This is a genomic window from Streptomyces nogalater (assembly GCF_039532885.1).
Lineage (GTDB): Bacteria > Actinomycetota > Actinomycetes > Streptomycetales > Streptomycetaceae > Streptomyces > Streptomyces nogalater.
Genome location: NZ_BAAASM010000036.1, coordinates 112408 through 169658, shown reverse-complemented (window position 1 = coordinate 169658; position 57251 = coordinate 112408). Strand labels below are relative to the sequence as shown.

Sequence of the window (57251 nt, the reverse complement as noted above, 5' to 3'; positions counted from 1 at the left end):
CGCCGGCCAGCCGGGCCTGCTGCCAGACCTTGGCGGCGAGGCCGAGGGCGGCGGCCTCCTCGGCGTCCAGGGTGATGGGGGGCAGGCGGTTGCTGTCGCGGCGGGCGAGATAGCCGACCTCGCCGTCCAGGTTCTCGACCGTGTCGATGACCAGGCCCAGCTCGCGCAGGTCGTCCTTGTCCCGCTCGAACATGCGGTTGAAGGAGTCGTCGGAGCCCGCTTCCAGATAGGCCTCGATGGATTCGCGCAGCTCACGCTTGCTGAGCGGCCGGCGTGCGCCGAGCAGACACAGCGCGAGGTTCATCAGCCGCTCGGCCTTGGCAATGGCCATCGACGCCCTTCGCCTTCCCTATGGTGCTTCCGACCGATGACCGTACCGCTCCGCGGGGCGTCGGCAAAAGCCGAGGGCCCATGCCCGGTCGGGCATGGGCCCCAGGTGATCACGTCCGCGGATCAGACGGCGAGGAGGTCCACCACGAAGATGAGGGTCTCACCGGGCTTGATCGCCGGGGTCGGGCTCTGGTTGCCGTAGGCGAGGTGGGCCGGGATGGTCAGCTGGCGGCGGCCGCCGACCTTCATGCCCTGCACGCCCTGGTCCCAGCCCTTGATGACCCGGCCGCCGCCGAGCGGGAAGCGGAACGGAGTACCGCGGTTCCAGCTGGCGTCGAACTCCTCGCCGGTGCTGAAGGCGACGCCCACGTAGTGGACGGTGACCGTCTGGCCCGCCTGCGCGACCGGGCCGTCACCCTCCCAGATGTCCTTGATCTCAAGGTCCTTCGGGGGCTCGCCGCCCGGGAAGTCGATCTCGGGCTTGTCGATGTTCACGTCAAAAGCTCCTGCTTGTGTACGGCACGAATCCCGGACAGTCTTTCATCCCCGGCGATCTCCCGCCCGCCGCGGGCCCCGCCCTACATCGCCGCGAGGATGTCCACCGTGAACACGAGGGTGGAGCCCTTCTTGATGGCCCCGCCGCTCGGCGGGTTGTCGCCGTAGGCCAGCTCGGGCGGAACGACGATCAGCACCCTGCTGCCCACCTTCTTGCCGGTCAGACCCTGGGCCAGGCCCTTGACCACGTCTTCCATCTGCTGCAGCGCGAACTGGCTGAGCCGGCCCGAGCCGTACGTCCGCTCGAACGCCTTGCCGCCGTCCCAGACCAGGCCCTGGAACTGGCACAGCACCGTCTGGTCGGCCTTCAGCGCGGGCCCGTCGCCCTCCAGGACGTACTGCGACACGAGCTTCTTCGGCGGGGCCGTCGTGGGCACGGTGACCTTCGGTGCCTGGCCGTCGGTGGCGGTGCCCACCTTCGGCAGGGCGGCGTCGGTCTGCGGGACCGCGGTGCCCTTGGCGGAGCTCCTGGAGTTGAAGGACTCGATCAGGTCGATGACGAAGACCAGGGTGTCGGTGCCCTTGATGCCCGCCTGCGGGTTGCCGCTCTCGCCGTAGCCCCAGGTGGGCGGGACGGCGATCTCGATGCGGCTGCCGGTCTTCCTGCCCTGGAGGGCGTACCGCCAGCCGTCGATGATGCTGCCCTTGGCGAGCTGCATGACCAGCGGGCGCTTGCGGTCGTAGGAGTTGTCGAAGATCTTGCCGGTGTCCCAGATCTGGCCGAGGTAGTCCGCCCGGATGAAGTCGTTCTCCGCGACCGTCCGCCCGCCGCCCGCGATCACCGTGCGGACAGCGAGGTTCTTCGACGGGGTGCCCGGCCCCTTGGCGACCGTCGGCTTCTCACCGAACTTCTTGCCCTCCGTGATCGCCGGCAGCGGCCCGTCCACGATCTTGGGCGGGGGCGCGGAGGACGCGGAGGCCGACGGCGAGGCGTCGGTGCTGTTGGGGTCGAAGGAGTCGTCACCGCATCCGGCGAGGGTGACCAGTCCTGCGGGTACGGCGGCGAGGAGAAGCGAGCGTCGGCGCACGGAAGAGCCTCGTAATCGGTTGGTCCTGCGGGTGGCGTGCGCGCAACTCTACGACCAGAGAAGGGCGCCGTACGCGGAACGTACGGCGCCCGTGTGGCGTTCCCGCATGTCGCGGCCGGGCGGACGGTCCGCCCCGTCGCCGCTACATACCGGCGATCAGCTTCTCCACCCGGTCGTCCACGGAACGGAACGGGTCCTTGCACAGCACGGTGCGCTGCGCCTGGTCGTTGAGCTTCAGATGCACCCAGTCGACCGTGAAGTCCCGGCGCTGTTCCTGCGCCCGCCGGATGAAGTCGCCGCGCAGCCGGGCCCGAGTGGTCTGCGGGGGAACCGACTTGCCCTCGAAGATCTTCAAGTCGTTGCAGATCCGGGCGGCTTGGCCCTTCTTCTCCAGCAGGTAGTACAGGCCGCGACGGCGGTGGATGTCGTGGTAGGCGAGGTCTATCTGGGCGACGCGCGGATGCGACATCGTCATGTTGTGCTTGGCCCGGTACCGCTCGATGAGCTTGTACTTCATGACCCAGTCGATCTCGGTCTCGACGCGGTCCAGTTCCTCGGTCTCGATGGCCTCCAGCGTGCGGCCCCACAGCTCCAGGACCTGCGCGACGGTGCCGGTGCGGATGCCCCGGCGGTCGCAGAAGTCCAGCGCCTTGTCGAAGTACTCGCGCTGCACCTCCAGCGCGGAGGCCTCCCGGCCGCTGGCCAGGCGCACCTTGCGCCGGCCGGTGATGTCGTGGCTGACCTCGCGGATCGCCCGGATCGGGTTCTCCAGGGTGAGGTCGCGCATCACCGTGCCCGCCTCGATCATGCGCAGCACCAGATCGGTGGCGCCGACCTTCAGCAGCATCGTCGTCTCGGACATGTTCGAGTCGCCGACGATGACGTGCAGCCGGCGGTAGCGCTCGGCGTCCGCGTGGGGTTCGTCGCGGGTGTTGATGATGGGCCGGGAGCGGGTCGTCGCCGAGGAGACGCCCTCCCAGATGTGCTCCGCGCGCTGGCTGACGCAGTAGACGGCACCGCGCGGGGTCTGCAGTACCTTGCCGGCGCCGCACAGCAGCTGCCGGGTGACGAGGAAGGGGATGAGAATGTCCGCGAGCCGGGAGAACTCCCCGTGCCGGGCCACCAGGTAGTTCTCGTGGCAGCCGTAGGAGTTGCCCGCCGAGTCGGTGTTGTTCTTGAAGAGGTAGACGTCGCCCGCGATTCCCTCCTCGTGCAGGCGTCGTTCCGCGTCCACCAGGAGTCCTTCGAGAATGCGCTCGCCGGCCTTGTCGTGGGTGACCAGTTCGGTCACGTTGTCACATTCGGGGGTCGCGTATTCCGGATGTGAGCCCACGTCGAGATAGAGCCGGGCGCCGTTTCGCAGAAAGACATTGCTGCTGCGGCCCCATGACACGACACGGCGGAAGAGGTACCGCGCCACCTCGTCAGGAGACAGGCGCCGCTGTCCCCTGAACGTGCACGTGACGCCGTACTCGTTCTCCAGCCCGAAAATGCGGCGGTCCATGAGGGAACATTACGCCCGATCCCCCGAGCTGAAACGGGGTTCGAGGGCACGATTTGGATCATTTTCCGATGAAGCCGCAACGACATCGCCCCGCGCGGGAGCTGCGAGGACCCCTCCGGTGGCGAGCAGGACCAGCAACGACACCGCCCCGGCCACGCTCGGCAGGCCGAAGCCCCACACGGTCCCGCCGGCTTGTACCACCGGCCCCGCCAGGCCCGTTCCCACCGACGCGCCCACGGTGAAGGTCGTCACCAGCCAGGAGAACGCCTCGGTGACCGTGCCCCTCGGCGCGTGCCGGTCCACGATGATGAACGCACACGCTATGCAGGGCGCCAGGAAGACGCCGGAGACCACGCTGAGCAGCACCATCCAGACCGTGCCCGGTGTCAGCGTGAGCGGCAGGTAACACACCGCCAGCAGCGCCACCAGGCCCCTCAGCCGGCGCTCGGGCGAGCCCGCCCACTGCCGGGCGCCGTAGACGGTGCCGCCGGCCAGCGCGCCCAGACCGAGCCCGGCCATCAGCCAGCCGTAGACCGCGTCACCGCCGTGGCCGTCGGCGTACGAGACCGCCGCGACCGTGATGGAGCCCAGCGCGATGCCGACGAACAGGAACGCGGCGAGCAGCGCCAGCAGGCCGGGCGAGCGCAGCGCGCCCAGCCAGTGCGCCTCGCGCGGGGCCGAGCGCCAGGCGCGCGAGGGCGGCGAGACGACCACGGACAGGGCGCCGAGCACGCCCAGCAGGTTCAGCACGAGCAGGGCGGCCCGCTCGTCCCACACCGAGACGCACACGGTCACCAGCAGCGGGCCGACCGTGAACATGACCTCCTGCGCGATCGCGTCCATGGCGTACGCGGTGTGCACCTGCTCCTCGCGGCGCAGCACGGACGGCCACAGGGCGCGCAGGCCACCCTCCAGCGGCGGGGCGAACAGACCGGACACCGCGACGGCCGCGTAGGCCAGCGGCAGCGGGTCGGTACCGCGGAACGCGAAGACCGTCATGGCCAGCGCCGCCACGACGGCCGCGGGCAGCTGGACGCGCGGCTGGCCGTAGAGGTCCACGAGCCGGCCCAGCACCGGCTGACCGACGGCGTTGGCCACGCCGTACACGGCCGCGAGGGCGCCGGCCAGGCTGTAGGTACCGCCCTCGGCGCGGACGAAGAGCACCAGCGCGATGGCCGCCGTCGCGTTCGGCAGCCGGCCCACCAAAGTCCCGGCGAGCAGCCGGAGCGCATGTCTCGCCCGCAGGATCTCCAGGTACCCCGTGGCCATGCCCGCCTCCAAGTGTTACGTATAACTTCCTTCCTCATACGTACCATGTGCGCTGTTCACACGTCCACACGTGGTCCACACGTCCACCCGAAGGAGCACGCCCACCGTGGCACGCAGCAGCACGCGCCCGACCAGCCGGGACGTCGCCCACGCGGCCGGGGTCTCCCAGGCGGCCGTCTCCCTCGTGCTGGGCGACAAATGGCGCGGCCGGGTCTCCGAGACCACCGCCGAACGCGTCCGCCAGGCCGCCCGCGACCTCGGCTACCGGCCCAACCTCGCCGCCCGCAACCTCCGCCTCGGCCGCACCCGCACGGTCCTGCTCGTCGTCCCCGCCCTGACCACCGAGTTCTTCGCCGGCGTCTACACCGGCGCCGCCCGGGTGGCCGCCGCGCACGGCTTCGGCGTGGTCCTCTACCCCTCCCCCGAAGGCATCGGCCCCGCCCGCGACCCCTTCGCCTCCGCCCAGGCCGCCCTGGACGGCGTCATCGCCTCCTCCATGGCCGCCGACGCCCTCACCGACATCCGCGGCGACCAGCTCCCGCTCGTCATGCTGGACAGCGACCCCGCCGGAAGCCTCGGCGCCGCCACCGTCAACCTCGACATCGCCGACGGCGTCCGCCAGGTCGCCGAGCACCTCCTCAACCTCGGCCACCGCCGGGTGCTCCACCTGGCCGCCGACGTCCCCTCCTGGACCTTCGAGGTCCGCGCGCGGGAACTGGCCGCCCGCATGGCCGCCGTCCCCGGCACCGAGGTCCGCACCGCCCGCGCCCCGATCTCCATCGACGGCGCGCGCACCGCCACCGAGGCCGCCCTCACCGCGGCCGGCCCCCGGCCCACCGCCATCGTCTGCGACGACGACAAACTCGCCGCCGGCGCCTACAAGGCCCTGCGCCGCCTCGGCCTGCGCATCCCCGACGACATCTCCGTCACCGGCCTCGACGACCTCGCCCTGGCCACCGCCATCGACCCCGAGCTGACGACGGTACGACTGGACGCCGAGCTGTTCGGCGAACGCGGCATGCGGGCCCTGCTGGCCGTCCTGGAGGGCCGCCGGCCGGAGAGCGGGGACATCCCCGTCCAGCTCGTCGTCCGGGGCTCCACGGCCCCGCCACGCACGCCCTAGAACGCGCTACGCCCCGGCCTGCCACGGCCGGGGCGTCCCGCTGCGTGCGCCGCGGACGGCTCACTCCTCCTCGGAACCGTCCTCCGCGGAGCTCTCCGCCTCCGTGCTCGCACCGTCCACCGCCAGCAGCCGGTCCAGCTGCCGGCCGACGATCCGCTTGAACTTCCGCTTCTGCGGGCGCGTACGGTCCAGCACCGCCACCTCCAGCCGCTCGGCGGGAATCTCCCGCTCGCCGCCGTTGGTGTCCCGGGACAGCGCCTGCACCGCCAGCTTCAGCGCCTCCGCCAGGCTCATGCCGTCGCGGTGCCGCTGGTCCAGGAAGCTGCTGATCTGCTCCGCGTTGCCGCCCACCGCGACCGAGCCGTGCTCGTCCACGATGGAGCCGTCGTGCGGCAGCCGGTAGATCTGGTCGCCCTCCGGGGTCTCCCCGACCTCGGCCACCACCAGCTCCACCTCGTACGGCTTCTCGGCCGCCGAGGAGAAGATCGTGCCCAGCGTCTGCGCGTAGACGTTGGCCAGGCCGCGCGCGGTGACATCGTCGCGGTCGTAGGTGTAACCGCGCAGGTCGGCATAGCGGACACCGCCGATGCGCAGGTTCTCGTACTCGTTGTACTTGCCGGCCGCGGCGAAGCCGATCCGGTCGTAGATCTCGCTGAACTTGTGCAGCGCGCGGGACGGGTTCTCCCCGACGAACACGATGCCGTCGGCGTACTGCAGCACGACCAGGCTGCGGCCACGGGCGATGCCCTTGCGGGCGTACTCCGCCCGGTCGGCCATGGCCTGCTGAGGTGAGACATAGAACGGCGTCGACACCGGTTATCCGTCCCTTTCTGTCATGGTCACTGGATCACCTTGATAAGAACCGGGCCCGCGCTCAGAGCAGGGCGGCCTTGGGGCCGTCGGGCTCCTCCAGGCGCTTCTGGAGCACGGCGCGGGACAGCTGCGACGCCTCCTCCTCGGTGAGCCGGCGGAAACCGTCCTCGGTGATCACGGTGATGATCGGGTAGATCCGGCGGGCGACATCGGGACCACCGGTCGCCGAGTCGTCGTCAGCCGCGTCGTAGAGGGCCTGCACCACCAGCGTGGTGGCCTGCTCCTCGGTCAGGTCGTCCCGGAACAGCTTCTTCATCGCACCGCGCGCGAAGATGGAGCCCGAGCCCGTCGCCGCGAAGTTGTGCTCCTCGGAACGGCCGCCCGTGACGTCGTAGGAGAAGATGCGCCCCTTCGCGCGGTCCACGTCGTACCCCGCGAACAGGGGGACCACGGCCAGGCCCTGCATGGCCATGCCGAGGTTGGCACGGATCATGGTCGACAGCCGGTTCGCCTTGCCCTCCAGCGACAGCTGGGCGCCCTCGACCTTCTCGAAGTGCTCCAGCTCCAGCTGGAAGAGCTTGACCATCTCCACGGCCAGGCCGGCGGTACCGGCGATACCGACCGCCGAGTACTCGTCGGCCGGGAACACCTTCTCGATGTCCCGCTGGGCGATCACGTTGCCCATCGTGGCCCGGCGGTCACCGGCGAGCACGACCCCGCCGGGGAACGTCACGGCCACGATGGTCGTTCCGTGCGGCGCCTCGATCACGCCCTGGGTGGGCGGAAGCTGCCGGTTGCCGGGCAGCAGCTCGGGCTGGTGCTCGGCGAGGAAGTCCATGAACGAAGAGGATCCTGGCGTCAGGAAGGCAGCTGGTAGACGCCCGGTGCTACGAGTGTTGGCTTCCACAGGTTTCCTTCCAGGTATGCAACAGCACGACGACCAACGTCGGGATCGTCCCGCAATTTGCCGATGGCCGAATTGCAGTTGAAGCACAGTACGCCACGGACCCTACCCGTCCTGTGGCAGTGATCCACATGCACGGGCGGGGCGTCCAGACAGATCGCACACAAACCCCGCTGGGCGGCGATCATCGCGTCACGCTCAGCCTCGGTCAGACCATAGCTGCGCTGGAGATGGCGTTCTCGCCCTTTCGCCGCCTTGCATGCCTTGCAGAGAGTCGCCAGACCGTCCGAGGCGCTGCGGTTCCTCGCCCACTCGCCGTGCGGCTTGATCTCGCCACACGTACGGCAGTGCTTGTGCCCCGGGGGAGCTTCCACCCTTGGTCGGACCTTGCGCCCCTTGGCCACCTGCCGCTGCTGGTGATAGGCGGCCGCGCACTCACGGCAATACGCCTGCAACCCGTCGACCATTGCCTTGTTTCGCGCGAACGCCACTCGCGGCTTGTGCTGCTTGCACCGCGAGCAGCGCTTCACGCTTTCTTCGGTTGCCAACCGTACCCCGCCCCATACCTTCGATTCGAAGGAAGAACCAGCCTACTGGCCACCCTTCTGAACGAAGCTTCGCACGAAGTCCTCTGCGTTCTCCTCAAGGACGTCGTCGATCTCGTCCAGGACGGAGTCCACGTCGTCCGACAGCTTCTCGTGTCGTTCCTTCAGGTCCTCCGAAGCCTGCGCGTCCTGCGCCTGCTCCTCGACCTCCTCGGTGGACCGGGTGGCCTTCTGCTGGCCGCCGCCGGTGTCCTTGGTCGCCATAACCTCACCCCGCTCAGTTCGCCTGCCGATCGGTGATGATCAGACCCTATAGGCCGGGTCCGACATCGGCCCCGCAGTTTCCACAACGTGCGGGGGCCACCTCGATGATTCCCGGGCGGTGGGGTTTCCACCCCGCCCGCCCGGAGCGGTCCGAGGACCCGCTGGCCCTGCTCAGCCGCCGGACAGGACCCTGACCAGGTCTTCCGCCGTGCGACAGCGGTCAAGGAGTTCCTTGACGTGATTTCGCGTTCCGCGTAGCGGTTCCAGGGTTGGAACGCGCTGGAGGGAGTCGCGGCCCGGGAGGTCGAAGATCACCGAGTCCCAGGAGGCGGCCGCGACGTCGTCGGCGTACTGCTCCAGGCAGCGCCCGCGGAAGTACGCCCGGGTGTCCTCCGGCGGCTTCGTACGGGCCCTGTCGACCTCGGACTCGTCCAGGAGGCGCTTGATGCGTCCCCGGGCCACCAGACGGTTGTAGAGACCCTTCTCGGGGCGTACGTCGGCGTACTGGAGGTCGACCAGGTGCAGCCGGGCGGCGTCCCAGTCGAGGTCGTCGCGGCGGCGGTAGCCCTCCATCAGCTCGCGCTTGGCGACCCAGTCCAGCTCGCCGGCCAGGCTCATGGGGTCGTTCTCCAGCCGGGTCAGGGTGTCCTCCCAGCGGCTGAGGACGTCCTTGGTCTGGTCGTCGGCGTCGGCGCCGTAGCGCTCCTCGACGTACTTGCGGGCCAGTTCGAAGTACTCCATCTGCAACTGGACCGCGGTGAGGGTGCGCCCGCTGCGCAGGGTGACCAGGCGCTTGAGCGACGGGTCGTGGGAGACCTGGTGCAGGGTGCGCACGGGCTGGTCGACGGCGAGGTCCACGGCGATGAAGCCGTCCTCGATCATGGACAGCACCAGCGCGGTGGTGCCCAGCTTGAGGTAGGTCGAGATCTCGGAGAGGTTCGCGTCGCCGATGATCACATGGAGGCGGCGGTACTTCTCGGCGTCCGCGTGCGGCTCGTCGCGGGTGTTGATGATGGGGCGCTTGAGCGTGGTCTCCAGGCCGACCTCGACCTCGAAGTAGTCGGCGCGCTGGCTGATCTGGAAGCCGTGCTCGTGGCCGTCCTGGCCGATGCCGACGCGGCCGGCGCCGGCGAAGACCTGGCGGGAGACGAAGAAGGGCGTGAGGTGGCGCACGATGTCCGAGAAGGGGGTCTCCCGCTTCATCAGGTAGTTCTCGTGCGTGCCGTAGGAGGCGCCCTTGTTGTCGGTGTTGTTCTTGTAGAGGTGGATCGGCTGGGCGCCGGGGAGCTGTGCGGCCCGCTCGGCGGCCTCGGCCATGATCCGCTCGCCGGCCTTGTCCCACAGGACGGCGTCGCGGGGGTTGGTGACCTCGGGGGCGCTGTATTCGGGGTGGGCGTGGTCGACGTACAGGCGCGCGCCGTTGGTGAGGATCACATTGGCCAGGCCGATGTCCTCATCGGTGAGCTGGCTGGCGTCGGCGGCCTCCCGGGCGAGGTCGAAGCCTCGCGCGTCCCGCAGCGGGTTCTCCTCCTCGAAGTCCCAGCGGGCCCGGCGGGCCCGGTGCATCGCCGCCGCGTAGGCGTTGACGATCTGGGACGAGGTGAGCATGGCATTGGCGTTGGGGTGGCCGGGGACGGAGATCCCGTACTCCGTCTCGATGCCCATTACTCGCCGTACGGTCATGCGGCCCTCCTTGCCCGGCGGCACCCTCGGTCGTGGGCGCCGCTCAAGTGCGCTGGCGCTCCGGTGCGTGTGCGGTGCCCGTCCCCGCACGGCGCGACGCGGCGGTAGGAACGAGCCTAGAACGCCTTTGCGCTGGTGGGGAGATCATTTGCGTCATTGGCTGCTCCGGTCGTGGCCGGAAAAACAGGCGGCTGCGGGTACCCGTCGAGGGCACCCGCAGCCGCCCTGCCGTTACAGGTACTGACCGGTGTTCGCCACCGTGTCGATGGAGCGTCCGGTGTCCGCGCCCTGCTTTCCGGTGATGAGGGTACGGATGTACACGATCCGTTCGCCCTTCTTTCCGGAGATGCGGGCCCAGTCGTCGGGGTTGGTGGTGTTGGGCAGGTCCTCGTTCTCCTTGAACTCGTCCACGCAGGCCTGGAGGAGGTGGGAGACGCGGAGACCCTTCTGGCTTTTTTCCAGGAAGTCCTTGATCGCCATTTTCTTGGCGCGGCCCACGATGTTCTCGATCATGGCGCCGGAGTTGAAGTCCTTGAAGTAGAGGACTTCCTTGTCGCCGTTGGCGTAGGTGACTTCCAGGAAGCGGTTCTCCTCGGATTCGGCGTACATCTGCTCGACTGCGGTCTGGATCATGCCCTGGACCGTGGCGGCCTTGTCCCCACCGTGTTCGGTGAGGTCGTCGGCGTGCAGCGGGAGGCGCTCGGTGAGGTACTTGCCGAAGATGTCCTTCGCGGCCTCGGCGTCGGGACGCTCGATCTTGATCTTCACGTCGAGCCGGCCGGGGCGCAGGATGGCGGGGTCGATCATGTCCTCGCGGTTGGAGGCGCCGATGACGACCACGTTCTGCAGGCCCTCGACACCGTCGATCTCGGCGAGCAGCTGGGGGACGATGGTGTTCTCCACGTCCGAGCTGACACCGGAGCCGCGGGTGCGGAAGAGGGATTCCATCTCGTCGAAGAAGACGATGACGGGGGTGCCCTCGCTGGCCTTCTCGCGGGCCCGCTGGAAGACCAGGCGGATCTGCCGCTCGGTCTCGCCGACGTACTTGTTGAGCAGCTCGGGGCCCTTGATGTTCAGGAAGAAGCTCTTGCCCGCGGCCTGGCCGGTGACCTCGGCGACCTTCTTGGCGAGCGAGTTCGCGACGGCCTTGGCGATCAGGGTCTTGCCGCAGCCGGGCGGGCCGTAGAGCAGGACGCCCTTGGGCGGGCGCAGCTCGTGCTCCTTGAACAGGTCGGGGTAGAGGTACGGCAGCTCGACCGCGTCGCGGATGGCCTCGATCTGGTTGCCGAGGCCGCCGATCTGCTCGTAGCCGATGTCGGGGACCTCTTCGAGGACCAGCTCCTCGACCTCGCTCTTGGGTACGACCTCGTAGACGTAGCCGGAGCGGGGTTCGAGCAGGAGGGCGTCGCCGGCGCGGATGGTGATGCCGAGCAGGGGCTCGGCGAGCCGGACCACCCGCTCCTCGTCGGTGTGCCCCAGTACGAGGGCGCGCTCGCCGTCCTCCAGGATTTCCTTGAGGGTGACGATGTCGCCGACGCGCTCGAACTCCATGGCCTCGACCACGTTGAGCGCTTCGTTGAGCATGACCTCCTGGCCGCGCCTCAGCTCGTCGACTTCGACGCTGGGGCTGACGTTCACCCGGAGTTTGCGGCCGCCGGTGAAGATGTCGGCGGTGCCGTCCTCGTTGGCTTGCAGGAAGACACCGAAGCCGGCCGGCGGCTGGGCGAGCCGGTCGACCTCCTCCTTGAGGGCCACGATCTGGTCGCGGGCCTCGCGCAGGGTGTTGGCCAGCCGCTCGTTCTGGGCGGACACGCCGGCCAGGTTGGTCTGCAGCTCGACGATCCGCTCTTCGAGAATCCTCGTGTGACGCGGAGAGTCGGCGAGCTTGCGGCGCAGGACGGCGATCTCCTGCTCAAGGTAGGCGATCTGCCCGGCCGGGTCGTCGGACCCGCGTCCCGGGCGGATGCCGCGGTTCATGTCGTCGTCGTGGGCTGCCACGGTCCTCACCTCCTCCAAGGGGAGCTGGACGCTTCCAGACCCTACCTGGGTGGGTGTCGATTGAAACCCCTAGATCACAAAGACTGTCAAGGTGTGTCGTCGGTCACCCGCTGCACACTCCCTCGCACGGAGGGGATACCCACTCAACGTGAGGGGAAAGCAGCTTGTTCCATGCATGCTGTGGTCGAAACCCTTCGTGACTGGCCGGAGTTGTGCGTACGGGGACCGTTCGGCCGGGATGCGGGCAGCACACAGTGCGCTCGTACGATCATCACGTAGAGCGACGGTTCAGACGGACGGTGTGACGGCCGTGGCGGCTGGGGACGATCGGTCCGGCCGCCGGTGCTTCCCTCTCCCGGTGCCGGCGCTGGTACCCGGGCGGGCCGGGCCGGAAACCCGCGACGGTGCCCGCTGGCCGGGAACGGGGCGGAGGTAGGGTCGGGGGTGTTCAACGACCGCTGGTGCGGATCCGGCCGGCCCTCGGGCGCCGGGCCGTGCGGCGAACCGACGGCAGGAGAGATGACCGTGCAGCAGGAGGCCCCGGGCGGCGAGACGCTGGAGGTCTGGATCGACCAGGACCTGTGTACCGGCGACGGGATCTGTGCCCAGTACGCCCCTGAGGTGTTCGAGCTGGACATCGACGGACTCGCGTATGTGAAGGGCGCGGACGACGAACTGCTCCAGGCTCCGGGAGCGACCGTGCCGGTGCCGCTGCCGCTGCTGACGGACGTGGTGGACTCGGCGAAGGAGTGTCCCGGCGAGTGCATCCACGTCCGCCGGGTTTCGGACAAGGTCGAGGTGTACGGGCCCGAGGCGGAGTGAGTCCGGTTCAGACGCTGTGTGCCCCGGCGGGGGTGGAGCGGAGGAAGGCGTTCCCGTTCCACCGCCAGGTCGCCGGGGTCCGGGTGTCGGGGCAGCAACTGGGCACGGCGTCCGAGGAGTAGCCGAGCAGAGTGGCCGAAACACCACGCTCGCGTATGCCGAGTGCGGTGACGGTGAGCCGTTCCTCGGGCCGTACCAGGGTGGCGACCACGCGTGAGGTGCGGCCGTCGGCGCCGCGGGTGAGGACGTAGACCCCGTCGGGCGGGGTGCCCATGGGGGCGTCGCAGTGGACCACCGCGACGGTTTCCGGCCTGCCGTCGCCGTCCAGGTCGCCGGTGGCCTTCTTGACGACCACGGCTTTCACCGGGCCGCAGTCCAGGGGGAAGTCGACGCCGGTGGTGCCCGGCGGCGCGGCGGCGGGCTTGCCGTGGGTGCCGGGGGCGGGCTGGGCGGCGGTGGCCGGTTCGGTCCGGACGACGGAGGAAAGGGCCACGACACCCGCGAGGGCCGTGGCGGTGGCGATCCAGTGGATGGGCCGGGTCCGGGTGTGCGCGAGTTCCGGGACGGCGGATTGCTGCACGAGGAGTGTCTCCTGCGAGGGCGGTGCCGGTGGGATGGCCTGCATCGTGCCACACGTCACAGTGCGGGGGAACGGCGGGGTCCGCCGGCCGCATGCGCACGAGCGGGCGGGCGCCCCGGCCGGTACCGGGTCAACGGACGGGCGCCGTGCCCGAGTTCCCGTCGAGGTCGGGGAACTCGGGCACGGCGCCCTCGCGTTGCCCAGGATGCGGGCCGATCAGCGGCCGGCGCCGCCGTCGGCGTTGGGGCCGGCGTAGTCCTCGCCGTAGGCGCCCTTGGCGGGGCGGCGGCGGCGCATGGGCGGCTCGACGCCGTCCGCGAGGCGGCGGGCGGTGAGCAGGAAGCCGGTGTGGCCGATCATGCGGTGGTCCGGGCGGACGGCCAGGCCCTCGATGTGCCAGTTGCGGATCATGGTCTCCCAGGCGGTCGGCTCGTTGAAGCAGCCGATCTCCCGGATGGACTCCACGGTCCGGGCGAGCTGGGTGGTGGTGGCGACGTAGCAGCACAGGATGCCGCCGGGGACGAGCGCCTTGGAGACGGCCTCCAGGCACTCCCAGGGGGCGAGCATGTCGAGGATGACGCGGTCCACGTCGGTGTCGGACAGGTTGTCCTGGAGGTCGCCCACGGTGAGCTGCCAGGCGGGGTGCGGGCCGCCGAAGTAGCGCTCGACGTTCTGCCGGGCGATGTCGGCGAAGTCCTCGCGGCGCTCGTAGGAGTGCAGCATGCCCTGGTCGCCGATGGCCCGCAGCAGGAAGCTGCTGAGCGAACCGGAGCCGACACCGGCCTCCACGACGCGGGCGCCGGGGAAGATGTCGGCGAAGGCGAGGATCTGCCCCGCGTCCTTCGGGTAGACGACGGCTGCCCCGCGGGGCATGGAGAGGACGTAGTCGGGGAGCAGGGGGCGCAGCGCGAGGTAGGCCACGTTGCCGGTGGTCCGGACAACGCTGCCCTCGGGAGCGCCGATCAGTTCGTCGTGCGGGAAGGAACCCTTGTGGGTGTGGAAGTTCTTTCCGGCTTCGAGCGTGAACGTGTAGTGGCGGCCCTTGGGGTCGGTCAGCTGTACCTGGTCCCCGACCTTGAAGGGCCCGCGCCTGCGGGCGGCACCGGTCGGTTCGGACATGTGACCAGCCTACCGGGTCCCCGCGGGGGGCTTGACCGTCGCCGCCGGGCCGCTAGGCCGCCGGCCTGGCCATCGCCCTGACGAAGGCCCGCTCCACGTCGGCCGCCGACAGGACGCCGTAGATCTCGCCGGTCTCCTCGACCACCAGGTATTCGGTGGCGGGGGTGGCGCGCAGCACGTCCAGGAGGTCCTCCCCGGCCAGTTCGGCGGAGACCCGCATGCCGTCGGTCAGCTCCTGGGCGAGGCCGCTGACGGCCACCCAGGGGCGGCGGTGTTCGGGTACGCCGACGATGGCGGCCTCGCGGACGAGGGCGAGCGGGGTGCCGTCGGCGTCGACCACGACCAGGGCGCGGGCGCCGGCGGCGTTGGCGCGGCGCAGCGCCTCGGAGAGCGGGGTGTCGTGTTCGACCGGTACGGCCCGCCGGGTGAGGGTGCGGGCGCGCAGTTCGGGGAGGTGTTCGCGCAGCCGGGCCATGCGCAGGCTGTTGCCGGCGCCGGTCCAGATGATCGCGGCGAGAATGGCGGCGAGCAGGGCGTCGGTGACGGTGTCCATGCCGCCGACGTCTCCTCCGCCGTCGCCGAGGACTCCGGAGGAGTTGAGCAGCGGCAGGCCGATCAGGACGGAGACGGCGAGGGCGCGGCCCACCCAGGCGGCGGCGATGGTGCCGCTCATCGGCTTGCCGGTGATCTTCCAGACGACGGCGCGGAGCATGCGGCCGCCGTCCAGGGGCAGGCCCGGGAGGAAGTTGAAGATCGCCACGATGAGGTTGGAGATCATCAGTCCGGCGAGCAGGACGCCCGGTACGGTGCCGGGCTCGACCGGTTTCATGGCGAGGTAGAACACGCCGGCCAGCACCAGGGACAGCAGCGGGCCGACGAAGGCGAGCACGAACTCCCGGCCCGGGGTCTCGGCCTCCTTCTCGATCTCCGAGACGCCGCCGAAGAACTGGAGCTGGATGCGGCGCACCGGGAGCTTGAAGCGGATCGCGGCGATCGTGTGGGCCAGCTCGTGGACCAGGACGGAGGCGTAGAAGGCGACCGCGAAGAAGAGGGAGACCAGGTAGCGGGCGGCGCCCAGCTCGGGCAGCACGCGGTCGAGCTGTCCGCCGAAGACCCAGGTGATCAGGGCGGCGACGAGGAACCAGCTCGGCGCGACGTAGACGGGCACGCCGAAGGGGCGGCCCATGAGGATGCCGCCGCCGGGGCCGGGTTCCTTGGGCCGCGGCCCGGGCGGCCGGCCCTTGGCGATGCCGGAGTGCGCGGCGGGGCGGTGGTGGCCGGGGGCGGGGGGGTGCCGGTCCGGTCCGGCCGGGCCGGGGGTGATGGGAGTGCCGGGGGTGTGCCGGTCCGGTTCGGTGGGGCCTGGGGCGGCGGTGGGCGGGGTGCCGGGGCCGGCGGACCGGCGGTCGGAGGTGTCCGTGTCGTCGGTGCCGGGCCGCCCCTCGGCGGAGGGGCTCGCGGGGGGCGTGCCGTTCGCGGGGGCCGCAGGGGGGACGGAGTCCTCCTCGGAGGTGTTCCCCCTCGCCTCGGGGCCGCGGTGGTCGGTGGGTCCGGTCGCCGGGGCCGTAGGGTTCGCGGCGTCCTCGGCCGGCCTGTCGTCGCCGGACCGGGGCTGCCCGCTCCCGCCGCTCACGTCCACGGTGTCCCCTCGTTCGAAGCGTCTTCCGCACCTGCCGGACGGAAGGGTCTCTGGTCGATGGTATGCGCCCGTGGCGGTGCGTTCCGCCCCGGCACCCCTGGCGTTCGCCTCGGGGACGCCCGGTGACGCGGGCCCGCGACTGGGTCGCTGTCAGTGGCGGGCCGTATGGTCTGGGGCATGGACAGCAGCATCGACGAGGCAGTGACGCCGGACGCGGCGGACGGGGCCGGGACCGGTCCGGCGGCGAGCGGCGGCCCGGGCGGGGCCGCCGGGGAGCGCGTTGCCGTCGCGCCGGTCTCGTTGTCGCCGTCCCGGGCCGGTGACTTCATGCAGTGTCCGCTGCTGTACCGGTTCCGGGTGATCGACCGGCTGCCGGAGAAGCCGAGCGAGGCGGCGACCCGGGGCACGCTGGTGCACGCCGTGCTGGAGCGGTTGTTCGACGCGCCCGCCGGGGAGCGGACCGCGCCCCGGGCGAAGGCGCTGATCCCGGGGCAGTGGGACCGGCTGCGGGAGAGCCGCCCGGAGCTGACCGAGCTGTTCGCCGACGATCCGGAGGGCGAGCGGCTGGCCGGCTGGCTCGCCGAGGCGGAGCGGCTGGTGGAGCGCTGGTTCACGCTGGAGGACCCCACGCGGCTGGAGCCGGCCGAACGGGAGCTGTTCGTGGAGACCGAGCTGGACTCGGGGCTGCGGCTGCGCGGGATCATCGACCGGGTGGACGTGGCGCCGACCGGCGAGGTGCGGATCGTCGACTACAAGACGGGCAAGGCCCCGCGCCCGGAGTACGCCGAGAGCGCGCTCTTCCAGATGAAGTTCTACGCCCTGGTCGTGTGGCGGCTGAAGGGCATCGTGCCGCGCCGGCTCCAGCTGGTGTATCTCGGCAGCGGTGACGTGCTGACGTACGACCCGGTGCCGGCCGATCTGGAGCGGGTGGAGCGCAGGCTGCACGCGCTGTGGGAGGCCATCAGGCAGGCCACGGAGAGCGGGGACTGGCGGCCCCGGCCGACCAAGCTGTGCGGCTGGTGCGACCACCGGGCGCACTGCCCGGAGTTCGGCGGCACTCCCCCGCCCTATCCGCTCCCCGTCCGGGCCCCCGGGCCTCGGGCCGGGTGAAGCGGAAGGCGGGGGCAGGGCAGAATGGGGCCGGACTAGCGAAGGAGTGTCACGTGGCCATCCGTGTCCTACTGGTCGACGACCAGCCCCTGCTGCGCACCGGTTTCCGGATGATCCTGGAGGCCGAGCAGGACCTCGCGGTCGTCGGCGAGGCCGGCGACGGCCTCCAGGCCCTCGACCAGGTACGAGCGCTGCAGCCGGATGTGGTGCTCATGGACATCCGGATGCCGCGGATGGACGGTGTGGAGGCCACCCGGCAGATCACCGGTCCCGGCCGGGACGGCCCCGCCAAGGTGCTGGTGCTGACCACCTTCGACCTGGACGAGTACGTGGTGGAGGCGCTGCGCGCCGGGGCGAGCGGCTTCCTGCTGAAGGACGCGCCCGCCAACGAGCTGGTGCAGGCGATCCGGGTGGTGGCGAACGGCGAGGCGATGCTCGCGCCGAGCATCACCCGGCGGCTGCTGGACAAGTACGCCACGCATCTGCCGTCCGGTGAGGAGCCGGTGCCGGACACCCTGCACACCCTCACGGACCGTGAGGTGGAGGTGCTGAAGCTGGTGGCGCGCGGGCTGTCCAACGCGGAGATCGCGGCGGACCTGTTCGTCAGCGAGACGACGGTGAAGACGCATGTGGGCCATGTGCTGACCAAGCTGGGGCTCAGGGACCGGGTGCAGGCGGCGGTGTACGCGTACGAGAGCGGGCTGGTGCGTCCCGGCGCCCAGTAGGTGTCCGCCCGGCGGGGCCGGTGACGACGGCGAAGGGCGCCCCTCTCCCGGTGGAGCGGGGCGCCCTTCGCCGTGTCCGGCGTCAGTCGCCGTGTCGGGTGTCAGTCGCTCTTGCTGAGTTCCCAGAACCGGAACACCGTGGAGGCGTCCAGGCAGTACTCCAGCCCGTACACGCCGTCGCGGACGACCGCGTACTGTTTGGCCTGCCAGACCGGCAGCACGGGCAGTTCGTCGGCGACGATGTCCTGGAGCTTGCCGAAGTCCTTGTCGGTGGCCGAGCGGTCGCTCTGCGCGGCGGTGCCGGGCAGCAGGCTCCCGGTGATCGTGCGGTTGTCGTAGTGGTTGTTCAGGACGTTGCCCTTGCCGAAGAAGGGGGCGGTGAAGTTGTCGGCGTCCGGGTAGTCCGGCACCCAGCCCTTCACGTAGACGCCGTACTTGCCGGCGGCGATGTCCTTCTCGTACTGGTCGAAGGCGACGGACTCGACGTCGGCGTCGAACAGGCCGCTGGCGTTGAGCTGTTCGGCGACGGCCTTGAGTTCCTCGTCGGTGGCGGGGCCGTAGCGCGACGGCGTGGACCACAGGGTGAGCTTCACCTTGCCGGTGATGCCGTCGGCGCGCAGCGCGGCGGCGGCCTTGGCCTGGGAGGGGCGGGCGCCGTAGGTGTCGAAGAAGGCGGTGTTGTGGCCCGCGACGCCGGCCGGGACGATCGAGTACAGCGGGGTGGCGGTGCCCTGGTAGACGTCCTTGATCAGGGCGTCGCGGTCGATGAGGTAGGCGATGGCCTTGCGGACGCCGAGCTTGCCGGCCACCGGGTCCTTCATGTTGAAGACGAGGTGCTGCACCTCGGCGCTGGTGCCCTCGATGACATCGATGCCCTTGCTGTCGTCCTGCTGGTCGAGCTGGGTGATGTCGGCGGCGGTCAGGCCTCGGTAGGCGATGTCGATGCCGCCGTCGAGGAGGGCTTCCTTCAGCGCTGTGCGGTCGCCGTGGAAGAACTTCAGGGTGACACCGGAGTTGTTGATCTCGGCGCTGCCCTTGTAGTTGCCGTTGACGGAGAAGACGGCCTGGTCCTTGTCGAAGGAGTCCAGCTTGTAGGGGCCGGAGCCGACCGCCTGGTGGTCGGTGCGCAGGGCGTCGGCGTCGTACTGGCGGTGGTCCACGATGGAGCCGGCGCCGGAGGCGATCTTGCTGGGGAAGGTGGCGTCGGGCACCTTCAGGTGGAAGACGGCCGTCTTGGCGTCCGGTGTCTCGACCCTGTCGAGCATCTGGAACATCAGGGCGGGACCGGCCGGGTCGTTGATCTTCCGCATGCGGTCGAAGGTGAACTTCACGTCCTCGGAGGTGAGGTCGTCACCGTTGCTGAACTTCAGGCCGTCCTTCAGTTCGCACCGGTAGACCATGGCCCGGGTGTCGGTGAACTGGCACTGCTTCGCCAGTTCGGGCTGGGGTTCGGTCGCCCCCTTGGGGAAGCTGAGCAGCGACTGGAAGACGTTGTTGAACAACAGCCAGGAGCCGGGGTCGTAGCCGGCCGCCGGGTCCGTGGCGAGGACGTCGTCGGACATCCCCATCACCACGGAGGAGCCGGTGCCCCCGGAGTCACCGGTCTCGGAGCCGCAGCCGGTCAGCAGGCCGGAGGCCAGCCCCACCACGAGGGGCAGGACCGGCCACTGGTTGCGCAGGTTCACTCGAAGTGCCTTGTCGTCGGTTCGTCAGCCCGGGTCCGCCATCCCTGGACCCGGGCACCGGGGGGCCGCGCCGTGCGCGGCCCCGGGGTAGGGAGAGCCGTCAGCCGCTCACGCCGCGGCCGAGCTCCCACAGCTGGAGCGTGGAGGAGGAGTTGAGGGCGTAGGCCGTGCCCGTGATGTCGTCGCGGGCGGCGACGTACTGCTTGCCCTGCCACAGCGGCAGGACGGGCACGTCCTCGGCGACGGCGTCCTGGATCGCGGTCAGGCTCTTGGTCGCGCCGAGCCGGTCGGCCTCGCGCCGGGACTGCGGGATCAGCGAGCGCTGGACGGTGCTGTTGTTGTACGGCGAGCCGAGGAAGTTGTCCTTGTCCAGGAAGGGCGCGAGGAAGTTGTCGGCGTCCGGGAAGTCGGGGAACCAGCCCATGCCGTAGACGTCGTACTCGCCCTTCTGCTCGGCGGGGCGGAAGGTCGACCAGGGGTGGCCCTGGATGGTGGCGTCGAACAGGCCGCTGTCGTTGAGCTGCTTCTGCAGGATCTCGAACTCCTGCTTGGTGGCCGAGCCGTAGTGGTCGGTCGTGTAGTGCAGGGTGAGCTTCACCGGGGTGGTGACGCCGGCCTTCGCGAGCAGGGTCTTGGCCTTGTCGGCGCTGGGGTTGCCGTACCTGTTGAAGAACGAGTTGGAGTGGCCGGTGATGGTGGCCGGGACCAGCGAGTACAGGGGTTCGGCCTGGGTGCCGTAGACCTTGGAGACGAGTTCGCCGCGGTTGATGACCTGGGCCATGGCCTGGCGGACGGCCTTGTCCTTGACGCTGGCTGCGTCGGTGTTGAAGGCCAGGTAGCGGATTTCCAGGCCGGGCATGTCGACGAGTTCGGCCTTGTCGTCGTCGCCGGCGTCCAGCTTCTGGATCTGCGCGGGCGACATGGTGCGGGTCATGACGTCGATGTCGCCCTTGTCGATCGCCTCGCCCATGGCGTCGGCGTCGGCGAACGAGCGCAGCTCGACCTCGTCGTTGTTCAGCGTCACGCTGCCCTTGTAGGAAGGGTTCTTGGTGAAGGTGGCCGCCGTGATGGCGCCGTCCTCGACGTCGGCCTTGAAGGTGTACGGGCCGGAGCCGTCGATCTCGAAGCCCTCGCGGAGCTTGTCCTTCTGGTAGTCCTTCGGGTTGACGATGCCGGCGACCGGGGTGGACAGCTTGTACGGGAAGGTGGCGTCGGCGGTCTTCAGGTGGAAGACGACGTCGCGGTCACCCTGCGTCTCGATCGTGTCGATGGTGTTCAGCAGGGCGGACACACCGCTGCTGGAGTCGATGCGCAGCACCCGCTCGATGGAGTACTTGACGTCCTCGGCGGTCACCGGGTCGCCGCTTGCGAACTTCAGGCCCTCGCGCAGCTTGCAGGCGTAGCGCTCGCTGCCGCTGTCGGTGAAGGAGCAGCTCTCGGCGGCGTCCGGGACGGGTTCGCCCTCGCCCTTGGGCTGCGCCATCAGGGTCTGTACGGACTGGCGCAGGATGTTCCAGGTGCCGACGTCGTAGGCGTAGGCCGGGTCGAGGGGCGCGGGGGCTTCCTTGGTGGCCGTGAACCGGTCCGTGGTACCGACGACGATGGCGTCACCGCTCGTGCTCCCGCTGTCGGATCCGCCGCACGCGGCGAGAACCGGGGTGAGCAGGCCGGCCACCGCCGGCAGCACCAAAGTCTTGCGGTTCATGCGGGAGTGTCTCCAGAGCTGTTCGGGTCCGTGTATCCGGCGTGCGGGGGTGGTGCGAGGGGATCACGGGGGTTCTCGGCGATGTTCTCGCGATGAGATTAGTCCGCACCCGCAGGGGGGTTCACGACCCAGTGAGTTGACCCGCCATCACGCAGGGGAACCGGTCGCGGACGCACTGAAAACCCGACAGCGGCAGGATTAGTGCAGCTTCCCATCAATCGGGACACAAGGTCCCTCCCGAACCGCCCTTCAGGGGGTGGTCAGCACACGCGGGCAACGCTGTCGAGACCATCGACAGTGATGAACGTCACACTCCAGCCCGTGGTGGTGACCGGTGGGATCCGGCCGGGCGGCCCGGGAGGCGTTTCTCCCGGCTAGTGCGTCCGCGCCATCATGCCGCGCAGGAACGCCAGGTCGACCTCCTCCAGGGAGGAGACGACGGTGCGCCCCAGCGCCGGACCGATGGGGGCGACGGAGGGGACGGCGACCACGCGACAGCCGGCGGCCTCGGCCGCGGCGACCCCGGTGGCGGTGTCCTCGATCACGGCGCACCGGGCGGGGTCGGCGCCGAGTCCGGCGGCGGCGAGCAGATAGGGGTCGGGGAAGGGCTTGGTGCGGGAGACCTCGTCGCCGGCGATGGACAGGGCGAAGTGGTGCGGGCCCAGCACGGACAGGACGCGGTCGATGATGCGCCGGTGGGAGGCGGAGACCAGGGCGGTGGGGATCTCGTGCGCGTGGAGTTCGGCGAGGAGCCGGGCGGCGCCGGGCATGAGCGGAAGCCCCCCGTCGATCCGGCTCTCGAAGCCCTCGTTGAGCAGCACGGTGAGGTCGGAAAGGCCGATGTCGGCGCCGGTGGCCTCGATGAGGAAGCCGGCGCTGCGGGTCATGGGGCCGCCGACCACGACATGGCGCCAGGTCTCGTCCAGGGTGTGCCCGAGGGAGGCGAAGACCTCCACCTCGACGTCCCACCAGAAGCCTTCGGTGTCCACCAGGGTGCCGTCCATGTCCAGCAGCACCGCTTGCAGGGCGGAGCCTTCGGCCGTACGGGTTGCCGGCGCGGGGACCGTACTGGTCATCCGGGCGCACCTCCTTGAGGGACGACCAGGCCGGCTCCCCGGTGGGGAACCGGCCTGTGGTGGACCGACCAGTGTACGACTTATCCGATCAGTGTGCCGAGTGAGATGTGCGTCACCGTGCGTTGAAGTACTTCGCCTCGGGGTGGTGGATCACGATGGCGTCGGTGGACTGCTCGGGGTGGAGCTGGAACTCCTCGGACAGATGGACGCCGATGCGTTCCGGGTGGAGCAGGTCGGCGATCTTGGCGCGGTCCTCCAGGGCGGGGCAGGCGCCGTAGCCGAGGGAGAACCGGGCGCCCCGGTACTTCAGGGCGAACATGTCCTCGATGGCGGCGGGGTCCTCGCCGCCGAAGCCGAGTTCGGCGCGTACCCGTGCGTGCCAGTACTCGGCCAGGGCCTCGGCCAGCTGCACGGACAGGCCGTGCAGTTCGAGGTAGTCACGGTAGGCGTTGGCCTCGAACAGCTTCGCGGTCTCCTCGCCGATGCGCGAGCCGACGGTGACGACCTGGAAGCCGACGACGTCGGTCTCGCCGGACTCCTGGGGCCGGAAGAAGTCGGCCAGGCACAGCCGCCGGCCCCGGCGCTGGCGCGGGAAGGTGAAGCGGGTGCGTTCGTTGCCGTGCTCGTCCAGGATGATCAGGTCGTCGTCCTTGGACACGCACGGGAAGTAGCCGTAGACGACGGCCGCTTCCAGGAGGTTCTCCCGCTGGAGCCGGTCCAGCAGGCCCCGCAGCCGGGGCCGGCCCTCGCTCTCGACCAGTTCCTCGTAGGTGGGGCCCTCGCCGGTGCGGGCCTGCTTCAGCCCCCACTGGCCCTTGAACAGCGCGCCTTCGTCCAGCCAGCTCGCGTACTCCTTGAGCTGGATGCCCTTGACGATCCGGGTGTCCCAGAACGGCGGGGTGGGCACGGGGTTGTCGGTGGCGACGTCGGAGCGGACGGCGCCCTGCTGCGGGTTCTCCTCCGCCTCGACGGTGGCGGTGGCGCGGACCCGGCGCTGGCGCAGTTCGGGGAGCTTGGCGCCGGGTACGCCGCGCTTGACGCCGATCAGGGCGTCCATCAGGTGCAGGCCCTCGAAGGCGTCCCGGGCGTAGCGGACCTCGCCCTCGTAGACCTCGTGCAGGTCCTGTTCGACGTAGGCGCGGGTCAGGGCGGCACCGCCGAGGATGACGGGGAAGCGGGTGGCCAGGCCGCGCTGGTTGAGCTCCTCCAGGTTCTCCTTCATGATCACGGTGGACTTCACCAGCAGCCCGGACATGCCGATCACGTCGGCGCGGTGTTCCTCGGCCGCTTCCAGGATCGCGGAGACCGGCTGCTTGATGCCGAGGTTGACCACGTTGTAGCCGTTGTTGGACAGGATGATGTCGACCAGGTTCTTGCCGATGTCGTGCACGTCGCCGCGGACGGTCGCCAGCACGATCGTGCCCTTGCCCTCGGCGTCGGACTTCTCCATGTGCGGCTCCAGGTAGGCCACCGCGGCCTTCATCACCTCGGCCGACTGGAGTACGAACGGCAGCTGCATCTGGCCCGAGCCGAACAGCTCGCCGACGACCTTCATCCCGTCCAGCAGCGTGTCGTTGACGATGTCGAGGGCCGGGCGTTCGGTCAGGGCCGCGTCCAGGTCGGCTTCCAGGCCGTTGCGCTCGCCGTCGATGATCCGCCGCTTGAGCCGTTCCTCCAGCGGCAGCGCGGCCAGTTCCTCGGCCTTGCCCGCCTTCAGCGACTTCGCCGTGGCGCCCTCGAACAGCTGCATGAGCTTCTGCAGCGGGTCGTAGCCCTCACCGCGGCGGTCGTAGATCAGGTCCAGGGCGGTGGTGACCTCCTCCTCGCTGAACCGGGCGATCGGCAGGATCTTGCTCGCGTGCACGATCGCCGAGTCCAGACCCGCCTTGACGCACTCGTCCAGGAAGACCGAGTTCAGCAGGATCCGGGCGGCCGGGTTCAGTCCGAAGGAGATGTTCGACAGGCCCAGCGTGGTCTGCACCGCCGGGTGCCGCCGCTTCAGCTCACGGATCGCCTCGATCGTGGCGATGCCGTCCTTGCGGGACTCCTCCTGCCCCGTGCAGATCGTGAACGTCAGGGTGTCGATGAGGATGTCCTCCTCGCGGATCCCCCAGTTCCCCGTCAGGTCCGCGATCAGCCGCTCGGCGATCTCCACCTTCTTCTCGGGGGTGCGGGCCTGGCCCTCCTCGTCGATGGTCAGCGCGATCAGTGCCGCGCCATGCTCCCTCGCGAGGCGGGTGACCTGCGCGAACCGGGAGTCGGGGCCGTCACCGTCCTCGTAGTTCACCGAGTTGATCACCGCGCGGCCACCGAGCTTCTCCAGGCCCGCCCGGATCACGGCGACCTCGGTGGAGTCCAGCACGACGGGCAGAGTGGAGGCGGTCGCGAAACGGCCCGCCAGTTCCTCCATGTCCGCCACGCCGTCGCGGCCCACATAGTCCACGCACAGGTCCAGCATGTGCGCGCCCTCGCGGATCTGCTCGCGCGCGATCTCCACACAGTCGTCCCAGCGGCCCTCCAGCATGGCCTCACGGAACTTCTTCGACCCGTTGGCGTTCGTCCGCTCGCCGATCGCGAGGTAGGACGTGTCCTGCCGGAACGGCACCGACTGGTAGAGGGAGGCCGCGCCGGGCTCGGGGCGCGGGTCGCGCTCGGGCGGGGTGACACCGCGGACGCGTTCGACCACCTGGCGCAGGTGCTCCGGCGTGGTGCCGCAGCAGCCGCCGACGAGCGACAGGCCGTACTCGCGGACGAAGGTCTCCTGCGCGTCGGCCAGCTCGGGCGCCGACAGGGGGTAGTGGGCGCCGTCCTTGCCCAGCACCGGCAGACCCGCGTTCGGCATGCACGACAGCGGGACGCGGGCGTGGCGGGCGAGGTAGCGCAGGTGCTCGCTCATCTCCGCCGGGCCGGTGGCGCAGTTCAGACCGATCATGTCGATGCCCAGCGGCTCCAGCGCGGTCAGCGCCGCGCCGATCTCCGAGCCCAGCAGCATGGTGCCGGTGGTCTCGACCGTCACCGACACGATCACCGGCAGGTCCAGGCCGAGGGCTTCGATGCCGCGCCGGGCGCCGAGGACGGCCGCCTTGGTCTGGAGCAGGTCCTGGGTGGTCTCCACCAGCAGCGCGTCGGCGCCGCCGGCGACCAGGCCTTCGGCGTTGCGCTGGTAGGCGTCGCGCAGGGTGGCGTAGGGAGCGTGACCGAGGGTGGGCAGCTTGGTGCCGGGGCCCATCGAGCCCAGCACCCAGCGGGGCCGGCCGTCCCGCGCGGTGAAGGAGTCGGCGGTCTCCCGGGCCACCCGGGCGCCCGCCTCCGACAGCTCGTAGACCCGCTCGGAGATGTCGTACTCGCCGAGCGCGGAGTGGTTGGCCCCGAACGTGTTGGTCTCCACGCAGTCCACGCCCACCGCGAAGTACGCCTCGTGGACGGAACGGACGATGTCGGGGCGGGTCAGGTTGAGGATCTCGTTGCAGCCTTCGAGGTTCTCGAAGTCCTCAAGGGTCGGCTCCTGGGCCTGGAGCATCGTGCCCATGGCTCCGTCGGCGACCACCACACGGGTGGCGAGCGCCTCGCGGAGCGCGGACACACGGGCCCGGCTGTCGGCGGAAGGGGACGTTGGCGACGAGGCCATGTAAGGGCTCCCTGGGATGCGACGGCTGTCGGCTATGCGGCTTCCCCGGACGGGCCGGGCTTGCCGCACGGCGTCAGGGTAACCGGGAGTCGGCTTGGATGGGCACCACGTCCACGAGACGGACGTGAGTGGCCGGAAAGTCACCCATGGCTCACGTGTGATGTAACAGGTGGCGTCCGACCATTAGCGAGAGGTCGGCATGGACCGGTAGTGTTCGGCATTGCCGAACGGTGACTGCGCCCTAGGCAGTCGAAGGGGACGGAGGCAGACGGCGATGGCACGGAACATCCAGTCGCTCGAACGGGCGGCGGCGATGCTGCGGCTGCTCGCAGGCGGCGAACGGCGGCTGGGGCTGTCGGACATCGCCTCGTCGCTGGGTCTGGCCAAGGGCACCGCCCACGGCATCCTGCGCACCCTCCAGCAGGAGGGGTTCGTGGAGCAGGACGACGCCTCCGGCCGCTACCAGCTGGGCGCGGAGCTGCTGCGCCTGGGCACCACCTATCTGGATGTGCACGAGCTGCGCGCGCGGGCCCTGGTGTGGGCGGACGACCTGGCCCGCTCCAGCGGGGAGAGCGTGTACCTGGGGGTGCTGCACCAGCAGGGGGTCCTGATCGTGCACCACGTCTTCCGGCCCGACGACAGCCGGCAGGTCCTGGAGATCGGGGCCATGCAGCCGCTGCACTCCACGGCGCTGGGCAAGGTGCTCTCGGCGTACGACCCGGTGGCGCACAGCGAGGCGCTGGAGGCCGACCGGAAGCCCTTCACCGACCGCACGGTGTGCGACGCCGCCGGCTTCGAGCACCTTCTCGACCTCACGCGCGCGCGGGGCTACGCGGCCGATGTGGAGGAGACCTGGGAGGGCGTGGCGTCCATCGCCGCCCCCATTCACGACCGGCGCCGCATGCCGGTGGGCGCGGTCGGCATCACCGGCGCGGTGGAGCGGCTGTGCCCGGAGGGCGAGCTGCGCCCGGAGCTGATCGCGGCGGTGCGGGACTGCGCCCGCGCGGTGTCCCGGGACCTGGGCGCCGGGCGGTTCTGAGACGGCCGCGGCCGGCCGCGGCCGGGGCGCGTGAGGGCACGCGCGGGAGCAGGGAAAACAGCCGGGGTGCCAGACGGCACCCCGGCTGTTGATCTACCCTAAAACGGACAAAAATCCCCTATCGTACGTCCGCGCACGAAGGTCGATAACCTGCAGCGATCAATAACGATCCTGTTTTCGATAACAGAACTCTTGACGCACGCGTAACGCCGAACAAGACTCCCGTCCATCGGTCGGCATTGTCGAACACCTAACGGCAATACGCGCTAGAGTGTGACAACGCCAAGGGCCGGCATCGCTCTCACCCACGAGGGCGCCAGAACCACCGGAGGGACCCGGGGTTCGGCTACCCCTGGACGAAGGACAAAGGAGTCGCGGGTGTCCAGCTCCGACATCTTCATCGGCGAGACCATCGGTACCGCCATACTCATCCTGCTCGGCGGCGGTGTCTGTGCCGCCGTCACGCTGAAGGCCTCCAAGGCCCGCAACGCCGGTTGGCTCGCCATCGCCTTCGGGTGGGGCTTCGCCGTCATGACGGCCGCGTACATCTCCGGACCGCTGTCCGGCGCGCACCTCAACCCGGCCCTCACCGTAGCCCTGGCCATCAAGGACGGCGACTGGAGCAACGTTCCGACCTACTTCGCCGGTCAGCTGCTGGGCGCTCTCATCGGCGCCGCCCTGGTGTGGGTCGCCTACTACGGCCAGTTCCTCGCCCATCTGACGGACAGGGAGATCGTCGGCGGCCCGGGCGCGCAGGCCACCTCGGCCAAGGCCGTCGAGGCCCAGGAGAAGGGCGCCGGCCCGGTCCTCGGCATCTTCTCCACCGGTCCCGAGATCCGGAACGTGGCGCAGAACCTCGCCACGGAGATCATCGGCACCTTCGTGCTGGTCCTCGCCGTCCTCACCCAGGGCCTGAACGACCAGGGCAACGGCCTGGGCGTGCTCGGCGGTCTGATCACCGCGTTCGTGGTGGTGTCCATCGGTCTGTCGCTGGGCGGCCCGACGGGCTACGCGATCAACCCGGCCCGCGACCTGGGCCCGCGCATCGTGCACGCCCTGCTGCCGCTGCCCAACAAGGGCGGCTCCGACTGGTCCTACGCCTGGATCCCCGTGGTCGGTCCGCTGGCCGGCGGCGCGATCGCGGCGGGCCTCTACAACCTCGCCTTCGCCTAGGAAGCTTGCGAAAGCACCGAGACTTCGCGCGCACGCCGTACGCACAGCCCCCTCACCACGGACTTCCAGGAGCACACAGTGACCGACGCCCACACCGCAGGCCCCTTCATCGCGGCGATCGACCAGGGCACGACCTCCTCCCGCTGCATCGTCTTCGACCGGGACGGCCGCATCGTCGCCGTCGACCAGAAGGAGCACGAGCAGATCTTCCCCAAGCCCGGCTGGGTCGAGCACGACGCCAACGAGATCTGGGCCAACGTCCAGGAGGTCGTCGCCGGTGCCGTGGCCAAGGCCGGCGTCACCCGGGACGACATCAAGGCCATCGGCATCACCAACCAGCGCGAGACCACCGTGCTGTGGGACAAGAACACCGGTGAGCCCGTCCACAACGCCATCGTCTGGCAGGACACCCGCACCGACGCCCTCTGCCGGGAACTGGGCCGCAACGTCGGCCAGGACCGCTTCCGCCGGGAGACCGGCCTGCCGCTCGCGTCGTACTTCTCCGGGCCCAAGGCCCGCTGGCTGCTCGACAACGTCGAGGGCCTGCGCGAGCGCGCCGAGGCCGGCGACATCCTCTTCGGCACCATGGACTCCTGGGTCATCTGGAACCTGACCGGCGGTGTCGACGGCGGCCGGCACGTCACCGACGTCACCAACGCCTCCCGCACGCTGCTGATGAACCTGCACACGATGCGGTGGGACGACAAGATCTGCGAGTCCATCGGCGTGCCGGAGCGGATCCTGCCCGAGATCCGCTCCTCCGCCGAGGTCTACGGCGAGATCAGCGGCGGCCGGCTGGGCGAACTGCTCGGCGGCATCCCGGTCGCCTCCGCGCTCGGCGACCAGCAGGCGGCCCTTTTCGGCCAGTGCTGTTTCTCCGAGGGCGAGACCAAGTCGACCTACGGCACCGGCACCTTCATGGTGATGAACACCGGCGAGAAGATCATCAACTCCTACGCCGGTCTGCTCACCACCGTCGGCTACAAGATCGGCGACCAGCCGACCGTGTACGCCCTGGAGGGCTCGATCGCCGTCACCGGCTCGCTGGTGCAGTGGATGCGCGACCAGATGGGCCTGATCTCCACCGCCGCCGAGATCGAGACGCTCGCGCTCTCGGTCGAGGACAACGGCGGCGCCTACTTCGTGCCGGCCTTCTCCGGCCTGTTCGCCCCGCACTGGCGCTCCGACGCGCGCGGGGTGATCGCCGGCCTGACCCGGTACGTCACCAAGGCGCACCTCGCGCGCGCCGTCCTTGAGGCCACCGCCTGGCAGACGCGGGAGATCGCCGACGCCATGGTGAAGGACTCCGGCGACGAGCTGGTGACCCTCAAGGTGGACGGCGGCATGACCGCCAACAACCTGCTGATGCAGACCCTGGCCGACGTCCTGGACGCACCGGTGGTGCGGCCGATGGTCGCCGAGACCACCTGCCTCGGCGCCGCCTACGCCGCCGGTCTCGCCGTCGGCTTCTGGTCCAGCACCGACGACCTGCGCGCCAACTGGCGCCGGGCCGCCGAGTGGACCCCCCGTATGGACGCGGAGACCCGCGCCCGTGAGTACAAGAACTGGCTCAAGGCCGTCGACCGGACCATGGGCTGGATCGACGACGAGAGCTGAGCGGTTCAACCGGCTCAGACAGCTCTGACGAGGAGTAAGTACCCCACATGACCAGTCAGTCCACCCTGCAGTCCGTGCCTGCCCTGGGGACGCGCCCGGCCTCCGGCTCCCACCCGAGCCGCGCCGAGACCAGGGAGCAGCTCGCCAAGGCGTCGTACGACCTTCTTGTGATCGGCGGCGGCATCCTGGGCATCTCCACCGCCTGGCACGCCGCGCAGTCCGGGCTCAGGGTGGCGCTGGTCGACGCCGGCGACTTCGCCGGTGCCACCTCCTCCGCCTCCTCCAAGCTGCTCCACGGCGGCCTGCGGTACCTGCAGACCGGCGCGGTGAAGCTGGTGGCGGAGAACCACTTCGAGCGCCGGGCGGTCTCCCGCCAGGTGGCCCCCCACCTGGCGAACCCGCTCACCTTCTACCTGCCCGTGTACAAGGGCGGCCCGCACGGCGCGGCCAAGCTCGGCGCGGGTGTCTTCGCCTACTCCGCGCTGTCCGCGTTCGGCGACGGCGTCGGCCACCTGCTCTCGCCGGCCAAGGCGGCGCAGGACGTGCCCGAGCTGCGCACCGAGAACCTCAAGGCCGTGGCCGTGTACGGCGACGACCAGATGAACGACGCGCGCATGGCGCTGATGACGGTCCGCGCGGCCGTCGAGGCGGGCGCGGTCGTCCTCAACCACGCCGAGGTCACCGGGCTGCGCTTCACCCGGGGCCGGGTGACCGGTGCGGACCTGAGGGACCGCCTGTCCGGCGAGGAGTTCGGTGTCAACGCCCGCCTGGTGCTGAACGCGACCGGCCCGTGGGTCGACCACCTGCGCAGGATGGAGGACCCGAACGCGGCGCCGTCCATCCGCCTGTCCAAGGGCGCGCACCTGGTCCTGAAGCGCACCTCCCCCTGGAAGGCCGCGCTGGCCACGCCCATCGACAAGTACCGCATTACCTTCGCCCTCCCCTGGGAGGACATGCTGCTGCTCGGCACCACCGACGAGGAGTACGAGGGCGATCCGGCGGACGTGTCCGTGGGCGAAAAGGACATAGCCCAGATCCTGGACGAGGCCGCGTTCTCCGTCCGGGACCAGCAGCTCCAGCGCGACCTGATCACCTACGCGTTCGCCGGTCTGCGGGTGCTGCCGGGCGGCCCCGGCGACACCGCCAAGGCCAAGCGGGAGACCGTGGTGACCGAGGGCAAGGGCGGCATGCTGTCCGTCGCGGGCGGCAAGTGGACGACGTTCCGCCACATCGGCCGCACGATCATGAAGAAGCTGGAGGCGCTGCCGGGCCACCCGCTCGGCGACGACTTCGAACCGATCTCCTCGCTGCCGAAGAAGCTGCCGCTGCCCGGTGTCGCCAACCCGCGCGCGGTCGCCCACCGGCTGCTGGTCGACGCTCCGGCGCCCGGCCCGCGGATGGCCGCCGACACCGCCAGGCACCTGGCCACCCACTACGGCTCGCTGGCCTTCGACATCGCCCGGCTGGCCAACGAGAACCCGGAGCTGGCCGAGCGGGTCCACCCCGACGCCCCCGAGATCTGGGCGCAGGTGGTCTGGGCCCGTGACCACGAGTGGGCCGAGACGCCGGACGACGTGCTGCGCCGCCGCACCACGCTGACCATCCGGGGCCTGGCCACGGACGAGGTCCGGGCGAGGGTCCAGGAGGTCCTGGACGCGAAGTAGACACGTCCGCCAGGGACGGGCCGCGTACGCGGGGGGCGCCTCCGGCCGGGGGAGGCGCCCCTCGCGCGCGCCCGCATAATGTGCGGACACACGCGATGTCCGGGGGACGGGAGGCCGGTTGATGGCAGTCACGGACGAGGCGATCGAGAAGATCAAGGACATGATCGTCTCCGGTGCGCTGCGCCCGGGCGACCGGCTGCCCAAGGAGAGCGAACTGGCCGCCGGGCTGGGGCTGTCGCGCAACTCGCTGCGGGAGGCCGTGCGGGCGCTGTCGCTGATCCGCATCCTCGACGTGCGGCAGGGCGACGGCACCTACGTCACCAGCCTCGATCCCCAACTGCTGCTCCAGGCCATGAGTTTCGTCGTGGACTTCCACCGCGACGACACGGTGCTGGAGTTCCTCGCGGTGCGCCGGATCCTGGAGCCGGCCGCGACGGCGATGGCGGCCTTCCGGATCGGCGCGGAGGAACTGGACGCGCTGTCGGCCCGGTTGGACGCCCTGGGCGAGGCGCCCTCGGTGGAGGAACTGGTCGCCGCCGACCTGGAGTTCCACCGGAGCATCGTGCGGTGCGCCGGCAACTCGGTGCTGTGCTCGCTGCTCGACGGGCTGTCCGGGCCCACCACGCGGGCGCGGGTCTGGCGGGGGTTCACGCGCGAGGACGCGGTCGGCCGCACCCTGGGCGAGCACCGGGCGATCCTGGGCGCGCTGCGCGACCGGGACGCGGAGGCGGCGCGGTCCTGGGCGACCGTGCACATCGCGAGCGTGGAGCAGTGGCTGCGCTCGGCGCTGTGAGTCCGGCGTGAGACCGGTACCCGCGCGTGTTCCCCGGTGGCGAACGGGGCAGTGATCCGTTCACTCCCCCGTGCAAGGGGGCTGCGGGCGCCCCCGCGGGACGCCGTAAGGTTGGTGGGTCAAGCGAGGGCACGTCGGAAGGAGGCACTGGGTGATCGAGCTGGAGGGGGTTCCCGAGCTGATCGACCCAGTCATGGTGGCCGCGTTCGAGGGCTGGAACGATGCCGGCGACGCCGCCTCCACGGCGGTCGCGCACCTGGAACGCGAATGGAAGGGCGAGGTGTTCGCGGCGCTGGACGCCGAGGACTACTACGACTTCCAGGTGAACCGCCCCACGGTGTTCATGGACGGCGGTGTGCGCAAGATCACGTGGCCTACGACGAGGCTGTCCGTGGTCCGGGTCGGCGGGGACAAGCCGCGCGATCTGGTGCTGGTCCGCGGCATCGAGCCGTCCATGCGGTGGCGTTCGTTCTGCAACGAGCTGCTCGGCTTCGCGCACGAGCTGGGCGTGGAGCTGGTGGTCATCCTGGGCGCCCTGCTCGGTGACACCCCGCACACGCGTCCGGTGCCGGTCAGCGGGGTCACGTCCGACCCGGACCTGGCCCGCCGCATGGACCTGGAGGAGACCAAGTACGAGGGTCCGACGGGCATCGTCGGCGTCCTGCAGGAGGCGTGCACGCACGCGGGCGTCCCGGCGGTCTCGCTGTGGGCGGCCGTGCCGCACTACGTCTCCCAGCCGCCCAACCCCAAGGCCACGCTGGCGCTGCTGAACCGTTTGGAGGACCTGCTGGACCTGCGGATCCCGCAGGGCGAGCTGCCCGAGGACGCGCGGGCCTGGCAGGTGGGCGTGGACCAGCTGGCGGCCGAGGACAGCGAGGTCGCCGAGTACGTCCAGACGCTGGAGGAGGCCCGGGACACCGCGGAGCTGCCGGAGGCGTCCGGGGAGGCGATCGCCCGGGAGTTCGAGCGGTATCTGCGGCGCCGGGACGTGGGCCCTCCGGGCGGGAAGCCGAGGCCGCCGGCCGCCGGCGGTCCGGCCGACGACGACGAGGACGGTTCGGAGGGCTGAGGTACGAGCCCCCGAGGCATGCGCAAGGGGCGGTTCCCGGAGGGGAACCGCCCCTTGTTCGTATTCCTCGCGGTGGCGGGGTGTGGTTACAGGGCCACGCCGAGCAGGGCGTCCACCGCCCGTGTCACCAGGCCGGGGGCGCCGGTGTCCGTGCCGCCCTCCTCCTCCTGGCGGGCCGCCCAGCGGTCCACCGCCGCGAGGGCGGTGGGGGCGTCCAGGTCGTTGGACAGGGCCTCGCGGATCTCCTCCACCAGGGCGTCGGCCAAGGGGCCGTCGGGACGGGAGACCGCCGCGCGCCAGCGGCCGAGGCGGGCCACGGCGTCCTGGAGGACCTGGTCGGTCCACTCCCAGTCGGCCCGGTAGTGGTGGGCCAGCAGGGCGAGGCGGATGGCGGCGGGGTCGACGCCGTCGCGGCGCAGCCGGGAGACGAAGACCAGGTTGCCCTTGGACTTGGACATCTTCTCGCCGTTCAGGGCGACCATGCCGGCGTGCACATAGGCCTTGGCCATGGGGAACTCGCCGGTGAGCACCTGGGCGTGCGAGGCACCCATCTCGTGGTGCGGGAAGGCGAGGTCGGAGCCGCCGCCCTGGACGTCGAAGCCCATGCCGAGGTGGTCCAGTGCGATGGCCACGCACTCGATGTGCCAGCCGGGGCGGCCCCGGCCGAGGGAGGCGCCGTCCCAGCTGGGTTCGCCCTCGCGGGCCGCCATCCACAGCATCGGGTCCAGCGGGTTCTTCTTGCCCGGGCGGTCCGGGTCGCCGCCGCGTTCGGCGGACAGCAGCCGCATGGCGGCGGCGTCCAGGTGCGAGACCTGGCCGAAGTGCGGGTCGGACTCGACGGAGAAGTAGATGTCGCCGTCCAGCTCGTAGGCGGCGCCCATGTCCCGCAGGCGCTCCACGAGCGGGACGATGCCGGGTATGGCCTCGACCGCGCCGATGTACTGGCGCGGCGGGAGCATCCGCAGGGCGGTCATGTCCTCGCGGAAGAGGGCCGTCTCCTTCTCGGCGAGGGCGACCCAGTCGACGTTGTCCCGCTCGGCCCGCTCCAGCAGCGGATCGTCGACGTCGGTGACGTTCTGGACGTAGTGGACCTGCCGCTTGGTGTCGAGCCACACGCGCTGAACGAGGTCGAACGCGTTGTAGGTCGCCGCGTGACCCATGTGGGTCGCGTCGTACGGCGTGATGCCGCAGACGTAGATGCGGGCGACGGGACCGGGGTCGAGGGTGACCAGACCGCCGGTCGCGGTGTCGTGGATCCTCAGGTCGCGGCCCTGACCAGGCAGGGCGGGGACCTCGGAAGCGGGCCAGGCATGCATGTACATGAGCCTAACCGGCCCCCGGCCGCGTATACGAACGGGATCGGGCCGGATGACCGGTTCGGCGTTCTTGAACATCGGCGCCGGGTGTGCTGCCGCGCCGGCCGCGCTCACCCGGGGTGGCCGCGCGGGTGCTCGGCGGGGGCCGCTGGGCACCTCACACGGGTGGCCAGGGAATGGCGGGCCATTCGCCGCTCGGCTCCGGGTGCCGGCCGGAGGTGAGCAGCGCGTCGACACGCGCGCGCGTGGCGTCGATCTCGGCCGCCGTGATCAGCGCGGCGAGCCGGGTGCCCAGCGGGCCGTCCAGGGCGTCCCGCAGCCTCTTGAGGACGCCGACGGCCTCCTCCGGGAGGGGTTCGCCGGCCCAGCCCCACAGCAGGGTGCGCAGTTTGTCGTCGACGTTGAAGGTGACGCCGTGGTCGATGCCGTAGAGCCGGCCGTCGGCGGTGGGCAGCAGGTGGCCCCCCTTGCGGTCGGCGTTGTTGATGACCGCGTCCAGGACGGCGAGCCGGCGCAGCCGCGCGTCGTCGGCGTGCACCAGCAGCGCGGTGCGGCCCTCGCCGACGTCGGCGAGCCCGACCGCCTTCCAGCCCGGCTCCGGCTCCTCGCCGTCGACCAGGGCGAGCAGCTCGGCCTCGGGGTGGACGTCGATCCACAGCTGGCACATGCCCTCGCCGTACGGCCCCTCGCGCAGCACGGTGGGCGGTACCAGCTCCCAGCCGGTGGCCTCGGAGACCTCGTAGGCGGCCACCTCGCGGCCCGCCAGGGTGCCGTCGGGGAAGTCCCACAGGGGGCGCTCCCCGGCGACCGGCTTGTACACGCAGGAGGCCTGGCGGCCGTCGAGGGCGACCGTGCAGAACAGGGCCGCGTTGGATGCCTCGCGGATCCGTCCGCGGACGGTCAGCTCACCGTGCGCGAGCAGCTCGGCCGGGTCGGGGTCGGCCGTCACGCTCCGCGGCGGTATCCGTTCTGGCGCGGACATACGTGTCCTTCCGGGTCGAGCGGGAGGCTGCACAGCGGGCACGGCGGCCGCCCGGCGTTGACGACGTCGAGGGCGCGCTTGGCGAAGGCCCGGGCCTGCGCGCCGGTCAGCCGGACCCGCAGCATCGGGGGTCCGTTCTCCTCGTCCTGGAGCAGGCGCTCCTCGGCCTCGGCGAGGTCTTCCTCGGTGTCGGCGTCCAGCTCGACCAGCGCCTGCGCCTCGACGATCATGCGCTGGTCCTCGCCGTCCCAGGCCAGGGCCATGGTGCCGACGCGGAACTCCTCCTCGACGGGAGTGTCGAGCGGTGCGGTGTCGGTGATCTCGGCGGGGGCGACGGCGGGGACGGCGGCGCTGCCGCCACTACGCCGTACGACCTCGTCCAGCAGTTCGTCCATGCGCTCGGCGAGCGCGGCCACCTGGGTCTTCTCCAGGGCCACGCTGGTCACGCGAGAGCCTGCGATGGCCTGGAGGAAGAACGTACGGCGCCCGGGCAGTCCGACCGTGCCGGCCACGAAGCGGTCCGGCTGGTCGTAGAGGAACACCTGACGGGACACGTCCTGTCTCCATAAAGTCGTGGTTTCGAGAGGTTCGGCGGTTGGCCGTACGGGAAAGCGAACGGGATGGGTCGCTTCACCCTACTGCGGCCGACGATCACGGTGCGCCCGCACCGCCTCCGACCGGTGCGTCACCCTCGCCGGGTTCCTCGCGGGGGGTGAGCGAAGCGAAGTCCCCGGTGTCGCCGAGGCGGATGAGGTACGGCCTGAGCCGGGTGTAGCGGATCGCGGTGACCGAGCAGGGCTCGACGGAGATCCGCTGGAAGAGGTCGAGGTGCAGGCCGAGGGCGTCGGCGACGAGGGACTTGATGATGTCGCCGTGGGAGCACATCAGGTAGACGGCGTCGGCGCCGTGGTCGCGCTCCACGCGCGCGTTCCACTCGCGTACGGCCTCGGCGGCCCGGGTCTGCATGGCCCGCATGGACTCGCCGCCCGGGAAGGCGGCGGCGGACGGGTGGGCCTGTACGACCTCCATCAGCGGCTCGTCCTTCAGCTCGGCGAGCTTGCGGCCGGACCAGTCGCCGTAGTGGCACTCCCCGATCCGCTCGTCGGTGTGGGAGCGCAGGCCGGGGCGGGCCTCCAGCAGCGGGCGCACGGTCTCCTGGCAGCGCTGGAGGGGGCTCGCGACCACCTCGGAGATCGGCAGTCCGGCGAGCCGGCCGGGCAGCGCGGCGGCCTGCGCGGCGCCGCGCTCGTCCAGGGCGACGCCGGGCGTCCACCCGGCGAGCAGGCCCGAGGTGTTGGCGGTGGAGCGTCCGTGCCTTACGAGGATCAGCGTGGGCATGCGGCAAGGGTAGGCGCATCGGGAAGTGCGCCGTTGACCGGGCGAAGGGAGAATGCGCTCCGTGATCGTCGACTGCGCCGTCTACCGGCATGGGCACCGCAGTGAGGGGCCCGCGGACCTGTCCGACGCGCTCGCCGGGGCACGGGCCGCGGGCGGCTTCGTGTGGATCGGCCTGTACGAGCCCTCCGAGCGGGAGTTCGACCTGGTCAGCCAGGAGTTCGGGCTGCATCCGCTGGCCGTGGAGGACGCCCTGAAGGCACATCAACGGCCCAAGCTGGAGGTGTACGACGACTCGCTGTTCATGGTGCTGAAACCGGTGGTGTACGAGCCCGAGAGCGACACGGTCTCGGCCGGTGAGGTGATGGTCTTCGTCGGCGAGAGCTTCGTGGTGACGGTCCGGCACGGCGAGGGTTCGCCGCTGGCGACCGTGCGGCAGCGGCTGGAGCAGGAGCCGGAGATGCTGGACAAGGGCCCCACCTCCGTGCTGTACGCGATCGCCGACGCCACCGTCGACCACTATCTGGAGGTGGCGACGGAGCTGCAGAACGACCTGGACGAACTGGAGGCGGAGGTGTTCCGGCCGGACACCGGCGGGTCCCGCAACACCGCGTCCCGGATCTACACCTTCAAACGGCAGATCCTGGAGTTCCGCCGGGCGACCGGGCCGCTGGCGCTGCCGCTGGCCCGGCTGGCCGGCGGCGGCCCGCTGGGCAACTCGGTGCCGTTCGTGCACGACGAGTCGCGGCCCTTCTTCCGGGACGTGGGCGATCACCTCACGCGCGTGAACGAGTCCGTGGAGGCCCTGGACCGGCTGGTGTCGGACATCCTGTCGGCACATCTGGCGCAGATGAGCGTCCGGCAGAACGACGACATGCGGAAGATCTCCGCCTGGGCGGCGATGGCGGCGGTGCCCACGATGATCGCGGGGATCTACGGCATGAACTTCGACCACATGCCCGAGCTGCACTGGCTGTGGGCGTATCCGGCGGTGATCGTGCTGATGGCCGCGCTGGAGGTGTTGTTGTACGGGCTGTTCAAGCGGCGCGGCTGGCTGTGAGCCCGGTTCAGGCGGCTTCGGGTGCGGGGGCCGGCGCGCCGCCGAGGGCGTCGCGGCGCTCGGGCATGCGGAGGGCGGCCATGCGGTGCCGGCCGACGAGGCGTTCCCAGGCGTACGTGGCGTGGATACCGGCCGTGAGCAGGGCGCGTCTGGCCCTGGACCAGCCCAGGACGCGGCCCATGCGGGCCATGACGGCGAGGCTGACGTCCCGGTGGACGCGGATCTCGGCGAGCGCGTACGCGCGCAGGGTGCGCCGGATCAGCCGGCCGTGTCCGGCGGCGGCCAGGCGCAGCAGTTCCTCGTGGGTGTAGGCGAGGTGGTTGTCCTCGTCGTCGGCGATCATCCGGAGGGCCTTGCCGATCTCCGGGTGGTCGGCGAAGTGTCCGCGGAGCAGTGCCATCTGGTCGGCGGCGCGCTGTTCGGTGACCCGGCTGTGCGCGAGGTAGACGACGATGTCCCGGACCGTGAGCGGCTCGTCGCGGCGGAGCCTGTCGTGGGAGAGTCCGATGCCGCGCCGTTCCAGGAGCATGGTGTAGTCGGTCTCCGGCGGTACCGGGACGGGGGCGAGCCCACGCTTCTTCAGCAGGGCGTGGAAGACGCGGCCGTGCTTGTCCTCGTCGGCGCCGTGCCGGGCGATCTTCGGGGCGAGCGCGCGTTCGCCGTCCGGGACCAGCGCGGCGATCCGGGCGTTCTCCCAGCCGCCCTGGGTCTCCCCTCCGGCGGCGATGGAGCAGAAGAGCCGGAAGGACTCGTCGTGGTCGAGGATCTCCTGGAACAGACTCCTGGCCGACAGCATCGCAGCACCTCTCCGCTCCACGGGGTTCCGCGGGCCTTCCCGGGACTCCGGGGGCTCCAGGGCTCCGGGGCCCCCACGGAAACGAGTCAAATGCGGGCAGAAGGGTGCCGCAACAGGGCTGCGGACCGACTCGGCCGAACGAACGACCGCGACGGCGGGAAAGAAGGGCACCGAGGGTCGTAACCGTGCGGCGCCGGGCGCGTTGTTCCCGGTGACGGCCGTGGCGGGGAAGACCCCCGAGCCCCCACCACGGCCGTGGAAATCCTCCCCGTGCTCCCTCACCGGAAATCCGGCAAGTTCCCCGCCGGGAGTGTGCCGAGGGGTGGCCCTTACGCCAGCCCGGCGCGCTCCAGGGCCTCGCTGCCGGCCCGCAGGGAGGCGAGCCGCTCCTCCAGCGTGAAGCCGGCCGGGGCCAGGCTGAGGGTGGTGACCCCGGCGGCGGCATAGGCCTTCATCCGGTCGGCGATCCGGTCGACGGAGCCCAGCAGGGTGGTCCGGTCGATGAGTTCCTGCGGGATCTCGGCGGCGGCGCCCTGCTTGTCCCCCGACAGGTACTTCCGCTGGATCTCGGCGGCCTCCTTCTCGTAGCCCATGCGCTGGGCCAGCTGGTTGTAGAAGTTCTGCTTGGCGCTGCCCATGCCGCCGACATACAGCGCGGTGTACGGGCGGAAGGTGTCGGCGAGCCGGGCCACGTCCTTGTCGTCGCCGAGGGCGATCGGCAGGGTCGGGCACACGTCGAACCCGTCGAGCGTCAGCCCCGCCTTCTCCCGCCCGGCCCGCAGGTGCTTGACCGTGGTCTCCTCCAGGTGCTCGGCGGAGGGGAAGATCAGCAGCGCGCCGTCGGCGATCTCGCCGGTCTGCTCCAGGTTCTTCGGGCCGATGGCGGCGATGTAGAGCGGAATGTGCTCGCGCTGCGGGTGCACGGTGAGCTTGAGGGGCTTGCCGGGGCCGCCGGGCAGCGGCAGCGTCCAGTGCTCGCCCTCGAACGTCAGCCGCTCCCGGGTCATCGCCTTGCGGACGATCTCCACGTACTCGCGGGTGCGGGCCAGCGGCTTGTCGAACTTGACGCCGTACCAGCCCTCGGAGACCTGCGGTCCGGAGACGCCGAGGCCGAGCCGGAACCGGCCGCCGGAGAGCGAGTCGAGCGTGGCCGCGGTCATCGCCGTCATCGCGGGCTGGCGGGCCGGGATCTGGAAGATGGCCGACCCCACGTCGATGCGCTCGGTCTGCGCGGCGACCCAGCTGAGCACGGTGGCCGCGTCGGAGCCGTAGGCCTCGGCGGCCCAGCACACCGCGTAGCCCAGTCGGTCGGCCTCCCGCGCCACGGCCAGGTTGTCGCCGTCCATTCCGGCACCCCAGTAACCGAGGTTGATCCCGAGCTGCATGCGCGATTCCCCTTACCCGTGAGTAACGTGCTTGTGGGGCAGACCTTAGCGCGGGGACGGGGTGGGACGGCAGGGTGACGGGGGCCGTCCCCTTCGGGGTGGTTGTCCACAGGCAACCCATCGCACCGGTTCTGGCCAGTAATCTCGCCCGCATGGAGCAGAGGCATCTCGGCCGTACCGGCCTGCGCGTGTCCCGGATCGGACTCGGCACCCTCACCTGGGGGCGGGACACCGACGAGCACGACGCCGCTGACATGCTGAAGACGTTCTGGGAGGCCGGCGGCACCCTCGTCGACACCGCCGATGTGTACGGCGACGGGGAGGCGGAGTCTCTGCTCGGACGCCTCATGGACGGGCTGGTGCCGCGACGGGATCTGGTCATCTCCACCAAGGCCGGCAGCGTGCCCGACCCCGAGCGCCGCTTCGACGGCTCCCGGGGCCATCTGCTCGCCGCGCTCGACGCCTCCCTGGCCCGCCTCGGCACGGAGTACGTCGACCTGTGGCACATCCACGCCTACGACCCCGGGACCCCGCTGGAGGAGACGCTCCAGGCCCTCGACCTGGCGGTGAGCAGCGGCCGCGCCCGGTACGCCGGTGTCTCCAACTTCTGCGGCTGGCAACTGGCCAAGGCGGCCACCTGGCAGCTCGCGGCGCCGGGCACCCGCACCCGGCTGGCCAGCACCCAGATGGAGTACTCGCTGCTCCAGCGCGGTGTGGAACGGGAGGTGCTGCCGGCCGCGCTCGACCTCGGCGTGGGCCTGCTGCCGTCCTCGCCGCTCGGCCGGGGCGTGCTGACCGGGAAGTACCGGCACACCACTCCCCCGGACTCGCGCGGCGCCTCCGAGCACCTCGCCCCCTTCGTCGAGCCGTATCTGGACGACACCGCGACCCGCATCGTGGACGCGGTGACGACGGCGGCCGACGGGCTCGCGGTCACCCCGCTGCAGGTGGCGCTGGCGTGGGTGCGGGACCGGCCCGGGGTGGCCGCGCCGATCGTCGGCGCGCGCACCGCGCAGCAGCTCGTGGCGGCGTTGTCAGTGGAGGCGCTTAGTCTTCCTGACGAGATCTGCCGGGCGCTGGACGATGTGTCGGCGCCCGTGCACCGCTATCCCGATCACGACTGGAGCACGCTGTGAGCACGGAGCCGGAGACCACGGAGGAAGCCGGGCCGGGGACACCGGACACCCGTGGGACACGGGAGGGGGGCACGGAGGGGGCCGCCGAGGGAGCCGACGCGGTTACGGAGGGCGGCGGTAGCGACGGCGACGCGGCCGGGGGTACGGAGCCGGCCGGCGGTACGGACATGGCCGCCGGTACGGATACGGAGCCGGCCGACGGCGCGGAGGGGGCCGGCGGCTCGGAGGGGGCCGAGGACGCCGAGCGGGTCGTGGGGGGTGCCGACACGGGTACCGACGGGCGTGCGGAGGAGAGCGTCGCGGCCGAGGGTACGGGGGGCGTCGGTGCCGCGGAGGGGGCCGGTGCCTCCGAGGGGGCCGAGGGGGCCGCCGGTGAGGGCAAGGGTGGCTCGGGCGAGCTGTCCGAGGCGGAGGCCGAGCTGGTCGCGCAGCGGATCGAGCGGGAGCGGATCGAGCGGCGCAAGGCCGAGAAGAAGGCCCCCATCGCCAGCGGCACCAAGCTCAGCGGCAAGGCGGCCGACCTGCTCGCGGCGGTCAGGGCGGTGGAGAGCGGCGAGAAGCCGGTGGCCACGGTGTTCACCGAGCCGGCGCCGGCACCGCGCCGTCCCGCCCCGGAACCGGTGCGCCGGCCCCAGCCCGTCCCTGCCCCCGTCGCGCCCGGCGCCCCCGCGCCGGAGACCGTCGACGCCGTGCGCCGGGTGCTGGCCGAGGGCGGCGCGCCGGACACCCTGGCCCCCCAGGTGGCCGCGGTGCTCGGCGAGGGCGCCGGCACCGCGCTCCGGGAGGACCCCTGGCAGCTGCTCCGGGTCGGCGGGGTACGGCCGGAGCAGGCCGACGGCTTCGCGCGGGCGCTGCTCGGGCCGGACTGCGGCCCGGGCGACGAGCGGCGGGGCCGGGCGGTGACGGTCTGGCTGCTGGAGCAGGCGGCCGTGGCCGGGCACACCGCCCTTGAGCTGCCGACGCTCACCGCGGCGCTCGGCCGGCAGGGCGTGCCGGACCCGGACGCGGCGGTGCAGGACACGCTCGCCGAGGGTGAGGCGCTGGTGTTCCAGGACGCCCTGGAGGAGCCCGGCGCGCCCGCGCCCCGGGACACCGGCGAGGAAGAAGAGGAACAGGAGCGGCCGGTCCGGGTCCTGGTCGGTCTGGAGCGGTACGCCCTCGCCGAGGAGAGCCTCGCCGACGGCCTGGCCCGCCTGGTGAACTCCGTGCCCGAGGAGGCCGGGCAGCCATGGGAGTCGGTCGCGGCCGGGCTGTCCGGCGGCGCGGCCGAGCTGGCCCGCGCGGTCGCGGGACACGCTCTGGTGCTGCACACCGGCGGCGAGGCGGCCCGCGCCGAACCGGCCGCGCTGCTCGGCGCCGCCCGCGCGGCGGGTCTGCGGGCCTACGCCGCCTGCCACACCCCGGACGGCCGCCGCCGCCTGACGGCGTACCCGGAGGCGGCTTTCGAGCGGCAGGGCGGGGACATCGGGCGGCCGGGGGGTGATCCCGCACGGCAGGGCGCAGCCACGGGGCGCCACGGCGAACACCCGGCCGAGCAGGGCACCGCCCCCGTACAGCCGGGTACGACCCCCGTACAGCCGGGTGGGCAGCCGGTGCGGCCGGGCCCGGGCCACGAGCGTACGGGCGCGGAGCCCGCGCAGCCGGCCGGAGGCCCGGCGGGGTCGGACGCGGAGCCCGCCGCGCAAGGCGTCGTCACCGTTTCCGGGCTGCTGGCCGGGAACGAAGGGCCCGGGCGGGATGCCGACGGGGCCCTGGAGGTCGATCTGCTGATCGTGCTGGACGCGCCGCAGCTCGATGTGGAGAGTTCCGCGATGCTGGTGGAGTCGTTGCCCGACGGGGCGCGGCTGGTGCTCAGCGGTGACCCCGGGGTGCTGTGGTCGGCCGGACCGGGCCGGGTCTTCGCCGACCTGCTCGCGGCCCGGGTCTGCCCGCAGGCCGTCTCCCGCGTCCCGGACCCCGGCCCCCTCGGCGAGCTGGTCTCCGGCATCGGCGTCGGCGAGCTGAACCAGGTCGCCGCCCCCGGCAAGGAGATCGTCATCGTGCCGGTGCGGGACGCGGGCGAGGCGGTGCACCGGACGGTGCAGCTGGTGGCGGACTCGGTGCCGCGGGCGATCGGCGTCCCGGCCGACCAGACCGTGGTGATCACCCCGGGCCACGGCGGCGCCGTCGGCACCCGTGCGCTCAACTCCGCGCTGAAGGAGCGCCTCAACCCCGGTCCCGGCCGGTTCGGCGGCTTCGACCCCGGTGACCGGATCGCCTACTCCCCCGCACCGGGGCGTACGGTGCCGGGCGTGGTGGTGAAGGCCGACGCCGACGGGCTGCACCTGTCGTGTGCCGGCGCCCCCGTCGTCGTACCGCGCGAGCGGGTGGAGGGCAGTGTCCGGCACGGCTGGGCGCTGACCGCGCACCAGGCGGTGGGCGCCCGCTGGCCGGCGGCGGTCGTGGTGCTGCCCGGCGACGCGGCGCAGGCGCTCAGCCGCCCGTGGGTGTACACGGCGTTCGGCCGGGCGGAACGGCATCTGTCCGTGGTGCACGGAGTGGAGCAGGCCCTGCCGAGGGCGGTCGCGGAGGTCCCGGCCAAGCCCCGCACCACGCGCCTGGGGACTCTGCTGCGCGCGCAGGTGCCGGCGGGCTGATCCCCGCCGTCGTCGACGTCGCGGGAGCGGGAATCCGGCGGTGCCGTACCGGGCCCGCCCCGCACGGCACCGCCGGACCCGCCTCATTTGTCGGCGTCGAGCGGCTCCAGCTCCTCCTCGTCGTCGACGAAGTCCAGTTCGTCCTCGTCGTCGTCGGAGGCGTCGTCGTCGAAGACGGCGCTCACGTCGAAGCGGCACACCACCGCTTGCGGATCGATGTGCTCGAACGGCGCCGCGAGCCACTCCCCGGCCTCGGGTGGTTCCTCCGCCGCCGTGACCCAGAGCGTGGAGTCGCCCTCCTCCAGGCCGAACTCCTTGTGCCGGGAGGCGATCTCGTCCGGTTCGAACTCGCCGAACAGGATTCCCAGCGCGCCGGGGACGTTCCCGGCGGCCTCGTCCTCGTCCCCGCCGTCGTCGTACTCCGCCGCCTCGACCCGCTGGGCCTGGGCCAACAGCCGCTGGGGTTCCGCCACGGTGTAGTCGCGGCGGATCAGCACACTGATCGCATGGGGCTCCCCGGGCCCGGCGTACGGCGGCAGGGTGTCCTCGGCACCGGGGATCTCGAAGGGCGTGACCTCGTCGTAGCGGTCGTAGAGCAGCTCGTCGTACGCCTCGGCGGCTGCGGCCAGCTGGTTGAACGCCTCGGAGACGGCCGGGTCGTCCTCTCCCGACCTGCGTTCGATCGCAGCCAGATGACGGTCGAGCGCGGTCTTGACCGCCTCGGCGGCGGCGCGTACCTCGGCAGCGGTGGGCTGCGCAGCATCAGACATAGTGCAGACGCTATCCGTACCGGGCACCAGCCCGCACAATAGATGCGATGCCGGAATACGAATTTGTCGACGTGTACGTACCTCGCGGGGTCTCCCGCAAGGAGGCGACGCGTCTGCTGACGGATCATGCCGAGTACGGACACTGGGAGTTGGACCGACTGAGTCTGTTGCGCGACGGCAGTCGCAAGGTGCGGCTGCGCCGGCGGATCATCCGCCAGGTGCGAGCCACATGGTGAGCCCGGCGCCGCGGCCGGGCGCGAACGGAGCGGGCCCCGCCGGCATGGCAGGGCCCGCTCCGTTTTCCGCTCACCGCCGTGCGGTCACCCTTTCCCGGTCACCGGTGTGCGGTCACCGCGCGGCCCGGGCCTTGCGGTAGAGGACCGAACCGGCGAGCAGTACGCCCGCGCCGACCGGCAGCGCGATGCCGAGCGGCACGTCACCGCCGGTGTGCGCGAGTTGGCCGACGGCCTGCGGCTGGAGGGGACGGCCCGCCTCCACCGCGCCCTGCGACCCGCCACGGGGGCCGTGCTGGGCGGGCGGGGTGCCGGTGCCGGGGTGGCCGGGCTCGCCAGGCTTACCGGGGCCGCCCGGCTTACCCGGCTGAACCGGATGGCCCGGCTGACCCGGATCCCCCGGTTTCCCTGAGTCACCCGGCTTGCCCGGGTGACCCGGTTTCCCGGGCTGCCCCGGGCGGCCCGGCTCTTCCGGCTTTCCCGGCTTCCCGGGCGGGTTGCCGTACCCCCCGTCGTCGGCGCAGTCGTTGCCCACCGTGGTGTTGCCCACACCGATGACGTCGACGCTGTTGCCGCAGACGTTCACCGGGACGTCGACCGGCACCTGCACGGTGTTGCCGGATCCGATGCCCGGCGAGCCGCTGGTGTGACCGTCCGCGCGCGAGCCGCCGGTGCCGCTGCCCGCGGAACCATCCGGCCGGCCCCCCGGAGTGCCGCCGTGGTGGGCGCACTTGTTCCCCATCGACGGGTTGAGCAGCCCGACGACGTTCACGGTGTTGCCGCAGATGTTCACCGGAGCGTGCACCGGTGCCTGCACCGTGTTGCCGGACAGTACGCCGGGTGAGCCCCCGGCGGTGCCCCTGGCGCCCGAGTCGGCCTGTGCGTAGCCGCCCGCGGCGGCGATCACACCGGTGGCGGCGGCCATGGTCATCAGACCCTTGCGCGTGCCGTGTCGCATGCGGGTTTCCCCCTGCCTTCCGTGCTTTCATTCTCGGAAACGGCCGTCGGCCCCGGAGCGCATGGCGCGCGCTCCGAGGCCGACGGCTCGTGAAAGGACGCCCTTCAGGGAGCCTGCGTCACTTGTTGACGCAGGCGTTGCCGAAGGCGGGGTTCAGGACGCCGACCACGTCGATCGTGTTGCCGCACACGTTCACCGGGACGTGGATGGGCGCCTGGATGACGTTGCCGGACACGACGCCGGGGGAGTTCAGGGCAGCGCCCTGAGCACCGGAGTCGGCGACGGCGAGGCCCGCACCCGCGAGAACCAGACCACCGGTGGCGGCCGCAGCTGCGACGACCTTCTTGATCATTCTTCCTCCTAGTTGACAATGCGATCCCAAGGCGCGGGATCACATCAGATGCAACGAGGAGGAACCAATGAAGCTACGAACTGATCGTCGCATTCACCCGTCTCAGGACGTTTCGTACGACTGCCCGAATAGCGGAGTGTATGCCCCGGCCGGGGAGGGCACGGGGCACGGCCTCACGACGCGTCGATGAACCGGTCGAGCACCCGCACACCGAACTGGAGCCCGTCGACCGGCACCCGCTCGTCCACACCGTGGAACATGCCGGCGAAGTCCAGCTCCGGCGGCAGCTTCAGCGGGGCGAAACCGAAGCCGCGGATACCGAGGTCGTCGAAGGACTTGGCGTCGGTACCGCCGGAGAGCATGTACGGGATCGCCTTGGCGGTCGGGTCCTCGGCGAGCAGCGCGGACTGCATGGCCGTCACCAGGGGACCGTCGAAGCCGGTCTCCAGCGCCTTGTCGGTGTGCACGTCCTCGCGGCGGACGTTCGGGCCGAGCAGCCGGTCCAGGTCGGCGAGGAACTCCTCCTCGTGACCGGGCAGGAACCGTCCGTCGATGTGGGCGGTGGCCTCGCCCGGGATGACGTTGACCTTGTAGCCGGCGTCGAGCTGGGTGGGGTTGGCGGTGTTGCTCAAGGTCGCGCCGATCAGCTTGGCGATGCCGCCGAGCTTGGCGATGGTGGCCTCCATGTCCTCCGGGTCCAGTTCGGTGCCGAGCGCGTCGCCCAGCTCGTCCAGGAAGGCCCGGGTGGTCTTGGTGACCCGCACCGGGAACTTGTGCCGGCCGACCCGGGCCACCGCCTCCGACAGCTCGGTGATGGCGTTGTCACGGTGGATCATCGACCCGTGCCCGGCGGTGCCGGCCACGGTCAGCTTCATCCAGTGCATGCCCTTCTCGGCCGTCTGGATCAGATAGAGCCGCCGCTGGTCGTCGACGGTGAAGGAGAAGCCGCCGACCTCGCTGATGGCCTCGGTGACGCCCTCGAACAGCTCGGGGTGGTGGTCGACCAGGTAGCGGGCGCCGTAGGTGCCGCCCGCCTCCTCGTCGGCGAGGAAGGCGACCACGATGTCCCGCGGGGGCCGGCGCCCGCTGCGCAGCCGGTCGCGGACGACCGCCAGCGTCATGGCGTCCATGTCCTTCATGTCGACGGCGCCGCGTCCCCAGACGCATCCGTCGGCGATCTCCCCGGAGAACGGGTCGTGGGTCCAGTCGACGGCGTTGGCCGGTACGACGTCCAGGTGGCCGTGGATGAGCAGCGCGGGCCGGGACGGGTCCTCGCCCTCGATCCGGGCCACCGTGGAGGCGCGGCCGGGGTGCGACTCGTAGATCTTCGGCTCCAGCCCGACCTCGGCGAGCTTCTCGGCGACCCATTCGGCGGCCTTGCGCTCGCCGGGGCCGGAGTGGTCGCCGTAGTTGCTGGTGTCGAACCGGATCAGCTCGCGGCAGAGGTCCACGACCTCGTCCTCGCCGGTGACGGTCCTGGCCGTGCCCGTCTCGCTCACGATGCTTCCTCCCGCTGTCACTGCTGGTGGTCCCCCTCATCCTCTCTCCGGCCCCGCCCCGGGCCCAATACCGGCCCCCGCCTGTGACACGCCGTTCACGCACGGCCGGGGCCGGGGCCGGGGGTGATCGGACACCCCCGAAAGCCTGGTAATGTTTCCTTCGTCGCCGCGAGGGAAACCCCGCCGAAAGGGAAGATCTCGCACGACAGACACCTTGTCCGGGTGGCGGAATGGCAGACGCGCTAGCTTGAGGTGCTAGTGCCCTTTATCGGGCGTGGGGGTTCAAGTCCCCCCTCGGACACCAGCGAAAGACCCCAGTCGACCTGGGGTCTTTCTGTTTCTCCCGCCTGTGGCGTGACCGACCGCGTGACCAACAGCCCGGAGACTCCCCGGGCGGGACGGTTCAGGGCAGTGGTCGTGCGGTGAGGGTGTTGGCGGGGGTGTGGTCGATCCGGGTGGCGTGCCGGCGGGCGTGGGTGTCCAGGACGGTGCGCAGCCAGGCGGTGTCGGCGGCGGTGGCGTGCTCCAGGCGCATCCGGCGGGCCCGCAGCGGCACCATCCGCGTGCCGGTCAGCCGGCCGGTGCCGGGCTCGACCGACACCAGGTACAGCAGCCGCAGGTCGTCGCGGTAGCTCTCGTAGCCGCCGATGCCCTCGTAGTCGTCGACGAGGTCGCCGCAGCCGTACAGCACGAGCCGGTCGTGGTAGATCTCCGGCGGGCGCGGGTGGTGCGAGGAGTGGCCGTGGACGATGTCGGCGCCCGCGTCGATGAGCGCGTGGGCGAAGCGGACCTCGTCGCGGGTGACGGTGTAGCCCCAGTTGGGGCCCCAGTGGACGGAGGCGACGACGATGTCCCCGGGCCGCCCGGCCTGCCGCAGGCGGTCGGCGAAGTCGAGGGCGGCGGCCGTGGTCGGCCCGGCGGCGAGGGCGACGCCCGGGCGTTCGGCGGTGGCGGCCCAGCCGTGCGGGATGCCGCTGGAGGGCAGGCCGAAGGCGAGGACCAGGACGCGTCCGCCGGTGCGCAGCGGGACGGCCGCGGGCCGCCACGCGGCGGTCGCGTCCGGGCCGGCGCCGGCGGTGCGCAGTCCGGCGGCGGCGAGGTGGTGGAGGGTCTCGGCGAGGCCGGCGGGGCCGAAGTCGAGGACGTGGTTGTTGGCGAGGACGCAGACGTCGGGGCGGACGGCGGCGAGGCAGGGCAGGTTGGCCGGGTGCATCCGGTAGTGGACGGCCTTGCCGGGGGCGAAGTCGCCGTCGGAGGTGACGGCGGTCTCCAGGTTGACCACCCGTGCGTCGGGTGCGGCCCGCTCCAGGACGGGCAGGGCCTCGCCCCAGGGCCAGGCGGGGTCCACGGGCCGGGGCACCGGGCCGTTCACGGCCTCGGCCAGGGCGATGTAGTCGCGGGCGTCGTGGACGTAGTCCTCCCGCAGGGACGGATCGCCCGGGTGCGGGAGGATCTGGTCGATGCCCCGGCCGAGCATGACGTCCCCGGCCAGGAAGAGCGTGACGGGTCGCTCGGACATGGTCGTCACCTGCACCTGGTCGTCACCTGCACCCGTATGTCCACCTGTATGTGTGCTCGCCGCCTATACGTGCGCCGGGGCCATGTGGTCGGTGAACCAGGCGCACGCCAGCTCGGTGACCCGCTCCAGGGTGCCGGGTTCCTCGAAGAGGTGGGTGGCGCGGGGGACGACCGCCAGCCGGTTCTCGCAGCGCAGCCGGGCCTGCGCGTCCCGGTTGAGGTCGAGCACCATCGGGTCGGCGCCGCCGACGATGAGCAGGGTGGGGGCCGTCACCTCGGGCAGCCGGGCCCCGGCGAGGTCGGGCCGGCCGCCGCGGGAGACGACGGCGGCGGGCCGCGCGGCGGGGTCGGCGGCGGCCCACAGGGCGGCCGCGGCGCCGGTGCTGGCGCCGAAGTAGCCGATGGCGAGCCCTTCGGCGTCGGGTTCCTCGCGCAGCCAGGCGGTGGCGTCCAGCAGCCGGCCGGCCAGCAGCCCGATGTCGAAGACGTTGCCCCGGTCGGCCTCCTCCGCGTCGGTGAGCAGGTCGAACAGCAGGGTGCCGAGCCCGGCGCGGTGCAGGCCGCGGGCGACGAACCGGTTGCGCGGGCTGTGCCGGCTGCTGCCGCTGCCGTGGGCGAAGAGCACGATGCCGGTGGCGCCGTCGGGCACGGTGAGCCGGCCGCCGAGCCGGACGGCACCGGCGGCCACCGTGACGTCCCGGGCGCCGGACGCGGCGCCCGCGGTGTGCCGGTGGCGCTCGGCGGCCCGCCGCAGACAGGTGGTGACCTCCTCGTCCTCGACCTGGGTGAAGTCGGTGTAGAACTGGCCGACGGCGGCGAAGTCCCAGGGGGTGTCCAGGCACACCAGGTCGTCGGCGTCCTCGCCGAGGCGGCGGGCGAAGTCGCGGGGGGCGACCGGGACGGCCAGCACGATGCGGGCCGCGCCCCGGGCGCGGGCGATGCGGCAGGCCGCCCGGGCGGTGGAGCCGGTGGCGACGCCGTCGTCCACCACCACGGCGGTCCGGCCGGCCACGCAGGCCGGGGGTGCCGCGCCCCGGTAGCGCGCGCCCCGCTCGGCGAGGAGGCGGCGCTCGCGTTCCTCGACCGCCGCGAGATCGTCCGGCCCGACCCCGGTGGCGCGCAGCACCTCCTGGTTGATCACGCGGACGCCGTCCTCGCCGATCGCCCCCATGCCCAGCTCGGGCTGGTAGGGCACGCCGAGTTTGCGTACCAGCAGGACGTCCAGGGGGGCGTCGAGCGCCTCGGCGACGGCCGCGGCGACCGGCACGCCACCACGGGGCAGTCCGAGCACCACCACGTCCTGGCCCCTGAGGTACTCCAGGCGCTCCCCCAGCCGCCGTCCGGCCTCCAGACGGTTCGCGAAACGCACGGCGGCGCTCCTTCCTTCACTCGCGGGGCAGCCAGAGCGGCGCCGGGCCGTCCGTGTCGGCCGCTCCGGTGGCCTTCATGTCGCCGTCGGCGGCGCGCAGCAGCCGGCGGCCCATGGCGATCAGGGCGCGACCGGCGGCCAGTTCGTCGCCGATCTCCGGCACCGCCCGGTCGCCGGGGCTGCGGCGGGCCTCGGCGTGGCCCTCCAGGACGTTGTCCCCGGTGTCCAGGACGATCCGGGCCGTGGTGTCCGGGTCGTGCTCGGACAGGTACAGGTTCAGCCGCCACTCCTTGACGGCGGGAGGCCGGCTGCTCACGGGTCCGGTCATCCTCGACCTCACCTCCCTGTGTGCCGGTGTGCGGTCCGGCTCTTCCACTGTGCACCCGGCCCCTGCCGGGCGCCTCCCCTGTCCCGGGCACAATGGGCGTCATGACTGCGCGCACCTGTCCCTGCGGACTCTCCGCGTCCTACGACGCCTGCTGCGGCCGCTTCCACACGGGGCGGGCCGCCGCGCCGACCGCGGAGCTGCTGATGCGCTCGCGCTACAGCGCGTTCGTCAAGGGGGACACGGCGTATCTGCTGCGCACCTGGCATCCGGGGACCCGGCCGGGGCGGCTGGACCTCGATCCGGGGACGAGGTGGACGGGGCTTCGGATCCTGGACACGGTGGACGGCTCGGCGTTCCACACCACGGGCGTGGTGGAGTTCCGCGCCTCCTACCGGGGCGGCGCGCTGCGCGAGCGGAGCCGGTTCGAGCGGGTGGACGGCGCGTGGGTGTACGTGGACGGGGAGTTCCCGCAGGACTAGTACGGGGATTCCCCAAGAGCGCTCAGGGTGCCAGGACGTCCAGTTCCTGGAGGGCGCCCGCGGTGATCTCGCGGGTCAGTTCCTCGGCGCGGGCCGCGTCCCGGGCGCGTACCGCCTCGGCGAGCCGCACGTGCAGGGTGACGGCGGCCGGGTCGGGGTCCTCGAACATGACCTCGTGCCGGGTGCGGCCGGAGAGCACCTCCGCGACGACGTCGCCGAGGCGGGCGAACATCTCGTTGCCCGAGGCGTTGAGGATGACCCGGTGGAAGGCCACGTCGTGGAACAGGTACTCCTGGAGCCGGTGGCCGCGTGAGTTGGCCACCATGCCGAGCGCGCACTCGGTGAGTTCGGCGCACTGCTCCGCCGTGGCGTGCTGGGCGGCCAGGCCGGCCGCGACGGGTTCGACGGCGGAGCGCAGCACGGTGAGCGAGCGCAGCTGGTGCGGGCGGTCGGCGCCGGCCAGCCGCCAGCGGATGACCTGCGGGTCGTAGACGTTCCACTCGGCCTTGGCGCGGACCGTGACGCCCACCCGGCGGCGGGACTCGACCAGGTGCATGGACTCCAGCACGCGGACCGCCTCGCGCATCACGGAGCGGGACACCTCGAAGTGCTGTGCCAGCTCGTCGGTCCGCAGGACGCTGCCCGGCGGGTACTCGCCGGACGTGATGGCGGGGCCGAGGGTGTCCAGTACATGGCCGTGCAGCCCCCGGCCCCGTGTGCTCATGCACTCAGCGTACGGCCTGGATCACAGGGATAAAAAGTCAGACTTATACGTCACACTCTCTTGAATTCGTCGTACCTAATGGGTTTCAGTGTGGCGACGCCGCAGTGGCGTCGGATGTCGAGGAAGACAGCGAGGCAGTGATGCGAACCCCCCAGGTCGTCGTCGTGATGGGCGTCGCGGGGACGGGCAAGACCACGATCGGTCCCTTGCTCGCCGCGCGGCTGGGTGTCCCGTACGCCGAGGGCGACGACTTCCATCCGCAGGCCAACATCGACAAGATGTCGGTCGGGATCCCGCTCGACGACGCCGACCGGTGGCCGTGGCTGGACGCCATCGGGCACTGGGCGCACGGCAGGGCCGGGCTGGGCGGGGTGGTCAGCAGCTCCGCGCTGAAGCGGGCGTACCGCGACCGGCTGCGGGCCGCGGCGCCCGGGATCGTGTTCCTGCACCTGACGGGCGACCGCCGGCTGATCGAGGAGCGGATGTCCCGGCGCCAGGGCCACTTCATGCCGACCGCGCTGCTGGACTCCCAGTTCGCCACGCTCCAGCCGCTCCAGCCGGACGAGGCGGGAGTCGCCGTGGACGTCAGCGGCGGCCCCGAGGAGATCACCGAGCGTGCCGTACGGGCCCTCTCGGCGCTTCCCGACACCGCGGGCAGCTCTCACTAGCGCCCTCAGAAATCCCCCGTAACCGCAAGGAACCCCCGTGACCAGACTCAGCGTCGAGATGCTGGCAGCGGACGCCCCTCCGCCGATCACCTCCGCCGGGCACGCCCAGCTGGGCATCGCCGTCCTGGTGGGCATCGCCGTCATCGTCCTGCTCATCACCAAGTTCAAGCTCCATGCCTTCCTGGCGCTGACCATCGGGTCGCTGGCGCTGGGGGCGGTCGCCGGGGCGCCGCTCGACAAGGCCATCACCAGCTTCACCAGCGGGCTCGGCTCCACGGTGGCCGGCGTGGGCGTCCTGATCGCGCTCGGGGCGATCCTGGGCAAGCTGCTCGCCGACTCCGGCGGCGCGGACCAGATCGTCGACACGATCCTGGCCAAGGCCGGCGGGCGGGCGATGCCGTGGGCGATGGTGCTGATCGCCTCCGTGGTCGGCCTGCCCCTCTTCTTCGAGGTCGGCATCGTGCTGCTGATCCCGGTCGTGCTGATGGTCGCCAAGCGCGGCAACTACTCCCTGATGCGCATCGGCATCCCGGCGCTGGCCGGTCTGTCCGTGATGCACGGCCTGATCCCGCCGCACCCCGGCCCGCTGGTCGCCATCGACGCGGTCAAGGCCAACCTGGGTGTCACCCTGGCCCTCGGCATCGTGGTCGCCATCCCGACCGTGATCATCGCCGGGCCGCTGTTCTCCAGGGTCGCGGCCCGCTGGGTGGACGTACCCGCCCCCGACCGGATGCTGCCGCAGCGCGCCTCGGAGCAGCTGGAGCGCCGCCCGGGCTTCGGCCCGACGCTCGCCACCGTGCTGTTGCCGGTGGTGCTGATGCTGGCCAAGGCGCTGGTGGACATCGTCGTCGACGACCCCGCGGACCACACCCAGCGCGTCTTCGACGTCGTCGGCTCCCCGCTGGTCGCCCTGCTCGCCGCCGTGATCGTCGGCTTCTTCACGCTGGGCCGGCCCGCCGGGTTCACCCGGGACCGGCTCCAGCAGACCGTGGAGAAGGGCCTGATGCCCATCGCCGGCATCCTGCTGATCGTCGGCGCGGGCGGCGGCTTCAAGCAGACGCTGATCGACTCCGGCGTGGGCCGGATGATCCTGGACATCTCCGAGGACTGGTCGATCCCGGCGCTGCTGCTGGCCTGGCTGATCGCGGTGGCGATCCGGCTGGCGACCGGCTCGGCGACGGTGGCGACGGTCTCGGCGGCCGGCCTGGTGGCGCCGCTCGCGGCCGACATGTCGACCACCCACACGGCCCTGCTGGTGCTCGCCATCGGCGCGGGTTCGCTCTTCTTCAGCCATGTCAACGACGCCGGTTTCTGGCTGGTGAAGGAGTACTTCGGGCTGGAGGTCGGGCAGACCGTCAAGACCTGGTCGCTGATGGAGACGATCATCTCGGTGGTCGCGGGCGGCCTGGTACTGCTGCTGTCCTTGATCATCTAGGGCCGCCACGGCGCTACGGCATCCGCCGGGCAGGAGCGCTACGGCGCGCCGGCCCGTCCGGCGGGGGGAGACCCCGCGTCCGGACGGGCCGGCTTTCTGTTTCCCGGGGCCTGGTCACCCGTGGCCGAGTGCGCGGGCGCGGGCCGTGCGGAAGGCCGCCAGTGGGTCGCGGTGGGCGTAGGCCCAGGGCGCCGGGGTGGCGTGGTCGCCGATGCGCTGGAACAGGGCCGCCGCCTCGGCCGGGCGGCCGGCGCAGGACAGGCCGAACGCCAGGTGGTTGAGGTCGATCAGGCGGCGCGGGTGTTCGTCGTGCTCCCACTCCAGCCACCAGTCGAAGCAGGCGCCCAGCACCCGCCGGGCCCGGGGGCCGGACCAGTGCCGGGCGGCGGCCTGGCCGGCGTGGTCCGGGCCGGTGGCGGCGAGGACCCGGTACCGCTCGGCGTAGGCGATCACGGGCAGCACGGCCAGCGGGGAGTCGGCGGGGGCCTCGGCGGCGGCCAGCTCGGCGGCGTCGTACACCTCGTGGGCCTCGGCCCGGCCGCGTCCGGGGCGTTCGGCGAGGCAGGCGATCAGCAGGTGGTGGGCGTGGTGGTGCTCGGGGTGGCGGCGGCGCAGTTCGGCGAAGGCGCCGAACACGGCGCTGTGCGGGCCGCGGGCGCGGGCGAGCAGCAGCAGGCCGAGCCAGGGGGTGGGGTCGGCCGGGGCGAGCGCGGCGGCCGCGGCGCAGGCGTCGCGGGCCCGGCCGGGCTCCTCCTCGCCGCGTACCGCCCGGTGGACCAGGGCCAGGGCCAGCAGGGTGGCGGCGTCGGCGCAGCCGGGCTCGGCGGTCAGCCAGTCGCCCGCCCACGTGGTGGCGCGGGGGTCCTGGGCGAGGACGGTGAGGCGGTGGCCGCGGCGGTCCCAGTCGTCGCCGGTGTGTGCCAGCAGGGAGCGGGCGGCCTGCCGCCGGCCCTGGGCCAGCGCGGCGCGGGCGGTGCGCAGTTCGGCGTCGTCGAGGGCGGCGTCGAAGGTGTCGCGGGCGCCGGGGGCGGGGGCGCCGGACGGGTCCGGTGCGGCCCTGAGCGGGCCGAGCAGAGGCGGGGAAGGGGGCACCGCGGGGCTTCCTGTTTCTCGGGCTGCCATCGACCGATCACGCACAGCAAACCCCCCGCCAAGGGTCGCGTCAAGCGGAACAAGGCTGGTACTACCTTCAACTTCCCTGTGCTGGGGGGCACTTGGCTCACCGCGACGCAGGTCGGACCCGTCACGGGTGTGAACGCGGGGATTTTCCTGTGGCGTATGCCATGCCCGGCCGCCCCGCCGGTCCGGGCCGCACACCCCCCCGGGGCCCGCGGTGCGGATGTGGCGCACGCCAGGGCGGGCCGTGCCCGGGTCGCGGACCATGGCGTGCGACCACCCGGTCGCGGGTGCTTTCGGGGCGATGCCGTTCCGGGAGCGCTACAGTCGGCCATTACCCGCCCGTGGTCCGGCCGGATGATCGAGGTACACAGCGTGTCCGTTCTGGTTCTGCTTCTCTCCGTGAGCGCGGCCTGCTGTCTCGGCTTCGGATTCGTCCTCCAGCAGAACGCGGCGCAAAGAGCGCCGCTCGGCGACTTCCTCTCCTTCCGGCTGCTGCTCGACCTGATGCGGATCCCGCGCTGGCTGGGCGGCCTGGCGCTGATGGTGGCCGGCATGGCGCTGGGCGCCGCCGCCCTCGGCAAGGGCGAGATCTCGCTGGTGGAGCCGCTGCTCGCGACCAACCTGCTGTTCGCCCTCGCCCTCTCCCGGCACCAGACCGGACAGCCGCTCGGCCGTCAGGGCTGGGCCGGTCTGCTGCTGCTCGCGGGCGGGGTGAGCGGGTTCATCGTGGCGGGCGAGCCGCGCGCCGGCACGGCCGTCACCGATCCGCTGCGGCACTGGCTGATCATCGGCGCGGTGGTGGGGACGGCCCTGCTGCTGACGGCGTACGCCAAGCGCTCACGGCTGAGCGGCGGCCCGGTGCTGCTGGCGCTGGCGGCCGGGCTGCTCTACGGCGTCCAGGACGCGCTCACCCGGGTGAGCGGCACCCGCTTCTCCGCCGGCGGCCTGGCCGGACTGCTCACCGGCTGGCAGCCGTACGGTGTCGTGGCCTGCGGGGTCACCGGGCTGGTGCTGGTGCAGAGCGCGTTCGAGACGGCGCCGCTGCGCATGTCGCTGCCCGCGCTGACCGCGGCCGAGCCGCTCGCCGGGATCCTGTGCGGGGTGGGCTTCCTCGGGGACCGGCTGCGCACCGACGCCGGGGCACTGGCGGGGGAGGCGGCCGGGCTCGCGGCCGTGGTGGGGGGCATCGTGCTGCTCGGGCTGCATCCGGCGATGCCGTGCGGCACGGGTGAGACGGAACAGGGCACCGCGGACCTCCAGCGACGCTGACCCGGCGCCCGGCCCCGCCGGATCCGGATGCTGCTTGGATGGCGGTCATGAACGCTGCTGACGAGATCCTCGACATCGTCGACGAGCACGACCGGGTCGTCGACCGGCGCCCGCGCGGCGAGGCGTACGCGCGCGGGCTGCGGCACCGCTGTGTGTTCGTGCAGGCCCGGGACGCGGCCGGCCGGCTGTTCGTGCACCGGCGCACGGCGACCAAGCTGGTGTTCCCGTCGCTGTACGACATGTTCGTCGGCGGTGTCGTCGGCGCGGGCGAGTCCTACGACGACGCGGCGCTGCGCGAGGCCGAGGAGGAGCTGGGCGTACGCGGACTGCCGCGGCCCGCCTACCTGTTCAAGTTCCTCTACGACGACGGCGCCGGGCACGGCTGGTGGTCGGCGGTGTACGAGGTGCGCTGCGAGCTGCCCGT

Annotated in this window: 52 protein-coding genes and 1 tRNA gene (2 of these 53 only partly in view); 20 read left to right on the top strand and 33 right to left on the bottom strand. The window is 71.7% G+C overall.

Going from position 1 to position 57251, the window contains the following annotated elements; all coding sequences use genetic code 11:
• From ABD350_RS24155 to ABD350_RS24135, 5 genes are all read right to left on the bottom strand, one after another.
• On the bottom strand, positions 1-331 hold the beginning of the coding sequence (locus ABD350_RS24155) for a helix-turn-helix transcriptional regulator (RefSeq protein WP_344350398.1). 623 nt of this gene lie to the left of the window's left edge; the window shows 331 of its 954 coding nt (coding positions 1-331); its start codon is at positions 329-331; the stop codon falls past the left edge of the window.
• A gap of 122 nt (positions 332-453) precedes the next feature.
• Positions 454-825 (bottom strand): FKBP-type peptidyl-prolyl cis-trans isomerase, encoded by a 372-nt coding sequence (locus ABD350_RS24150; RefSeq protein ID WP_344350397.1) that lies wholly within the window; start codon positions 823-825, stop codon positions 454-456.
• Positions 826-908: 83 nt separating this feature from the next.
• The gene (locus tag ABD350_RS24145) at positions 909-1913 is read right to left on the bottom strand and encodes an FKBP-type peptidyl-prolyl cis-trans isomerase (protein WP_344350395.1); all 1005 of its coding nucleotides are present in this window, start codon (positions 1911-1913) and stop codon (positions 909-911) included.
• 142 nt (positions 1914-2055) lie between these two features.
• A complete protein-coding gene (gene pafA / locus ABD350_RS24140; RefSeq protein WP_030608306.1) occupies positions 2056-3417 on the bottom strand; it encodes a Pup--protein ligase in 1362 nt (453 codons plus the stop codon).
• A gap of 9 nt (positions 3418-3426) precedes the next feature.
• Positions 3427-4686: an MFS transporter gene (locus ABD350_RS24135; RefSeq protein ID WP_344350393.1), complete on the bottom strand. Its 1260-nt coding sequence runs from the start codon at positions 4684-4686 to the stop codon at positions 3427-3429.
• Positions 4687-4792: 106 nt separating this feature from the next.
• Between ABD350_RS24135 and ABD350_RS24130 the strand changes: the two genes are divergently transcribed.
• The gene (locus tag ABD350_RS24130) at positions 4793-5809 is read left to right on the top strand and encodes a LacI family DNA-binding transcriptional regulator (RefSeq protein ID WP_344350392.1); all 1017 of its coding nucleotides are present in this window, start codon (positions 4793-4795) and stop codon (positions 5807-5809) included.
• A gap of 60 nt (positions 5810-5869) precedes the next feature.
• Here ABD350_RS24130 and prcA read toward each other — a convergent pair whose 3' ends face one another.
• The 6 genes from prcA to arc all read right to left on the bottom strand — a co-directional run bounded on the left by prcA (position 5870) and on the right by arc (position 12016).
• Positions 5870-6622 (bottom strand): proteasome subunit alpha, encoded by a 753-nt coding sequence (prcA, locus tag ABD350_RS24125; protein WP_344350390.1) that lies wholly within the window; start codon positions 6620-6622, stop codon positions 5870-5872.
• Between the two features lie 61 nt (positions 6623-6683).
• The gene (gene prcB / locus ABD350_RS24120) at positions 6684-7529 is read right to left on the bottom strand and encodes a proteasome subunit beta (protein ID WP_344350389.1); all 846 of its coding nucleotides are present in this window, start codon (positions 7527-7529) and stop codon (positions 6684-6686) included.
• Positions 7481-8074: an endonuclease VII domain-containing protein gene (locus tag ABD350_RS24115; RefSeq protein ID WP_344350388.1), complete on the bottom strand. Its 594-nt coding sequence runs from the start codon at positions 8072-8074 to the stop codon at positions 7481-7483. The genes prcB and ABD350_RS24115 overlap by 49 nt, the downstream gene beginning before the upstream one ends.
• Positions 8075-8116: 42 nt before the next feature.
• On the bottom strand, positions 8117-8335 hold the full coding sequence (locus ABD350_RS24110; protein WP_030608326.1) for a ubiquitin-like protein Pup: 219 nt from the start codon (positions 8333-8335) through the stop codon (positions 8117-8119).
• A 171-nt stretch (positions 8336-8506) separates the two neighbouring features.
• Positions 8507-10018 (bottom strand): depupylase/deamidase Dop, encoded by a 1512-nt coding sequence (gene dop / locus ABD350_RS24105; RefSeq protein ID WP_344350387.1) that lies wholly within the window; start codon positions 10016-10018, stop codon positions 8507-8509.
• A 231-nt stretch (positions 10019-10249) separates the two neighbouring features.
• Positions 10250-12016, bottom strand: a complete 1767-nt coding sequence (arc, locus tag ABD350_RS24100; protein ID WP_344350386.1) for a proteasome ATPase — start codon at positions 12014-12016, stop codon at positions 10250-10252.
• 519 nt (positions 12017-12535) lie between these two features.
• Between arc and ABD350_RS24095 the strand changes: the two genes are divergently transcribed.
• A complete protein-coding gene (locus ABD350_RS24095; RefSeq protein ID WP_344350385.1) occupies positions 12536-12838 on the top strand; it encodes a ferredoxin in 303 nt (100 codons plus the stop codon).
• Between the two features lie 7 nt (positions 12839-12845).
• Here ABD350_RS24095 and ABD350_RS24090 read toward each other — a convergent pair whose 3' ends face one another.
• The 3 genes from ABD350_RS24090 to ABD350_RS24080 form a co-directional block, all read right to left on the bottom strand.
• Complete coding sequence (locus ABD350_RS24090) at positions 12846-13418, bottom strand: hypothetical protein (protein WP_344350384.1); 573 nt, start codon at positions 13416-13418, stop codon at positions 12846-12848.
• Positions 13419-13634: 216 nt separating this feature from the next.
• Positions 13635-14537: a tRNA (adenine-N1)-methyltransferase gene (locus ABD350_RS24085; protein WP_014671696.1), complete on the bottom strand. Its 903-nt coding sequence runs from the start codon at positions 14535-14537 to the stop codon at positions 13635-13637.
• Between the two features lie 52 nt (positions 14538-14589).
• Positions 14590-16176 (bottom strand): site-2 protease family protein, encoded by a 1587-nt coding sequence (locus ABD350_RS24080; protein ID WP_344350382.1) that lies wholly within the window; start codon positions 16174-16176, stop codon positions 14590-14592.
• Between the two features lie 177 nt (positions 16177-16353).
• Here ABD350_RS24080 and ABD350_RS24075 point away from each other — a divergent pair, with 177 nt between their 5' ends.
• Positions 16354-17286, top strand: coding sequence for a RecB family exonuclease (locus ABD350_RS24075; RefSeq protein WP_344350381.1), 933 nt, complete (start codon positions 16354-16356; stop codon positions 17284-17286).
• Between the two features lie 53 nt (positions 17287-17339).
• Positions 17340-18011 carry a response regulator gene (locus ABD350_RS24070; RefSeq protein ID WP_030781365.1) on the top strand — a complete coding sequence of 224 codons (672 nt, stop codon included), beginning with the start codon at positions 17340-17342 and terminating at the stop codon, positions 18009-18011.
• 101 nt (positions 18012-18112) lie between these two features.
• Here the strand turns inward: ABD350_RS24070 and ABD350_RS24065 are convergent, their stop codons facing one another.
• From ABD350_RS24065 to metH, 4 genes are all read right to left on the bottom strand, one after another.
• Positions 18113-19696, bottom strand: a complete 1584-nt coding sequence (locus tag ABD350_RS24065; protein WP_344350379.1) for an ABC transporter substrate-binding protein — start codon at positions 19694-19696, stop codon at positions 18113-18115.
• Between the two features lie 100 nt (positions 19697-19796).
• Positions 19797-21401: an ABC transporter substrate-binding protein gene (locus ABD350_RS24060; RefSeq protein WP_344350378.1), complete on the bottom strand. Its 1605-nt coding sequence runs from the start codon at positions 21399-21401 to the stop codon at positions 19797-19799.
• 374 nt (positions 21402-21775) lie between these two features.
• Positions 21776-22477 (bottom strand): HAD family hydrolase, encoded by a 702-nt coding sequence (locus ABD350_RS24055; RefSeq protein WP_344350377.1) that lies wholly within the window; start codon positions 22475-22477, stop codon positions 21776-21778.
• A gap of 112 nt (positions 22478-22589) precedes the next feature.
• Positions 22590-26105, bottom strand: a complete 3516-nt coding sequence (metH, locus tag ABD350_RS24050) for a methionine synthase (protein ID WP_344350376.1) — start codon at positions 26103-26105, stop codon at positions 22590-22592.
• 274 nt (positions 26106-26379) lie between these two features.
• On the opposite strand from metH, the gene ABD350_RS24045 reads away from it, so the two are divergent.
• From ABD350_RS24045 to ABD350_RS24020, 6 genes are all read left to right on the top strand, one after another.
• Entirely contained in the window at positions 26380-27144 is a 765-nt protein-coding gene (locus tag ABD350_RS24045; RefSeq protein WP_344350374.1) for an IclR family transcriptional regulator, read from the top strand.
• A 378-nt stretch (positions 27145-27522) separates the two neighbouring features.
• Positions 27523-28317: an MIP/aquaporin family protein gene (locus ABD350_RS24040; RefSeq protein WP_344350373.1), complete on the top strand. Its 795-nt coding sequence runs from the start codon at positions 27523-27525 to the stop codon at positions 28315-28317.
• A 78-nt stretch (positions 28318-28395) separates the two neighbouring features.
• Positions 28396-29934, top strand: a complete 1539-nt coding sequence (glpK, locus tag ABD350_RS24035; protein WP_344350372.1) for a glycerol kinase GlpK — start codon at positions 28396-28398, stop codon at positions 29932-29934.
• Positions 29935-29981: 47 nt separating this feature from the next.
• Complete coding sequence (locus tag ABD350_RS24030; RefSeq protein ID WP_344350370.1) at positions 29982-31598, top strand: glycerol-3-phosphate dehydrogenase/oxidase; 1617 nt, start codon at positions 29982-29984, stop codon at positions 31596-31598.
• A gap of 121 nt (positions 31599-31719) precedes the next feature.
• Positions 31720-32391, top strand: a complete 672-nt coding sequence (locus tag ABD350_RS24025; RefSeq protein ID WP_344350368.1) for a FadR/GntR family transcriptional regulator — start codon at positions 31720-31722, stop codon at positions 32389-32391.
• Between the two features lie 151 nt (positions 32392-32542).
• Positions 32543-33460 (top strand): PAC2 family protein, encoded by a 918-nt coding sequence (locus ABD350_RS24020; protein ID WP_344350366.1) that lies wholly within the window; start codon positions 32543-32545, stop codon positions 33458-33460.
• A gap of 86 nt (positions 33461-33546) precedes the next feature.
• On the opposite strand, the gene mshC is transcribed toward ABD350_RS24020, so the two are convergent.
• The 4 genes from mshC to ABD350_RS24000 all read right to left on the bottom strand — a co-directional run bounded on the left by mshC (position 33547) and on the right by ABD350_RS24000 (position 37096).
• Positions 33547-34776 (bottom strand): cysteine--1-D-myo-inosityl 2-amino-2-deoxy-alpha-D-glucopyranoside ligase, encoded by a 1230-nt coding sequence (gene mshC / locus ABD350_RS24015; protein ID WP_344350365.1) that lies wholly within the window; start codon positions 34774-34776, stop codon positions 33547-33549.
• A gap of 157 nt (positions 34777-34933) precedes the next feature.
• Positions 34934-35758, bottom strand: coding sequence for an SCO1664 family protein (locus tag ABD350_RS24010; protein ID WP_344350364.1), 825 nt, complete (start codon positions 35756-35758; stop codon positions 34934-34936).
• Complete coding sequence (locus ABD350_RS24005; protein WP_344350363.1) at positions 35722-36312, bottom strand: DUF3090 domain-containing protein; 591 nt, start codon at positions 36310-36312, stop codon at positions 35722-35724. Before ABD350_RS24005 ends, ABD350_RS24010 begins: the two co-directional genes overlap by 37 nt.
• A gap of 97 nt (positions 36313-36409) precedes the next feature.
• The gene (locus tag ABD350_RS24000) at positions 36410-37096 is read right to left on the bottom strand and encodes a histidine phosphatase family protein (RefSeq protein WP_344350362.1); all 687 of its coding nucleotides are present in this window, start codon (positions 37094-37096) and stop codon (positions 36410-36412) included.
• Positions 37097-37157: 61 nt separating this feature from the next.
• Between ABD350_RS24000 and corA the strand changes: the two genes are divergently transcribed.
• Complete coding sequence (corA, locus tag ABD350_RS23995; protein ID WP_344350361.1) at positions 37158-38153, top strand: magnesium/cobalt transporter CorA; 996 nt, start codon at positions 37158-37160, stop codon at positions 38151-38153.
• Positions 38154-38160: 7 nt separating this feature from the next.
• On the opposite strand, the gene ABD350_RS23990 is transcribed toward corA, so the two are convergent.
• Both ABD350_RS23990 and ABD350_RS23985 read right to left on the bottom strand, forming a co-directional pair.
• Positions 38161-38949, bottom strand: coding sequence for a ferritin-like domain-containing protein (locus ABD350_RS23990; RefSeq protein WP_344350360.1), 789 nt, complete (start codon positions 38947-38949; stop codon positions 38161-38163).
• Between the two features lie 329 nt (positions 38950-39278).
• Positions 39279-40334, bottom strand: a complete 1056-nt coding sequence (locus ABD350_RS23985) for an LLM class F420-dependent oxidoreductase (RefSeq protein WP_344350359.1) — start codon at positions 40332-40334, stop codon at positions 39279-39281.
• Positions 40335-40486: 152 nt separating this feature from the next.
• Here ABD350_RS23985 and ABD350_RS23980 point away from each other — a divergent pair, with 152 nt between their 5' ends.
• Positions 40487-41470, top strand: a complete 984-nt coding sequence (locus ABD350_RS23980; RefSeq protein ID WP_344350358.1) for an aldo/keto reductase — start codon at positions 40487-40489, stop codon at positions 41468-41470.
• Positions 41467-44106, top strand: coding sequence for a helix-hairpin-helix domain-containing protein (locus ABD350_RS23975; RefSeq protein ID WP_344350357.1), 2640 nt, complete (start codon positions 41467-41469; stop codon positions 44104-44106). Before ABD350_RS23980 ends, ABD350_RS23975 begins: the two co-directional genes overlap by 4 nt.
• Before the next feature lie 83 nt (positions 44107-44189).
• On the opposite strand, the gene ABD350_RS23970 is transcribed toward ABD350_RS23975, so the two are convergent.
• Positions 44190-44876, bottom strand: coding sequence for a hypothetical protein (locus ABD350_RS23970; protein ID WP_344350356.1), 687 nt, complete (start codon positions 44874-44876; stop codon positions 44190-44192).
• Positions 44877-44923: 47 nt separating this feature from the next.
• On the opposite strand from ABD350_RS23970, the gene ABD350_RS23965 reads away from it, so the two are divergent.
• Positions 44924-45112 carry a DUF5703 family protein gene (locus ABD350_RS23965; RefSeq protein WP_043407302.1) on the top strand — a complete coding sequence of 63 codons (189 nt, stop codon included), beginning with the start codon at positions 44924-44926 and terminating at the stop codon, positions 45110-45112.
• Positions 45113-45224: 112 nt separating this feature from the next.
• Here the strand turns inward: ABD350_RS23965 and ABD350_RS23960 are convergent, their stop codons facing one another.
• The 3 genes from ABD350_RS23960 to ABD350_RS23950 all read right to left on the bottom strand — a co-directional run bounded on the left by ABD350_RS23960 (position 45225) and on the right by ABD350_RS23950 (position 47918).
• Positions 45225-46067, bottom strand: coding sequence for a chaplin family protein (locus tag ABD350_RS23960; protein WP_344350355.1), 843 nt, complete (start codon positions 46065-46067; stop codon positions 45225-45227).
• 118 nt (positions 46068-46185) lie between these two features.
• A complete protein-coding gene (locus ABD350_RS23955) occupies positions 46186-46419 on the bottom strand; it encodes a chaplin (protein WP_189996143.1) in 234 nt (77 codons plus the stop codon).
• Between the two features lie 173 nt (positions 46420-46592).
• Positions 46593-47918, bottom strand: a complete 1326-nt coding sequence (locus ABD350_RS23950; RefSeq protein ID WP_344350354.1) for a M20/M25/M40 family metallo-hydrolase — start codon at positions 47916-47918, stop codon at positions 46593-46595.
• A gap of 216 nt (positions 47919-48134) precedes the next feature.
• On the opposite strand from ABD350_RS23950, the gene ABD350_RS23945 reads away from it, so the two are divergent.
• Positions 48135-48222: transfer RNA gene (locus ABD350_RS23945), tRNA-Leu, on the top strand.
• 99 nt (positions 48223-48321) lie between these two features.
• Here the strand turns inward: ABD350_RS23945 and ABD350_RS23940 are convergent.
• The 3 genes from ABD350_RS23940 to ABD350_RS23930 form a co-directional block, all read right to left on the bottom strand.
• Positions 48322-49437, bottom strand: a complete 1116-nt coding sequence (locus ABD350_RS23940) for a CapA family protein (protein ID WP_344350352.1) — start codon at positions 49435-49437, stop codon at positions 48322-48324.
• 63 nt (positions 49438-49500) lie between these two features.
• Complete coding sequence (locus ABD350_RS23935) at positions 49501-50805, bottom strand: phosphoribosyltransferase family protein (protein WP_344350351.1); 1305 nt, start codon at positions 50803-50805, stop codon at positions 49501-49503.
• Positions 50806-50821: 16 nt separating this feature from the next.
• Positions 50822-51133, bottom strand: coding sequence for a dsRBD fold-containing protein (locus ABD350_RS23930; protein WP_344350350.1), 312 nt, complete (start codon positions 51131-51133; stop codon positions 50822-50824).
• Between the two features lie 101 nt (positions 51134-51234).
• Here ABD350_RS23930 and ABD350_RS23925 point away from each other — a divergent pair, with 101 nt between their 5' ends.
• Positions 51235-51612 (top strand): YchJ family protein, encoded by a 378-nt coding sequence (locus tag ABD350_RS23925; protein WP_344350349.1) that lies wholly within the window; start codon positions 51235-51237, stop codon positions 51610-51612.
• Between the two features lie 22 nt (positions 51613-51634).
• Here ABD350_RS23925 and ABD350_RS23920 read toward each other — a convergent pair whose 3' ends face one another.
• On the bottom strand, positions 51635-52336 hold the full coding sequence (locus tag ABD350_RS23920; protein WP_344350348.1) for a FadR/GntR family transcriptional regulator: 702 nt from the start codon (positions 52334-52336) through the stop codon (positions 51635-51637).
• Between the two features lie 140 nt (positions 52337-52476).
• On the opposite strand from ABD350_RS23920, the gene ABD350_RS23915 reads away from it, so the two are divergent.
• Positions 52477-53004 carry a gluconokinase gene (locus ABD350_RS23915; protein ID WP_344350347.1) on the top strand — a complete coding sequence of 176 codons (528 nt, stop codon included), beginning with the start codon at positions 52477-52479 and terminating at the stop codon, positions 53002-53004.
• Positions 53005-53041: 37 nt separating this feature from the next.
• On the top strand, positions 53042-54439 hold the full coding sequence (locus ABD350_RS23910) for a GntP family permease (RefSeq protein WP_344350346.1): 1398 nt from the start codon (positions 53042-53044) through the stop codon (positions 54437-54439).
• 114 nt (positions 54440-54553) lie between these two features.
• Here the strand turns inward: ABD350_RS23910 and ABD350_RS23905 are convergent, their stop codons facing one another.
• Positions 54554-55531 carry a hypothetical protein gene (locus tag ABD350_RS23905; RefSeq protein WP_344350345.1) on the bottom strand — a complete coding sequence of 326 codons (978 nt, stop codon included), beginning with the start codon at positions 55529-55531 and terminating at the stop codon, positions 54554-54556.
• A 381-nt stretch (positions 55532-55912) separates the two neighbouring features.
• On the opposite strand from ABD350_RS23905, the gene ABD350_RS23900 reads away from it, so the two are divergent.
• Together ABD350_RS23900 and ABD350_RS23895 are read left to right on the top strand one after the other, a co-directional pair.
• On the top strand, positions 55913-56827 hold the full coding sequence (locus ABD350_RS23900) for a DMT family transporter (RefSeq protein WP_344350343.1): 915 nt from the start codon (positions 55913-55915) through the stop codon (positions 56825-56827).
• A gap of 47 nt (positions 56828-56874) precedes the next feature.
• Positions 56875-57251: the 5' portion of an NUDIX hydrolase gene (locus ABD350_RS23895; RefSeq protein WP_344350342.1), read on the top strand. Its footprint extends 163 nt past the window's final position; 377 of the gene's 540 nt are visible here — the first part of the coding sequence; the start codon lies at positions 56875-56877; the stop codon falls past the right edge of the window.

Coding starts and splice junctions, on each gene's coding strand:
- ABD350_RS23955 (WP_189996143.1), bottom strand. CDS start 46,419: ATGATCAAGAAGGTCGTCGCAGCTGCGGCCGCCACCGGTGGTCTGGTT.
- ABD350_RS24010 (WP_344350364.1), bottom strand. CDS start 35,758: ATGTCCGCGCCAGAACGGATACCGCCGCGGAGCGTGACGGCCGACCCC.
- ABD350_RS24055 (WP_344350377.1), bottom strand. CDS start 22,477: ATGACCAGTACGGTCCCCGCGCCGGCAACCCGTACGGCCGAAGGCTCC.
- ABD350_RS24060 (WP_344350378.1), bottom strand. CDS start 21,401: ATGAACCGCAAGACTTTGGTGCTGCCGGCGGTGGCCGGCCTGCTCACC.
- ABD350_RS24045 (WP_344350374.1), top strand. CDS start 26,380: ATGGCACGGAACATCCAGTCGCTCGAACGGGCGGCGGCGATGCTGCGG.
- ABD350_RS24075 (WP_344350381.1), top strand. CDS start 16,354: ATGGACAGCAGCATCGACGAGGCAGTGACGCCGGACGCGGCGGACGGG.
- ABD350_RS23980 (WP_344350358.1), top strand. CDS start 40,487: ATGGAGCAGAGGCATCTCGGCCGTACCGGCCTGCGCGTGTCCCGGATC.
- ABD350_RS24030 (WP_344350370.1), top strand. CDS start 29,982: ATGACCAGTCAGTCCACCCTGCAGTCCGTGCCTGCCCTGGGGACGCGC.
- ABD350_RS23930 (WP_344350350.1), bottom strand. CDS start 51,133: ATGACCGGACCCGTGAGCAGCCGGCCTCCCGCCGTCAAGGAGTGGCGG.
- ABD350_RS24135 (WP_344350393.1), bottom strand. CDS start 4,686: ATGGCCACGGGGTACCTGGAGATCCTGCGGGCGAGACATGCGCTCCGG.
- ABD350_RS23925 (WP_344350349.1), top strand. CDS start 51,235: ATGACTGCGCGCACCTGTCCCTGCGGACTCTCCGCGTCCTACGACGCC.
- ABD350_RS23920 (WP_344350348.1), bottom strand. CDS start 52,336: ATGAGCACACGGGGCCGGGGGCTGCACGGCCATGTACTGGACACCCTC.
- ABD350_RS23965 (WP_043407302.1), top strand. CDS start 44,924: ATGCCGGAATACGAATTTGTCGACGTGTACGTACCTCGCGGGGTCTCC.
- pafA (WP_030608306.1), bottom strand. CDS start 3,417: ATGGACCGCCGCATTTTCGGGCTGGAGAACGAGTACGGCGTCACGTGC.
- ABD350_RS23900 (WP_344350343.1), top strand. CDS start 55,913: ATGATCGAGGTACACAGCGTGTCCGTTCTGGTTCTGCTTCTCTCCGTG.
- ABD350_RS23915 (WP_344350347.1), top strand. CDS start 52,477: ATGCGAACCCCCCAGGTCGTCGTCGTGATGGGCGTCGCGGGGACGGGC.
- ABD350_RS24085 (WP_014671696.1), bottom strand. CDS start 14,537: ATGTCCGAACCGACCGGTGCCGCCCGCAGGCGCGGGCCCTTCAAGGTC.
- ABD350_RS23985 (WP_344350359.1), bottom strand. CDS start 40,334: ATGCAGCTCGGGATCAACCTCGGTTACTGGGGTGCCGGAATGGACGGC.
- mshC (WP_344350365.1), bottom strand. CDS start 34,776: ATGCATGCCTGGCCCGCTTCCGAGGTCCCCGCCCTGCCTGGTCAGGGC.
- ABD350_RS23990 (WP_344350360.1), bottom strand. CDS start 38,949: ATGCTGTCGGCCAGGAGTCTGTTCCAGGAGATCCTCGACCACGACGAG.
- ABD350_RS24095 (WP_344350385.1), top strand. CDS start 12,536: ATGACCGTGCAGCAGGAGGCCCCGGGCGGCGAGACGCTGGAGGTCTGG.
- ABD350_RS24025 (WP_344350368.1), top strand. CDS start 31,720: ATGGCAGTCACGGACGAGGCGATCGAGAAGATCAAGGACATGATCGTC.
- ABD350_RS24110 (WP_030608326.1), bottom strand. CDS start 8,335: ATGGCGACCAAGGACACCGGCGGCGGCCAGCAGAAGGCCACCCGGTCC.
- ABD350_RS24000 (WP_344350362.1), bottom strand. CDS start 37,096: ATGCCCACGCTGATCCTCGTAAGGCACGGACGCTCCACCGCCAACACC.
- ABD350_RS23940 (WP_344350352.1), bottom strand. CDS start 49,437: ATGTCCGAGCGACCCGTCACGCTCTTCCTGGCCGGGGACGTCATGCTC.
- dop (WP_344350387.1), bottom strand. CDS start 10,018: ATGACCGTACGGCGAGTAATGGGCATCGAGACGGAGTACGGGATCTCC.
- ABD350_RS23960 (WP_344350355.1), bottom strand. CDS start 46,067: ATGCGACACGGCACGCGCAAGGGTCTGATGACCATGGCCGCCGCCACC.
- ABD350_RS23970 (WP_344350356.1), bottom strand. CDS start 44,876: ATGTCTGATGCTGCGCAGCCCACCGCTGCCGAGGTACGCGCCGCCGCC.
- metH (WP_344350376.1), bottom strand. CDS start 26,105: ATGGCCTCGTCGCCAACGTCCCCTTCCGCCGACAGCCGGGCCCGTGTG.